The 40,771-nt window shown below is 58.4% G+C and carries 42 protein-coding genes and 3 pseudogenes (1 of these 45 only partly in view); 26 read left to right on the top strand and 19 right to left on the bottom strand.

Annotated elements, in window-relative coordinates:
* The 9 genes and pseudogenes from NUV55_RS06185 to NUV55_RS06150 form a co-directional block, all read right to left on the bottom strand.
* Positions 1 to 1,389, bottom strand: a pseudogene (locus NUV55_RS06185) (hypothetical protein); the annotation flags it as partial.
* Between the two features lie 21 nt (positions 1,390 to 1,410).
* A pseudogene (locus tag NUV55_RS13800) lies at positions 1,411 to 1,890 on the bottom strand (DUF6531 domain-containing protein); the annotation flags it as partial.
* Positions 1,891 to 2,490: 600 nt separating this feature from the next.
* Positions 2,491 to 2,778, bottom strand: a complete 288-nt coding sequence (locus tag NUV55_RS06180; RefSeq protein ID WP_296671297.1) for a type II toxin-antitoxin system RelE/ParE family toxin — start codon at positions 2,776 to 2,778, stop codon at positions 2,491 to 2,493.
* Positions 2,775 to 3,005 (bottom strand): hypothetical protein, encoded by a 231-nt coding sequence (locus NUV55_RS06175; protein WP_296671296.1) that lies wholly within the window; start codon positions 3,003 to 3,005, stop codon positions 2,775 to 2,777. The genes NUV55_RS06180 and NUV55_RS06175 overlap by 4 nt, the downstream gene beginning before the upstream one ends.
* Positions 3,006 to 3,469: 464 nt before the next feature.
* Positions 3,470 to 4,477 (bottom strand): NAD(P)H-dependent glycerol-3-phosphate dehydrogenase, encoded by a 1,008-nt coding sequence (locus tag NUV55_RS06170; RefSeq protein WP_296671295.1) that lies wholly within the window; start codon positions 4,475 to 4,477, stop codon positions 3,470 to 3,472.
* A 122-nt stretch (positions 4,478 to 4,599) separates the two neighbouring features.
* Positions 4,600 to 5,073 (bottom strand): protein-export chaperone SecB, encoded by a 474-nt coding sequence (gene secB, locus NUV55_RS06165; protein ID WP_296671294.1) that lies wholly within the window; start codon positions 5,071 to 5,073, stop codon positions 4,600 to 4,602.
* 21 nt (positions 5,074 to 5,094) lie between these two features.
* Positions 5,095 to 5,373, bottom strand: a complete 279-nt coding sequence (gene grxC, locus NUV55_RS06160) for a glutaredoxin 3 (protein WP_367280364.1) — start codon at positions 5,371 to 5,373, stop codon at positions 5,095 to 5,097.
* 1 nt (position 5,374) lies between these two features.
* Positions 5,375 to 5,788: a rhodanese-like domain-containing protein gene (locus NUV55_RS06155; protein ID WP_296671292.1), complete on the bottom strand. Its 414-nt coding sequence runs from the start codon at positions 5,786 to 5,788 to the stop codon at positions 5,375 to 5,377.
* Between the two features lie 124 nt (positions 5,789 to 5,912).
* Positions 5,913 to 6,248, bottom strand: a complete 336-nt coding sequence (locus NUV55_RS06150; RefSeq protein WP_296671291.1) for a helix-turn-helix transcriptional regulator — start codon at positions 6,246 to 6,248, stop codon at positions 5,913 to 5,915.
* A gap of 147 nt (positions 6,249 to 6,395) precedes the next feature.
* On the opposite strand from NUV55_RS06150, the gene gpmI reads away from it, so the two are divergent.
* The 3 genes from gpmI to NUV55_RS06135 all read left to right on the top strand — a co-directional run bounded on the left by gpmI (position 6,396) and on the right by NUV55_RS06135 (position 10,714).
* On the top strand, positions 6,396 to 7,976 hold the full coding sequence (gpmI, locus tag NUV55_RS06145) for a 2,3-bisphosphoglycerate-independent phosphoglycerate mutase (protein ID WP_367280359.1): 1,581 nt from the start codon (positions 6,396 to 6,398) through the stop codon (positions 7,974 to 7,976).
* 29 nt (positions 7,977 to 8,005) lie between these two features.
* Positions 8,006 to 9,196 (top strand): peptidoglycan DD-metalloendopeptidase family protein, encoded by a 1,191-nt coding sequence (locus NUV55_RS06140; protein WP_296671288.1) that lies wholly within the window; start codon positions 8,006 to 8,008, stop codon positions 9,194 to 9,196.
* Between the two features lie 171 nt (positions 9,197 to 9,367).
* The gene (locus NUV55_RS06135) at positions 9,368 to 10,714 is read left to right on the top strand and encodes a S41 family peptidase (RefSeq protein ID WP_296671287.1); all 1,347 of its coding nucleotides are present in this window, start codon (positions 9,368 to 9,370) and stop codon (positions 10,712 to 10,714) included.
* 191 nt (positions 10,715 to 10,905) lie between these two features.
* Here the strand turns inward: NUV55_RS06135 and NUV55_RS06130 are convergent, their stop codons facing one another.
* The 5 genes from NUV55_RS06130 to NUV55_RS06110 all read right to left on the bottom strand — a co-directional run bounded on the left by NUV55_RS06130 (position 10,906) and on the right by NUV55_RS06110 (position 15,294).
* Entirely contained in the window at positions 10,906 to 11,778 is an 873-nt protein-coding gene (locus tag NUV55_RS06130; protein WP_296671285.1) for a hypothetical protein, read from the bottom strand.
* Between the two features lie 69 nt (positions 11,779 to 11,847).
* Positions 11,848 to 13,506 (bottom strand): ubiquinone biosynthesis regulatory protein kinase UbiB, encoded by a 1,659-nt coding sequence (ubiB, locus tag NUV55_RS06125; protein ID WP_296671283.1) that lies wholly within the window; start codon positions 13,504 to 13,506, stop codon positions 11,848 to 11,850.
* Entirely contained in the window at positions 13,503 to 14,117 is a 615-nt protein-coding gene (locus NUV55_RS06120) for an SCP2 sterol-binding domain-containing protein (RefSeq protein ID WP_296671281.1), read from the bottom strand. The genes ubiB and NUV55_RS06120 overlap by 4 nt, the downstream gene beginning before the upstream one ends.
* A gap of 28 nt (positions 14,118 to 14,145) precedes the next feature.
* Positions 14,146 to 14,907, bottom strand: coding sequence for a bifunctional demethylmenaquinone methyltransferase/2-methoxy-6-polyprenyl-1,4-benzoquinol methylase UbiE (ubiE, locus tag NUV55_RS06115; RefSeq protein WP_296671279.1), 762 nt, complete (start codon positions 14,905 to 14,907; stop codon positions 14,146 to 14,148).
* A gap of 6 nt (positions 14,908 to 14,913) precedes the next feature.
* Positions 14,914 to 15,294: a DUF971 domain-containing protein gene (locus tag NUV55_RS06110; RefSeq protein WP_296671277.1), complete on the bottom strand. Its 381-nt coding sequence runs from the start codon at positions 15,292 to 15,294 to the stop codon at positions 14,914 to 14,916.
* A 141-nt stretch (positions 15,295 to 15,435) separates the two neighbouring features.
* On the opposite strand from NUV55_RS06110, the gene phoB reads away from it, so the two are divergent.
* The 22 genes from phoB to NUV55_RS06000 all read left to right on the top strand — a co-directional run bounded on the left by phoB (position 15,436) and on the right by NUV55_RS06000 (position 34,191).
* Complete coding sequence (gene phoB / locus NUV55_RS06105) at positions 15,436 to 16,125, top strand: phosphate regulon transcriptional regulator PhoB (RefSeq protein WP_296671301.1); 690 nt, start codon at positions 15,436 to 15,438, stop codon at positions 16,123 to 16,125.
* 4 nt (positions 16,126 to 16,129) lie between these two features.
* Entirely contained in the window at positions 16,130 to 17,425 is a 1,296-nt protein-coding gene (gene phoR / locus NUV55_RS06100; RefSeq protein WP_296671276.1) for a phosphate regulon sensor histidine kinase PhoR, read from the top strand.
* 85 nt (positions 17,426 to 17,510) lie between these two features.
* A complete protein-coding gene (locus tag NUV55_RS06095) occupies positions 17,511 to 17,960 on the top strand; it encodes a phosphate-starvation-inducible PsiE family protein (RefSeq protein ID WP_296671274.1) in 450 nt (149 codons plus the stop codon).
* A 145-nt stretch (positions 17,961 to 18,105) separates the two neighbouring features.
* Positions 18,106 to 18,456, top strand: a complete 351-nt coding sequence (locus NUV55_RS06090; RefSeq protein ID WP_296671272.1) for a metalloregulator ArsR/SmtB family transcription factor — start codon at positions 18,106 to 18,108, stop codon at positions 18,454 to 18,456.
* A 36-nt stretch (positions 18,457 to 18,492) separates the two neighbouring features.
* A complete protein-coding gene (locus NUV55_RS06085) occupies positions 18,493 to 19,452 on the top strand; it encodes a permease (RefSeq protein WP_296671271.1) in 960 nt (319 codons plus the stop codon).
* Entirely contained in the window at positions 19,449 to 19,694 is a 246-nt protein-coding gene (locus NUV55_RS06080; protein ID WP_296671269.1) for a thioredoxin family protein, read from the top strand. Before NUV55_RS06085 ends, NUV55_RS06080 begins: the two co-directional genes overlap by 4 nt.
* 11 nt (positions 19,695 to 19,705) lie before the next feature.
* Positions 19,706 to 20,122, top strand: coding sequence for an OsmC family protein (locus tag NUV55_RS06075; protein ID WP_367280363.1), 417 nt, complete (start codon positions 19,706 to 19,708; stop codon positions 20,120 to 20,122).
* The gene (locus tag NUV55_RS06070; RefSeq protein WP_296671266.1) at positions 20,119 to 21,492 is read left to right on the top strand and encodes a hypothetical protein; all 1,374 of its coding nucleotides are present in this window, start codon (positions 20,119 to 20,121) and stop codon (positions 21,490 to 21,492) included. The genes NUV55_RS06075 and NUV55_RS06070 overlap by 4 nt, the downstream gene beginning before the upstream one ends.
* Positions 21,489 to 22,421, top strand: coding sequence for a sulfurtransferase (locus NUV55_RS06065; protein WP_296671264.1), 933 nt, complete (start codon positions 21,489 to 21,491; stop codon positions 22,419 to 22,421). The genes NUV55_RS06070 and NUV55_RS06065 overlap by 4 nt, the downstream gene beginning before the upstream one ends.
* Before the next feature lie 19 nt (positions 22,422 to 22,440).
* Positions 22,441 to 22,878 (top strand): hypothetical protein, encoded by a 438-nt coding sequence (locus NUV55_RS06060; RefSeq protein WP_296671263.1) that lies wholly within the window; start codon positions 22,441 to 22,443, stop codon positions 22,876 to 22,878.
* A 19-nt stretch (positions 22,879 to 22,897) separates the two neighbouring features.
* Positions 22,898 to 23,356 carry an arsenate reductase (thioredoxin) gene (gene arsC / locus NUV55_RS06055; protein WP_296671261.1) on the top strand — a complete coding sequence of 153 codons (459 nt, stop codon included), beginning with the start codon at positions 22,898 to 22,900 and terminating at the stop codon, positions 23,354 to 23,356.
* 44 nt (positions 23,357 to 23,400) lie between these two features.
* Complete coding sequence (arsB, locus tag NUV55_RS06050; protein ID WP_367280362.1) at positions 23,401 to 24,477, top strand: ACR3 family arsenite efflux transporter; 1,077 nt, start codon at positions 23,401 to 23,403, stop codon at positions 24,475 to 24,477.
* 152 nt (positions 24,478 to 24,629) lie between these two features.
* Positions 24,630 to 25,706, top strand: a complete 1,077-nt coding sequence (gene pstS, locus NUV55_RS06045; protein ID WP_296671258.1) for a phosphate ABC transporter substrate-binding protein PstS — start codon at positions 24,630 to 24,632, stop codon at positions 25,704 to 25,706.
* Between the two features lie 73 nt (positions 25,707 to 25,779).
* Positions 25,780 to 26,751 (top strand): phosphate ABC transporter permease subunit PstC, encoded by a 972-nt coding sequence (gene pstC, locus NUV55_RS06040; protein WP_296671257.1) that lies wholly within the window; start codon positions 25,780 to 25,782, stop codon positions 26,749 to 26,751.
* A gap of 9 nt (positions 26,752 to 26,760) precedes the next feature.
* Positions 26,761 to 27,606 carry a phosphate ABC transporter permease PstA gene (gene pstA / locus NUV55_RS06035; RefSeq protein ID WP_296671256.1) on the top strand — a complete coding sequence of 282 codons (846 nt, stop codon included), beginning with the start codon at positions 26,761 to 26,763 and terminating at the stop codon, positions 27,604 to 27,606.
* Complete coding sequence (gene pstB / locus NUV55_RS06030) at positions 27,606 to 28,373, top strand: phosphate ABC transporter ATP-binding protein PstB (RefSeq protein ID WP_296671255.1); 768 nt, start codon at positions 27,606 to 27,608, stop codon at positions 28,371 to 28,373. The genes pstA and pstB overlap by 1 nt, the downstream gene beginning before the upstream one ends.
* A 160-nt stretch (positions 28,374 to 28,533) precedes the next feature.
* Positions 28,534 to 29,253 (top strand): phosphate signaling complex protein PhoU, encoded by a 720-nt coding sequence (gene phoU / locus NUV55_RS06025; RefSeq protein WP_296671254.1) that lies wholly within the window; start codon positions 28,534 to 28,536, stop codon positions 29,251 to 29,253.
* Between the two features lie 166 nt (positions 29,254 to 29,419).
* Positions 29,420 to 29,800, top strand: a complete 381-nt coding sequence (gene trxA / locus NUV55_RS06020; protein ID WP_296671252.1) for a thioredoxin — start codon at positions 29,420 to 29,422, stop codon at positions 29,798 to 29,800.
* Between the two features lie 217 nt (positions 29,801 to 30,017).
* Entirely contained in the window at positions 30,018 to 31,838 is a 1,821-nt protein-coding gene (gene typA, locus NUV55_RS06015) for a translational GTPase TypA (RefSeq protein WP_296671250.1), read from the top strand.
* Positions 31,839 to 32,012: 174 nt separating this feature from the next.
* Positions 32,013 to 32,525, top strand: a complete 513-nt coding sequence (locus tag NUV55_RS06010; RefSeq protein ID WP_296671248.1) for a hypothetical protein — start codon at positions 32,013 to 32,015, stop codon at positions 32,523 to 32,525.
* 116 nt (positions 32,526 to 32,641) lie between these two features.
* Positions 32,642 to 33,460: a class I SAM-dependent methyltransferase gene (locus tag NUV55_RS06005; protein WP_296671246.1), complete on the top strand. Its 819-nt coding sequence runs from the start codon at positions 32,642 to 32,644 to the stop codon at positions 33,458 to 33,460.
* A complete protein-coding gene (locus tag NUV55_RS06000) occupies positions 33,457 to 34,191 on the top strand; it encodes a 16S rRNA (uracil(1498)-N(3))-methyltransferase (RefSeq protein WP_296671244.1) in 735 nt (244 codons plus the stop codon). The genes NUV55_RS06005 and NUV55_RS06000 overlap by 4 nt, the downstream gene beginning before the upstream one ends.
* Here the strand turns inward: NUV55_RS06000 and NUV55_RS05995 are convergent.
* From NUV55_RS05995 to NUV55_RS05975, 5 genes and pseudogenes are all read right to left on the bottom strand, one after another.
* Positions 34,188 to 36,590 (bottom strand): EAL domain-containing protein, encoded by a 2,403-nt coding sequence (locus NUV55_RS05995; RefSeq protein WP_296671243.1) that lies wholly within the window; start codon positions 36,588 to 36,590, stop codon positions 34,188 to 34,190. The genes NUV55_RS06000 and NUV55_RS05995 overlap by 4 nt on opposite strands.
* Positions 36,591 to 36,979: 389 nt before the next feature.
* The gene (locus NUV55_RS05990; RefSeq protein ID WP_296671241.1) at positions 36,980 to 37,294 is read right to left on the bottom strand and encodes a PilZ domain-containing protein; all 315 of its coding nucleotides are present in this window, start codon (positions 37,292 to 37,294) and stop codon (positions 36,980 to 36,982) included.
* 215 nt (positions 37,295 to 37,509) lie between these two features.
* A complete protein-coding gene (locus NUV55_RS05985) occupies positions 37,510 to 38,346 on the bottom strand; it encodes a 23S rRNA (adenine(2030)-N(6))-methyltransferase RlmJ (RefSeq protein WP_296671239.1) in 837 nt (278 codons plus the stop codon).
* Positions 38,347 to 38,414: 68 nt separating this feature from the next.
* Positions 38,415 to 39,428, bottom strand: a complete 1,014-nt coding sequence (hemB, locus tag NUV55_RS05980; RefSeq protein WP_296671237.1) for a porphobilinogen synthase — start codon at positions 39,426 to 39,428, stop codon at positions 38,415 to 38,417.
* Between the two features lie 445 nt (positions 39,429 to 39,873).
* Positions 39,874 to 40,515: pseudogene (locus NUV55_RS05975) on the bottom strand (adenylate kinase); the annotation flags it as partial.
* 221 nt (positions 40,516 to 40,736) lie between these two features.
* Between NUV55_RS05975 and NUV55_RS05970 the strand changes: the two are divergent.
* Positions 40,737 to 40,771: the 5' portion of a hypothetical protein gene (locus NUV55_RS05970; RefSeq protein ID WP_296671234.1), read on the top strand. 385 nt of this gene lie beyond the right edge of the window; the window shows 35 of its 420 coding nt (coding positions 1–35); the start codon lies at positions 40,737 to 40,739; the stop codon falls past the right edge of the window.

The following is a 40,771-nucleotide window of genomic DNA, read 5'->3' as shown; positions in this document are numbered from 1 at the left end:
GTAACGCAGGTCCTGGGCGGCATCGTATTGGTAGCTGAGCACCACGCCGTCGGGATCAACGACCTGGCTGACATCGCCCCAGGGGGTGTAGCTGTATTGGGTGGTGGCCGCGTTTCCTGACGTTGGAGTCTGTGTCACCGTCGTCACCCGGCCGCGGGCGTCATAACTGTACGTAGTGCGCAAGCCATTAGGGCCGGTCATCTGCAATAACCGGCCGTTGGTGTCGTAAAGATCGTAAGTCGTGATGTGGCCGAGGGCGTTGGTGACCTTCTTTAACTGCCCACAGGCCCCGCCGGTGGTGCATTCGTAGTATTCCAGCGTGGTGATGTCGGAGACGTCGGTGCGGGGGCCGTTGATGGAGATGACCTGGCCATAACTGTTGTAGCCCAGGCTCACCAACCGGGAGACGGAAGCGCCTGCGGGGGTGAAGCCGCTTTGGGTGATCGCCGTGGGGAGGTTGGGGTGCAAGGAATCGGTGTATTGGATCGTGGTGGACTTGTTCTGTCCCGCATAAACGCTGGGGGAGGTAATGAGCGTGGGTAAGTCCAGCGTGGGCGAGAGATATTGGTAGGTCGTGGTGCGAGTTACACCCGCTACCGGCGCGGGATTGGTGCAGTTACCCGTCAACCCCTCCGTCATGCCGGTGCGCTGGTTAGTGGCGTTGTAGGCGTAGGTGGTGACGCGGTTCTCCTCGTCCTTGAGGCAGGTGAGGTTGTTGTTGGCATCGAAAACTTGCTGGACGGATTTGCTGTCGCTCTGGTTAACCTTCAAAGTAAGGTTCTTCACGCCCAAATTGGCATTAAAGGTCATGACTTCCTGCATGTTCACCGGGTCGATGACGGTGGTTTGGGTGTCGGAGGTGTAATTTAACAGGAACTTCTCTTGCGCCGTGCCGTTGGTGGTGGTCGCGTGTTGGGTGGAGAGGACTTTGCCGGTGGTGTCATAGGCATAAATGCTGTAGCGCGTTATTACGCCTACGGCATCGACGAAGGAAATGCCGGTTAAGTGATCGGGGAAAGATGTGTTTTCGTAGTGGTAAATCTTAGCGGTGGCGTCGGGGTAGTCGACGCGCACCAGATTATTGTCGGTGTCGTAGGCGTAACTGATTACCTTGCCAGCGGGATCGGTGGTGGTGGAAACATGATTACTCGCGTCGTAGCCGAAAGTAATGGCATGGCCGAAGGGGCCGGTGACGGTGCTTAGTCTTCCGTTGATATCGTAGTTATAGTTTGTTATCTTGCCCGCCGGGTCGTTGTCGGAGATAATTTTGCCAGTAAGGTCGTAACGTTCAACGGTTTTGTCGCGCTGGCTGAGGGTGTATCCGCTCGGGTCCTGCATCAGAGAGGTGCGGGTATCAGCATCACCCTTCCACGCGCCCGACGTATCCATAAAGAACGGTTCACTTCGCCCGTTTGCTTGGCGTGCATGAATGGAGTACGGAGTTGTGATGAAGGCAGAAGGATAATAAATTTCCAGACGACGATGGGCAGAGGATATCCAACCTTTGCCAATCCCTGTATCTGTACCCAACATACTATTGTATGCGCGCATGTGGCTGGGCACTCCTTCCTGATCTTTTGTGTCTTCTTCGATCTGGTACTTATTGCCGTTAGCTGGATTGCAGGGATTGCCTACAGAACAATCGTTGGAACCAAGATTTTTATCTCCCCGAAGACCACAAGTCCCGTCGCTTTCCAAGGTCGTACCGGATGGGCATGGCTCATTCGCGGAGTAACACGCATATAATCTTGGGGTGTCGTCAAACCAACCACTAGTCAAGCGTCCTTGTAATCTCAGCGCTCGACCACCGTACCCGTAATTCGGGCAACTGTTATACGCGCCCGCTTGCAGCCATGGTTGGCAAGTGGCTGAGCAAGAATTAACGCACATCGTACTTTGATACCACGCTAATGCGGCTGCCCGATTCGCTTCACATTGCCTAGCAGCATCATCTGCATTTAGCGCCCACGCCGACGAACCTCCGAATCCGAACAGAAAGAAAAAAAGAATAACCAACCTTACAACACGCGGGCGAACTATCATCGATCCCCCTTATTCTAAGTTGTACATTTGGTAGGAACTTTAGTATAGCCTGTTAGGGTCAGGTCTTGAATTGTTACTTCCTTGTGTAGCGGGACGGAACCGTTGCCAGAATGAAGGAATCATCGTAACTCTCTCCTCGTGGTGACGCGCCGTTTCTTTTGTGGCGCTGTTTTTGTAATTTTTAGTTTTTAATTGAAACGGTGCGCAACGCTTCGCTTTTGCACACCCTACGATACTTGGTTATTTTTCACGCACCCATTTCGCCGTGATATCTGATATCTGTCAAGTCATCTTTGGGATAAAGCTTTATCAGCGAATGCTGAAATAGCAGCAGAACAAGGGCTTGGGTGATGATGTGGAGTTACATTAGAGATTCATTGTTTGTGCGGGAAGCACAGATAACAGCGGATTATGCCGCGCGCCGGGAAAACCGTAAGCCACGGCGGGTTACAACGACTCGGGCAGTTGCTGCGCGCCGTGGAAGACGGCGATGATGTCGATGTAATCGGGTTTGAGACGATAAATCAGTCGATACGGGTGGACGATGATCTCGCGCAGGTTTTCGTCATCGTATTTGGGCACGATGCGCCCCGAGCGCGGATGCCGAATCAGCTGTTCAGAGCGGCGCGTGAGTTTATCGACCACGCCGTTGGCGTAGAACGGCGCATCGCGTTTAAGGTAGTAGTAGATACTATCGAGGTGGGCTTGCGCCTCGGGGGTCCAGATGACCCTCATTCAGGCAGGCCGTACTTGGCACGTACCGTTTTCACATCATCGCCGCGGCCGGCGTCGCTGTCGGCCAGCCCGCGCTCGATCGCCTGGCGTTCGTAGAGCTCGCGCATCATGTCGTCGTAGGTGGCGTCATCGGGAAGCTGGTCAATCAGTTGATGGGCAACTTGTTTACGGTTGGCGTTGGGCATGGGAGGCGTCTCGCTGTGTGAACCTGCCTTTAAGCATATCACGGGTCTTTCGCCTCTTCTTCTTCCGATTCAGTCACCTTCGGTATAAAGCTTTATTCACAAGTTGTGAAATATCGACGGAACAAAGGTTTGGGTGGGTGATTTAACAGGATGTCGAAATACTCCAACCACCTTCCCCATGACTCATGGCGGAGGGCAATTTGATGCGCAACGCTCCGCTTATGCATACCCGGAACCGATGGGCTTCACTCATCCTACCGCGCTGAAGCTTGCCCTCGAATGATCTAATCGGGGGCGGCAATGACGGCAATGTGGATGGCAGAGCCACCCGCGATTCGCTTTTAAATGCCGGTGAAGCCAGTATTGTTCGGTGGGTTACGGCAAAAATCGCCTAACCCACCCTACATTAAATAAGGCAATCGGATCAACCGCGTCCCCGACAGCCGATCATGCCAGGCAAGTTTGTCGCGATTGTAAAACGCCCGGGCAATAATTATGAGGCAACCTCATTCCTGCCTCGGTTCGCGCTTGAGAAGTGCTTCCACGGCATTCTGGGGCGACAGATTCTCATACAGAACGCGATACACCTGCGTGGTGATGGGCATTTCGACATTCAATCGCTTCGCGAGCTGATATAGTTCGCGCGCGGTGGCCACGCCCTCGGCTTCCTGGCCAAGCTCGGAAAGGATGTCCGGCAGTTTTTTCCCCTGCCCCAGCGCCAAACCGACGCGGCGGTTGCGCGAGGCATTGTCGGTGCAGGTCAGTATCAGATCGCCGGCGCCGGCAAGCCCCATGAAGGTTTCCTTTTGTCCGCCCATGGCGATACCGAGGCGCGTGAGCTCCGCCAACCCGCGGGTGATAAGCGCCGCGCGGGCATTCGAACCGAACCCGAGGCCGTCGCTGATGCCCGCGGCAATGGCCATGACATTTTTGATAGCGCCCCCCCACTGCACGCCAGCAACATCGCGACTGGTATAGACGCGCACCCGGTCGTTGCGCAACCACGAAGCCACTGCTTCCGATGTGGCCTCGCTTTCCGAAGCGACCGTCAGCGCTGACGGCAGGTTAAGCGCTACCTCGCGCGCAAACGTGGGCCCCGATACCACGGCGAGTGAATGCCGGTTACCGAGTGCTTCCACCGCGACCTGGCTCAACAATTTTCCGCTTCCGGGTTCCAGCCCCTTGGTGGCCCACGCCAGGATGGCTTGCTCGGGCAGGAGTGGTTGCAGTGCTTTGAGCGTGGCACGAAAAGCGTGACTGGGGACGGCAATCAGGAAACGCGAGGTGTCTTTCGCGGCATCGGTAAGCAATTCAACGGGATGAAGCTTCTCGGGAAAGGGAATTCCCGGGAGGTAGGCACGATTTTCACGCTCCTGCTCCAGCCGCGCCTGGCCTGCTGGGTCATTGCCCCAGAGCAATGCCGCATGGCCATTGCGCGTGAGCAGCAGCGCCAGCGCCGTGCCCCAGGATCCAGCTCCCAATACAGCGATGGCATTCTTCTTGGCTGAGGACATCCTTATTCCTGGTTTCCGGTCTGACTATCAAACCCACGCGTTGAACGGATTTGTTGTGGCATCCGTCCAGCCCTGACATACGTCCGACTTTTCGAAGCAACGGGAAATCTGGGGCAACTTCCTCAATTAATACTTGGTTGACTTGCCGGTGCTGAAGCTGACTGCTTCTGCTCGTACAATGCCTCGAAATTAATCGGGCTGATCAGCAGCTGCGGGAATCCACCCTTCTCGACAAAGTCATTAATCGCCTCGCGAGCAAACGGGAATATTACATTGGCGCAGGTGATTTCAAGCGCGCGCTGTAATGTATCCCTGTCAACACCGCCGATACGAAAAATACCTGCCTGTTTTACTTCCACCAGGAAAATATTCTTGTTCTCGCGCTTGGCAGTGGCCGTCGCCGTGATCACTACTTCGTACAGGCCCTGCTCAGAACTGAGTACATTGTGGTCCAGTCCCAGTTGCACGCCAATTTCCGCTCCCGCACCTTGTGCCTGACTGAAAGCCATTGGCACACCCGGCGCTTCGTAAGAAACATCCTTGATGTATATCTTCTCTATATTGAAAACGATTTTCTGTTCCTGATTCTGTTCCACCGTCTCTACCTCTCGCTTGTGTTATTCGTCTCTGATATTGCGCTCACATGAATTGAGCATCGCGTCCAGTTGACCTGTGCGCTCCAGCACCGCGAGCTCTGCATACCCGCCCACGTACGTTTCACCAATGAATATCTGCGGCACACTGGTCCGACCCGCGCGGCGGGTCATCTCATCTCGGCGCGCCGAATTTTCGTCCACCATCACTTTCTCGGCCTGAATTCCCTTTTTTTCCAGCAATCGCTCCGCCATTCGGCAATAGGGGCAGAGGCGGCTGCCATATATCAGCACCTTCGCCAGATCACTTCTCCACTGGCAAATTATCCCGCTCCCACGCCTGGAGTCCGCCAGAAAGGTTGTACACCGTGGGAAAGCCGTGTTTGCGCAGGAGAACCGCCCCCTTCATGGAGCGATTGCCGCTGCGGCAACTCACAATGACCGGTTTGTTTTTGTATTTATCAAGATCGCGCAGTCGGTCTTTCATCGATGACAACGGAAAATTGATCGCGTTCGGGACATGACCGGCGCTGAACTCCTTGGGCTCGCACACATCCACCACCACACCGTTCTCGCGATTCAACAATTGCACCGTCTGTGCGGCGTTGGCGTTTTTGATGCCGTACATTTTCTGGCTGATGGGGCCAGCTGCCAGCAGGAAACAAATCACGCCAAGCGCAACGAACAGATACCAATTATTGATAACGAACTGTGTCATAGAGTTATTGAAATATTTTCGTGTTGTTGGTATCAGAATGACAATGTTCAGACCGGCATTGCCATTCCGGATTTCACCGATTGTCGTTGAGTAAAGAAGTGGGTAGCTGTTTCCAACAAGTGGGTCAGCGACGTACCGAGCTGCAGAAGGCCTCGCGCAGCGAACCGATCAATTGCAGGATTTTCGGATCGCCAATCCGATAATAAACCTTGTTGGCGTCTTTGCGCGCGGCCAGTATGCCCTTGTCGCGCAGGATGGAAAGATGCTGGGAAATGTTGCTTTGCGAGGTACCAACCTGCTCGACAATATCCTGCACGCTGACTTCGGTATGCCCCCCCAGAATGCAGAGGATTTTCAGACGCAATGGGTGCGCCATGGCTTTCAAGGACCGGGAGGCAAGATGAATATCATCTTCGTTGGTAATCAACACATCTTCTACTTTTTCTGCGGCAGCGCTCATGTCATCAGGTCTTATGGATCGCTTGTCGCCCACACCTCCTTGCCGGAGCCGTGGAATCAGCGGATAGGCTGATACGCGAGTGAAAACATTATACAATATTAATAATTTTGAAAAGACTGAAATACCGATATATTTGAGTCATTGAGTATGCCATTCATACCTAAGCCCTTGGTTCTCATCATTTTGGATGGTTGGGGTTATCGTCAGGATACCCAATACAATGCCATTGCCGCCGCACGCAAACCGACGTGGGACATGCTCTGGAAGCAGTACCCGCACACCCTGATTCACGCCTCGGAAGCAGCCGTCGGCCTGCCTTCCAGCCAGATGGGAAATTCGGAGGTCGGTCATCTCAATCTTGGCGCCGGCCGGGTGGTCTACCAGGAATACACCCGCATCAATCGCGCGATCAGCACCGGCACCTTCTTTACCAACAAAACACTCACTGACGCCATTGATCTGGCGCTCAAGACCGGAAGCGCGGTACACATCATGGGCCTGCTTTCAACCGGCGGCGTGCACAGCCATGAGGACCATATTCACGCTGTGGCGGAACTGGCGGTGCGCCGCGGCGCCACCCGGCTATATTTACACGCCTTCCTCGACGGGCGCGATACGCCGCCACAAAGCGCCACTGCCTCGATCAAGACGATGCAGGAAAAATTTACCGCCCTGAAACATGGACGCTTCGCCTCGATCATCGGCCGCCACCTCGCCATGGACCGCGATCATCGTTGGCCGCGTATCCAGGCCGCCTACGACCTCATGACGCAGGGCAAGGCGGATTTCACCGCGCCTACCGCCTCGGAAGCGCTGGATATGGCCTACGCCCGGGGCGAAACAGATGAGTTTGTAAAGGCCACCGTCATCGTGCCGCCCGGCGAAAAACCGGCGTGCATCGCCGATGGCGACGTCGTCATCTTCATGAATTTCCGGTCTGACCGTGCGCGCCAGATCACGCGCCCCTTCATCGAAAAGAATTTCGATGCCTTCCGGCGCGAAGCGATTCCCAAGCTGGGCGCCTTTGTGAGCCTCACCGAATACAACTCCGAATTTCACGTCCCGGTCGCATTTCCGCCGGAACGCTTGCGCAACGTGATGGGCTCCTATCTGGCCAGCTTGGGCCGGCATCAACTACGCATCGCAGAAACCGAAAAATACGCGCACGTGACCTTCTTCTTCAATGGCGGCGTCGAAACTCCCTTTGAATTCGAAGACCGGTTGTTGATCCCTTCGCCAACGGACGTGCCCACCTACAACCTCAAACCCGAAATGAGTGCGCCGCGGCTCACGGAAGAAGTAGTCAAAGCCATCCGCGCAGGACATTACGACGTGATCATTTGCAACATCGCCAATCCAGACATGGTCGGCCATACCGGCGATTTTGACGCCACCGTGAAAGCCATCGAGGCCGTGGATCAATGTCTGGCGAACATTTACAAAGCGGTCAAAGAAACCAGTGGTGAAATGCTCATTACCGCTGACCACGGAAACGCCGAGCAGATGTTCGACTTTGAAACTGGCCAGCCACACACGGCGCACACCACCAACCCGGTACCCTTCCTATATATAGGCAGGCCAGCGACACTGGCGCCGAGCGGCGCGCTCGAAGACATTGCGCCGACCATGCTCTATCTCCTGGGCCTCCCCTTGCCGACCGAAATGACCGGCCGGCCACTGGTTGCCCTGCTCAGCCAGCAAGAAACAACCGCCGAGGGTCGCGCCTGAAGGGCACGCCGCTCTGTCTTCCCGCCTTCATGCCGGCACTGAAGAGGAACCGTTGCAAATCCGGATTCACGCTCGCAGGTGTCTCACTATTCCTGTGCATATTTCTCATCGCTTTTCTCAATCCAGTCCATGGCGCTGACACTCGCGGCGGGGATGAAGCACGGCTGAAGAAGCTGCGTGACCGCATCGAGACGCTTCAGGAAAAACTCAATGATACCCGTGGCCGGCGCGACGACGTGCGCGAAGAAGTTCGCGGGCTCGAACGTCGTATTGGCAGTCTGCTGCACAACCTGAGGGGAACCGACGCGCGACTGCGCATCAATGAAAAAAAGCTGGCAGACCTTAATACCCGCGCCGCCCGGGAGCAGGGCAAGCTTGGCGCGCAACGTCAACAGCTGGCGCGCCAGATTTACACGGCTTACCTCATGGGTCGCCAGGAATACCCCAAAATGCTGCTGAACCAGGAAAATCCGGCACGGGTCTCGCGTGTTGTTACCTATTATCAATATCTGAACCAGGCACGAACCGAACGTATCGGCCATATCCAGACAAGTCTTTCCCGTCTCGAGACACTTGAACGGGAAATACGGGAACACCGCCGCGACCTGGAAAGCATGCGCACAGACCAGCGCGAACAGAAGACCGCACTCGAAACCTCACGGGCACGCCGCAGCATGCTGCTCGCGAGCCTCAACCGCGAGGTGGGCGACCAGTCGAAACAAATCGACCGGCTACACGCGGACGAAAAGCGTCTCGAGCAATTGATCGAAGAATTGAAAACGGTTGTGCCCGATTCCCCCCTGCCGCCTGGCGCCAACAGGCACTTTGCCAAACTGCGGGGACGCCTGCCCTTGCCCACCCATGGCCGGATACTCGCACGCTACGGTGGAAGCAAAAACGTGGGCAGTCTTAAATGGCGCGGACTCCTGATCGGCGGCAAGGAGGGTCAGAGCGTTATTTCCGTATTTCGTGGACGTGTCGTGTTTGCTGACTGGTTACGGGGTTTTGGGCTACTCTTGATTCTGGATCACGGAGATGGCTATATGACGCTATACGGCCACAATCAAAGCCTGCACAAGGGAGTCGGTGAATGGGTCGAGGCCGGCAATACCGTCGCCAGCCTGGGCAATACCGGTGACATGGAACAACCGGGACTTTACTTTGAGATTCGACAGAACGGAGAACCGCGCGATCCTCTAATCTGGTGCAAAGCACGTTAACAACCAAATCTTACTGAGCATGCGCGAAGCGCATCCGGCTCGCCTCCCTCGCCCGCGATAGCGGGGGAGGGAATGAGGGTGAGGGTTTACCTCAAAACGATTGAAGCAGGATTACTTTATTCGCCGCCCGCCGCATGACGGGTGGCTCATCAAACGGAGCATCAACTAAATATGAAATTAGCAACACGTTATATTCTGGTCCTGTTCCTCGGGATGTTCGTCGGCGCCGCCCTCATCCTGGACATGGGTGTCCTGGCCGAGCGCGAACCGGCCAAAGAGGTGTTGGCCCCGCTGCCACTGGACGAGCTGCGCACCTTCACCGAGGTGTTCAGCCGCATCAAGGCCGACTATGTTGAACCGGTCGAGGACAAGAAGCTCCTCGAAGATGCCGTCCAGGGGATGCTCGCGGGATTGGATCCGCATTCCGCCTACCTCGATGCAGAGAGCTTCCGCGACATGCGCGTGGAAACCGAAGGCCAGTTCGGCGGCCTGGGCATTGAAGTCACGATGGAAAACGGTTTCGTCAAGGTCGTCTCGCCGATCGAGGACACGCCCGCGGCGCGCGCCGGCGTCAAACCAGGCGATCTCGTTATCCGCCTCGATGACAAGGCCGTGAAAGGCATGACACTGACCGAGGCCGTGCGCGTCATGCGCGGCAAGCCCGGCACCGACATTACGCTCACCGTTGTGCGCGAAGGTGCCATCAAACCTCTCAAGATCACTCTCACGCGCGCCATCATCAAGATCCAGAGCGTAAAGAGCCGCCTGCTCGAATCCGGTTTCGGCTACATGCGCATCACCCAGTTCCAGGCCGGTACCGAGAAGGGGCTGGCCGAGGCCATTAAGAAACTTGGGGCCGACAATAAGGGGCCTCTCCACGGCATGGTGCTCGACCTGCGTAACAACCCGGGTGGTGTGCTCAACGCCGCGGTCGGTGTGAGCGACGCCTTCCTCGACAAAGGCCTGATCGTCTACACCGAAGGTCGCGTGACTGACTCCAAGATGAAACTGTCCGCCACCCCGGGCGACCTGCTGAATGGCGCGCCGATCGTAATATTGATTAACGGTGGCTCAGCCTCGGCCTCGGAAATCGTCGCCGGCGCGCTGCAGGACCACAAACGCGCCGTCATCATGGGCACAAAAAGTTTCGGCAAGGGTTCGGTGCAGACCATCATTCCGGTCAGCAACGGCGGGGCACTCAAAATCACCACCGCACGATATTTCACCCCAAGCGGCAGATCAATTCAGGCCTCGGGCATCGTGCCGGATATCGTTACGGAAGAGGCCAAGCTTACCAAGAGCGAAGCCGGCGACCGACTGAGAGAAGCGGATCTGGCGCGGCACCTGGAAAACGGCGATGAAATGGCCAAGCAGAAAGAAGAGCCGAAAAAGGAAGACAAGAAAGACGACAAGAAGAAAGATGAAACCGGCAAGGCCCCGGCCGTAGAGGACTATCAGCTGCAGGAAGCGCTAAATCTGCTCAAAGGCATCAGCTTCTTCAAGGCACAGAAAAACTGAGAGGCCTCATGGCGACCGTCCTGGTTCCTCTGGCAAAAGCATGGAAGAACTGGTGGCGGTCACCGTTGCAGGTCTGGATATCGCTACGGTGAGGGGTAGCCGCGAAACTTGTCCTGCAAGCGGCGTCCACGCTCGATACGGCGCCTGAGCGTGCGTACGACCAACCGGATTACAGCGGGGGAAATAAGTACTTACTTAAAACCAAAACGCGTGCCGAAAAAAATTCGGCTGCGTTCCAGACTGTAGGGATCCAGACTACTGGGTGGTGCCTCACCCAAACCGTAGCTCGCCTCGGCCTGCAGGCTGAGGTCGCGCTGAACCTGCCACTTCCAACCTGCCGACAATAACGAGCGATCGCCACTGCGGAGAGAGAGCAACAGAGAGTCTTCCGTGGTTTCATACAAACTGCGCTGCATCTTGAATGACACGTAGGGCGTGTGTGACTGGAACAAGGTCAGGCTGCCGCCGACGGTAAAACCATAATATTTTCGACCCAGATTCCGGTAAATCTCCTCGCGCGCCATTTCATCGCCCAGAAAGACACTGCCCGTGATGCTCGGCTTGACGGAACTCGGCAACACGCTGGTCCAGGAAAACGCCGCACGCGTATCAAGCGTGTCCAGCGGTTGGGGATAGATGGCCGTGCCTTCACCGTATTCGGCTGACACCGCGAAACTGTTCTTGGCATTCAGGCGATGTTGCCAGCTCACACCAAATGCGTTGACGCGCCCGAGAGATGAATTACCGACGGATGAATTACCGACGGATGAAAAACTGCTGGTTCCGGAACGTTGTGATTCGACTTCGCCGTAGAGACGGACTGTGTTGGCATCCGCCGGGTATCCTTCCTCCGCGACGTTCTGTCTCGAATTGAAAAGATTAACGCCAAATGAGGTGTAGTCCGAAGGAGTCAACAGGCGCGCTTCAGGCACGCCCAGAGCGCCAACGCCCGCAAAGGGGGTTTCGTTAAACCAGGAAAGCTTGCCCGCCGGCGCGGACAGGGCCGGCCCCGCGACCAGCAGGGCTACGCTTGCGAGGACAGCTTTTTTGTTGACCGGCGTCATCGGACCATCATTTCATTACAATCAAGTGAAATTCTAGCATAAGCGCGCCAATAGCCGACATACCGCCGATCAAGGATTTCGGCCCGGCCAGCCGCGCAGCAGCATAAAACCCCCCGCCGCCGCAAAAACCCAGCCTGTCACCCGCTGCCAATCCCACGGATCAGAGGCGGAGATATCAATTCCCAGAAAAACAGCACCTGCAATCAGCAACCCACTGCCAGCAATAGCAAAATACAATCGGCGTTGACTGCGCCGCAACTGACGAAGCTGCTGCTCAAGCTCCTGCACCTGCGATTTCTGAGCGGTTTCTGATTGGCTGGCCCGTCGCAGACTTTCATGCACCAGCGATGGGAATTCGGGAAACATCGCCCACCACTTTGGAAATTCCTTACGCAGGCTTTTCAGGAAGGCGCGCGGGCCCATATGCTCGCTCATCCAACGCTCAAGATAGGGCTTGGCGGTCTCCCACAGATCGAGATCGGGATAAAGGCGCCGGCCTAGACCTTCGATGTTGAAAAGTGTCTTTTGCAACAGCACCAACTGCGGCTGGATTTCCATGTTGAAACGGCGCGCCGTCTGGAACAGGTGCAACAAAAACCGGCCAAAGGAAATTTCCTTGATGGGCCGGGCAAACACCGGTTCGCACACGGTGCGGATCGCTGCCTCGAATTCCACCAGCCTCGTGCCAGGCGGCACCCAGCCGGCGCGCAGGTGGGCATCGGCCACGGCATGGTAGTCGCGGTTGAAGAACGCCAGGAAATTTTCCGCCAGATAACGTTTATCCTTCTCGCCGAGCGTGCCCATGATGCCGAAATCTACCGCCCGGTACTGACCTTCCGGCGAAACAAAGATATTGCCCGGGTGCATATCGGCGTGGAAAAAACCGTCGCGGAACGCCTGGGTGAAAAAGATCTCCACGCCGTTGTGCGCGAGCTTGCGCATGTCTATACCGGCCGCTTTCAGGCCTTCGATGTTGCTAACGGGGATACCGTGGATGCGCTCAAGCACCATCACCGTACGTCGCGTGAGGTCCCAATAAACCTTGGGAACATGAAGCAGGTTCGAACCCTCGAAATTGGCGCGCAGGCGGCTGGCGTTGGCCGATTCCACCCGCAAATCGAGTTCGTCATGGATGGTCTTGCTGAATTCATCCACCACCTCGACCGGGCGCAACCGGTGCGTGTCTGCGGCATATCGCAGGGCCAGCCGCGCCAGCAAATAAAGCAATTCCAGATCGCGCTCGATAACCGATTCGATGCCGGGGCGCAGCACCTTGACCGCCACTTCAGCGCCGTCATGCAGCCGCGCGATATGCACCTGCGCCACCGAGGCCGAGGCGATCGGTTCACGGCTGAATTCGCTGAACCAGGTTTCGAGCTTTCCCCCGAGGGCCTGCTCGACCAAGCGCACCGATTCATCACCCGGGAACGGCGGTACGCGGTCCTGAAGTCTGGCGAGCTCATCCGCAATATCCTCCGGCAACAGATCCGGGCGAGTAGACAGCATCTGACCAAACTTGACGAAGACCGGCCCAAGGTCCTCAAGCGCCTCGCGCAGACGCACGCCGCGCGGAATATTGCGCCGTGCAAACAACCGCCACGGCGCCAGTCGTAACGCGAGACGATACGGGCGGAACAGATGGATGGCGGTGACGAACTCGTCGAGATCGTGCCGCACGAAAACCTGGGTAATGCGCAGCAAACGACCCAACTGGCGCAAACGCTTCATTTGGCTGTCTCTCGCAAACGCGCCAGGCGTTGTTCCAGATTATCCAGATCGCGCTGCAGGGTTTCCACGGAGCGACGGAACGCTCCGGCACGCGAGCGCACGGGCAGCAGGCGACTTTCTTCCTGGAGATATTCGCCGACATCCTGTTTCAGTGTGCCCATCGCCTGCTTCGACCAATCGCCCAAATCCCGCAGGGCATTACCCAGCTGGTGTGCAGGCACATCGCCCAGCACACGCGCCGCCTGCTCTTCCCAGTCAATATCGGCCTGCTCCAGCAACCGTTGGAAGCGCTGCCCAAGATCGATGTCACCACTGACCTGCACTTCACCTTCCGCCACGACATCCGGAATAATCCGGCGCAGTGCAAAACGAAAGATCACGGGGATATCGCCAGTGAGCGTCACATCCGGCTCACGGTCGTGCTGACTGCGCAGCCGCAGTCCGGATTCGTCAGGCAACACAATAATGTCGAAGGGGTGGTCGCCGACAGTCCGCAAACGAATTACCTTGCCCCTGAGCTCGGTAACGCGCGCAAGCGTCGCGGAATCCAGACGCAACAAACGATTGACGGCAGTTTCCAGGAAGGCAATGAATGTCTGGTCAGCGTTCACGAAATTCACCCGGCGAGAAAAACCCGGTTCAGTACTTATAAGCTTTATGCAGGGCGACGATGCCGCCAGTCAAATTGAAATATTGCACGCGTTCGAACCCGGCTCGCTCCATCATGGTCTTCAGTGTTTCCTGATCGGGATGCTTGCGGATCGATTCAGCAAGATAGCGATAACTGCCTTCATCGTGCGCCACCACGCGCCCCAGCCACGGCAGGACATTAAAAGAATAGGCATCGTAAAGGCGGCTTAAACCCGGTGCGACAGGGCGGGAAAATTCCAACACCAGTAATGCCCCGCCCGGCTTCAAAATCCGGAACATGGATGCCAAGGCGCGATCGATGTGCGTCACGTTGCGCAACCCGAAAGCGATGCTCACACGGTCAAAATGATCTTCCGGAAACGGCAGGTTCTCGGCATTCGCCTGCACGAAGGCGACATTGCCCGCGTATCCCTCGTCCGCCAGACGTCCGCGACCAATTTCCAACATGGAATAGTTGATATCGGCGAGCACCACCTGTCCGCGCCAGCCGACCCGCAGAGCGAATTTTGCCGCCAGGTCACCGGTCCCACCGGCGACATCGAGCACACGCATGCCAGCGCGTACGCCGCTCGCCTCCACCGCATACTGCTTCCATAAGCGGTGGACGCCCAGCGACATGAGATCGTTCATCAGGTCGTATTTGTTGGCGACCGAATGGAACACGCCAGCGACAAGACCGTCTTTCTCGGATTCCGGGACTTCGCGGAAGCCAAAATGCGTCTTGCGTTCGTGATGGCTGGGTTGCGGCATGAAAAATTACTCCGCCGTTTTGGCAGGCTTGCGCTGATGGCCAGCCTTGGCAAGACGCTCCAGATACTGCTTCCACAACTTTTCCTGGTTCACCCCCAAATCGTGCAGCCAGTCCCAGGAGTAAATACCGGTGCTGTGGCCATCGTCGAAATACAGGCAGATGGCATAAGTGCCCACCGGCTCAATTTGAGTGATGTTCACATTCTCCTTGCCGACCTGGAGTACTTCCTGCCCCGGTGAATGGCCGCGGACCTCGGCAGAAGGCGAATACACCCTAAGATATTCACAGGGAAACTTGAAATGGCTGTCATCATCGAACGCCACTTCGAGAAGGCGCGATTTCTGGTGCAACTTGATATCGGTCGGTCTGACGGTTTTCTGGCTCATGCTTTTCCTGCCTTGTGTGACACAGCCTGCCCGGATTTTACGGTCGGACCAGGCACCAAGCCGGTAATGGTAACCAAAATGCAATATTTATGGTATGAAATAGCGCTAATTCAAAGGGTCATGCGCCCGGACACTGAAAACATGCGGGCAAAAATCCTCATCGTTGACGACGAATCCGCGATCCGGCAGATGGTATGTCTCGCGCTGGCGCAGGCCAACTTCGTCTGCCTCCAAGCCGCCGATGCCACCGAAGCCCAGATACGCATCATCGCGGACAAACCTGATCTGATCCTGCTCGACTGGATGCTGCCAAAAATCAGCGGTGTAGAATATGCGCACCGTCTGCGGCGCGAGAAACTCACACAGGATATTCCCGTTATCATGCTGACGGCCCGCACGGAAGAGGAAGACAAGGTGAAGGGGCTCGACAGCGGGGCGGATGATTTCATCACCAAACCCTTTTCCACCCGCGAACTGCTCTCCCGGATTCGGGCGCTGTTGCGGCGCACCACGCCTCACGCAGTCGAATTACCCGTAGAAATAAGCGGACTGTCACTGGATCCATCCACGCATCGAGTCAGGGCGCACGGGCACGATCTGGAGCTGGGCCCGACAGAATTCCGCCTGCTGCATTTTTTCATGACCCATCCCGAGAGAGTGCACGCGCGCGAACGCCTGCTCGATGGCGTATGGGGCAACACCGTCTACGTGGAAGAGCGAACGGTGGATGTGCATATACGACGCCTGCGCAAAATCCTTACCGCGACCGGACACGACCGCCTGATCCAGACGGTACGGGGCTCCGGCTACCGACTGTCCACGGAAAACTGACCCCATGCATCCCGGCCTGTGGCGCGAAATCTGGATACTGGTTGGCATCGCCGTTACAAGCCTTTTTGTCGGCGCGTTGACCGGGCGCGCTTTCCTGATTGCCGCCATTGGATTCGGTTTTTACATTGCCTGGACGCTACGCTATTTGCGCAGCTTGCATCGTTGGCTGCAGGATCGCCGCGCGGATGAAATCCCCGATGCCGGAGGGATGTGGGGAGAGGTATTCGACGAGATACGCAAACTCGTCAAACAAACCTCACGTCGGCAGGACCAACTCAGCGGCATGCTGACCCGGTTCCAGAAAGCGGCCTCGGCCATGCCCGATGCCGTGGTAGTGCTGTCACAGCAGGATGATATCGAATGGGCCAATACTTCCGCTGAGAACCTGCTCGGCATCCGCTACCCGCGCGATATCGGCGTACGACTTTTTAACCTGCTGCGCGATCCGGATTTTGCGCAATACCTGCAGCGCGGTGATTATGCCGAACTGTTTGAAATCGTTTCCCCGGAAAACAGCGGGCTTCATGTTTCCATCCAGATCACACCCTTCGGCAGCAGCCAAAAGCTTGTGGTTGGGCGCGATGTCACGCACCTCGCCAATCTCGAGCAGATGCGCCGGCACTTCGTCGCCAACGTGTCGCACGAGTTGCGTACGCCGCTGACCGTGCTCGGCGGCTATGTCGAAACACTGCAACATATGGACAAAATAGACATGGCGGATTTGAGGAAACACCTCGACACCATGCATGAACAATCCGTCCGTATGCAGCGCCTGGTGGACGATCTGCTGACCTTGTCGCGGCTGGAAACTGCCCCACCGCGCACCAAGGATGAATCCGTGGATGTGGCCCAGCTGCTGGAAAACCTCAAGCAACAGGCCCAGCTTCTGAGCGGTGAGCAACATCATGCGATCACGCTCGATGCGGACCGTGCGCTGCGGCTGCTCGGCAGCCGCGAGGAGTTGCTCAGCGCGTTTTCCAATTTGATCAACAACGCCGTGCGCTACACCCCGGCGAAGGGCGCTATCCGATTGGCTTGGCGCACAACCGGTGCTGGCGCCGAGTTTGCCGTGACCGATACCGGCGAGGGCATTGAGCTAATGCATATCCCCCACCTGACGGAACGTTTTTACCGCGTTGACACGGCGCGCTCGCGCGCCTCGGGAGGCACCGGTCTCGGACTTTCAATCGTCAAGCATGTGCTGCTGCGCCACGACGCCAGCCTGGAAATTGAAAGCGATGTCGGCCGCGGTAGCACCTTTCGCTGCGTATTCCCGGCATCACGGACGGTACGCATTTAACTATTTGTTCATCCCCGTGTCATCTGGGCTTCATCCAGGAGGCCGATCATCTCGCTTCTGACATACCACAAAACCGGATCACATCATGTCCATGATTTCTTCGAGGCACTATGCCTGGCGTTTCCTGACAAGCGATTTCTATTCCCGCGCGATCCGTGCCGTAACGGGATTACTGATTGCCGTGTTGTGTCTGTGGATGATCGCGGGGATTCTCAACATGTTGATGGCCTTCATGACTATTCCGGAAAGCAGCTGGACCGATCTCGCGGAACACACGATCATCAATTCCCTTATCATGTTGGCATTGCTTGAGGTCATTCGTACACTTCAGGCTTACCTGACGCTGGGCCGGGTACGTGTCACCTTTATCCTCGATACCGCGTTGGTGGTGCTGATCGGCGAGCTCATGGGCCTGTGGTTCCGTGAATACGCGCCCGAGAAGGTGTTGCTCGGTCTCGGCGTCATCGTGGCGCTCGTTGTACTGCGCATCGTAACGGCGCGTTTCTCACCTGAAACTGCGGGCGACGCGCGTTAGCAGCCGGTTCCAGCCGGCATCGGCCGGCCGCACCGGTGTACTTAGGTAGCCGCGAAACGGTGCTTTTTCTCGTGTTTAACTGGGGAAAGCGTGCGTTTAATATATATGCTTGAACATATATATGTTCAAGCATATATTTATATTTATGTTGACCGCCGAAAACTTCTTCCCTGCCCTCGCCGACCCGACGCGCCTGCGCTGCCTGCTGCTGCTGTCCGCGGAAGGCGAGCTGTGCGTGTGCGAACTTACCCACGCCCTTGATGAATCCCAGCCCAAGATCTCGCGCCATCTCGCCATGCTGCGCGAAGTCGGGATCGTCAGCGACCGGCGCGAGGGGTTGTGGATTCACTATCGTATCAATCCTGATTTGCCGTCCTGGGCACGCGAAATACTCGACACCGCGGTGCGCGCCAACGCCGCCGCCAAACCCTTCGCGCAGGACCGCAAGCGTCTGCGCGGCGCGCCGACACGGCCGCCGGTGCGTTGTTGCGCTTGACGATCAGCAGTCAACACTGATTCGACCGGAGCGATCATGTTCGATGCTCTTGCTAACTGGATCATCTACGACCTCGCCGGTATGCAGGGCACGGCCCTCGGCGCGGCGCTGCATTTCTTCGTCATGGACGTGACCAAGATCCTGGTACTGCTGACGCTGGTGATCTACGTCATGGGCCTGTTGCGCGCCATGCTGGCGCCCGAGCGGGTACGCGAATTCATCCGGGCGCGCTCGAATGTCTCGGCGCGTTTCATGGCGGTCGGTCTCGGGGCGGTGACGCCATTCTGTTCCTGTTCCTCGATTCCGCTGTTCATCGGCTTCGTCGAGGCCGGCATTCCGCTCGGCGTGACGCTGTCGTTCCTGATCGCGAGCCCGATGATCAACGAGGTCGCGATCGTGGTGCTGGCCTCGGTGATCGGCTGGCAGACGACCGCCATCTACGTCGCCACCGGCCTGACGGTGGCCTTCGTCGGCGGCTTCGTAATCGAGCGCTTTCGCCCCGAACGCTGGGTCGAGGAATATGTCTGGAAAATCCACGTGGGCGAGGCGCAACGCGCAGCGCCCGACGTCTCGCTCAAGGGCCGGCATGAATACGCCTTGGCACAGGTGCGCGAGATCGTCGGCCGCATCTGGAAGTACGTGCTGATCGGCGTCGGCGTCGGTGCCCTGATTCACGGTTACGTGCCGCAGGATTTCGTGGCGCGCATCGCCGGTGACGGCGGATTGCTGTCGGTCATCGGCGCGGTGGCAGTCGGGGTACCGCTCTATTCCGACGCGGTCGGCATTATCCCGATCGCTGAAGTGCTGCTGCAAAAGGGCGTACCGCTCGGCACCGTGCTGGCCTTCATGATGGCGGTGACGGCGCTGTCGCTGCCGGAAATGGTGATCCTGCGCAAGGTCGCGAAATGGCCGTTGCTCGGGGTGTTCGCGGGTTATCTGGCCACGGCCTTCGTGGTCGTAGGCCTGCTGTTCAACGCATTGAGAGGTGTCGTATGAAAAACGTGAAAGTGCTTGGTACCGGCTGCGCCAACTGCAAGGCTACCGTGAAGCTCATCGAAGAAGCGGCGCATGCCAAGGGCGTGGTGGTCGCGGTCGAAAAGATCGAGAACATCGCCGATATCATGGCCTACGGCGTCATGGCCACGCCCGGTGTGGTGATCGACGGCAAGGTCGTACACGCCGGCGGCGTGCCGGACCGCCAAAAGGTCGAGGGCTGGCTCGGAGGCGGGCCATCGTGACCGACAAGCCGATGCTCGAATACGGTGTCAACGCTGAACGATTGGACGCACACGGCAGCCTCGCCTCCTGCAAGGAGGCGGAGCTGTTGCTCGATACCGACGTCAATGGGCGCATGGACGCGTTCAACCCGGCCGAGTTGCTGCTGGCCGCGCTCGCCGGATGCATGATCAAGGGCATCGAGCGCGTGGCGCCGATGCTGCACTTCCGGCTGCGCGGCGTCGAAGTCACGTTGCGCGGTCTGCGCCAGGACGCACCGCCTAAAATGGCGAGCATCGAGTACACGCTCACCGTGGACACCGACGAGAGCGACGCGCGCCTCGCGCTACTGCACCAGAACGTAATGAAGTACGGCACCGTGTACAACACGCTCGCCGCCGGCACGACGATCCGCGGCACCATCCGGCGCGCCGCCGGGAGCAGGCCATGAATGACATATCGAAAACAACGTCGGTCATAAAGATAAACAGCGGTACCGCGCCCGATCTGGCCGCGCAACTCAACCGCGACTGCCTGTGCCGCACGCTCGATGCCCCGCGCCTGGCGCAGGCACTGGGGCTGGCTCCGGAAGCGGCGGCGCTGGCGCAACCGCCCTGGAGCGAACGTCCGCACGCGTTCTCGGCCACGCCGGTATTCATGTCGGCCGCGCAGGCACGCGCCATGGCCGCGATCATTCAGGCCGTCGAATCCGTCGTGCGCCTGCCCGGGTACCGGGAACGCGCGTTGGCGCGCGCTCCTGACATCGCGCGCCTCGATCCCGGCCCGCGTGGCGTGTTCCTGGGTTACGATTTCCATCTCGACCCCGGCGGGCCGCGGCTGATCGAGATCAACACCAATGCCGGCGGGGCGCTGCTCGTAGCCGCGCTGGCGCGGGCCCAGCGTGCCTGCTGCATCGAGGCCGAACCGTTCCTGGCTTCGTCCGGGGATACCGGGCAGATCGAGAACAATATCTTCGAAATGTTCCACGCCGAGTGGCGTCGCAGCCGCGGCGAACAAACGCTCACGCGCATCGCCATCGTGGACGACGCACCCGCGGAGCAATACCTGTACCCGGAGTTCCTGCTGTTCCGCGCCCTGTTCGAGCGCCATCATCTCGAGGCCGCGATCGCGGATGCGCGTGAACTGGTCTGGCGCGACGGCGCGCTGTGGCACGGCGAGCAACGCATCGACCTGGTCTATAACCGCCTGACGGATTTCTATCTCGCGGCGCCGGAACATGCCGCCCTGCGCGCGGCCTACGAGGCCGGCGCGGTGGTGCTGACGCCGCACCCGCGCGCGCACGCGCTGTACGCCGACAAACGTAATCTGGTTTCTCTTTCAGACCCGGATTTCCTGCGCGCGCTCGATCTGCCCGCGACGACCATCGACACCCTGACGCGCGGCGTGCCCCGGACCGTGGCCGTGGACGCTGCGCACGCCGAGACGCTGTGGGCCGAGCGCCGGCGCTATTTCTTCAAGCCGGCGGCGGGCTACGGCAGCAAGGCCGCCTACCGCGGCGACAAGCTCACCCGGCGCGTGTGGTCGGAGATCCTCGGCGCCGACTACGTGGCCCAGGAAACCGTGCCGCCAAGCGAACGCGCACTGCATGTCGACGGCGGCACACAGGACCTCAAGCTCGACATACGCGCCTATGTCTACGACGGCGCGATCCAGGCGCTCGCCGCGCGCCTGTACCAGGGCCAGACCACGAACTTCCGCACCCCCGGCGGCGGTTTCGCGCCGGTCGTGGTGGTGCCGGATAATCTGACCAATCTCGCGGCCTGGACACAGGCGGCGACCAACTGCCCGGAGGGCGCATGAAAACAGCATTCCAAACAAATGTATTTCTGATCGTCGCGCTGCTGTGCCTGCTGGCGCCGGTCGGCGTTCGGGCGGCGGATTTCCTGGTAAACGCAGAATGGCTGGAACAGCACATTCAGGATCCGAAACTCGTGGTGCTGGAAGTGCGTTACCACCCGCACCGTTACTACACCGTGGGACACATTCCGGGCGCACTGCAGGTACAGCGCTTCAAGGATCTGGGCGACAACTTCGCGCATCCGACCATGCGCTTCCCCGCGCGCGAGGCGTTCCAGGCGACGCTGCGCGCCTGGGGCGTCAACAACGACTCGACCATCGTGATCTACGACGACTCAATGACCGCTCTCGCCTCACGGCTCTATTATCTGCTCGAGTTGTACGGCTTCGACATGCAGCGCGTGAAAATCCTCAACGGCGGCACCCTCGGCTGGACCGCGTTCAACGAGCTGTCGAAAGAATCCATGCAGCGCCCGCGCGGCCATGTCGCGCTCAAGCCAGCCAACCGCAAAATGGCAGTCGAATGGACCGACGTCTACAGCGACGTGGTGGCGCGGCGCGAACCCGGCATCACGCTGCTCGACGCGCGCCCGCGCGACATGTACACCGGCACGGTGGTGCAGCATGCAGTCCAGGGCGGGCATATCCCCGGGGCGATCAATATCGTGAGCCTCGAGGGCGTGGATGGCCAGACCCAGGTCTGGAAACCGCGCGACGAGCTCGCCGTGCTGTACCGCGATATTCCTCGGGACCGGACCGCGTACGTCTATTGCCACGACGGCTTCCGCTCCACGCTCGCCTGGCTGCAACTGAAACACCTCGGCTACCGCGACGTGCGCGTATACAACGGCGGCTGGGGCGACTGGGGCAACAATCTGACATTGCCGGTGGTGATGGGAGACAAACCCTACGATGGAGACTTCGATCTGTGAAACCAGGAGACGCGGCCACATGAAAATATTCATCAACGCCATGGCGCTTGCCACCCTGTTCATCGGACCCGTCGCTTTGGCCGTGCCGGACACGCGCGCATCGGTGGAGCTGCCGCCACCGATGCGCGCGCACATGCTGTCGAACATGCGCGACCATCTCGCGGCGCTGCACGAGATCCAGGCCGCGCTGGCACGCGACGAGGCCGGACGCGCGGCGCAGATCGCCGAGCGGCGGATCGGCATGAGTTCGCTCGAGTCGCACGGCGCCGGGCACATGGCGCCCTACATGCCGAAGCCGATGCAGGACATCGGCACCGCGATGCACCGCGCCGCCAGCCGTTTCGCGCGCGTGGCCGAAGAAGCGGGCGTGCGCCGCGATTTGCATCCGGCGTTACAGGCGCTGTCGGACGTGACGCAGCAGTGTGTCGCCTGTCATGCCGGTTACCGGTTGAAGTAATGTCAATCATGGGGATTACATGTACAAACGCAAAGTAAAAGTTCTGTTCCTCTGTACCGGCAACTCCTGCCGTTCGCAGATGGCCGAAGGCTGGGCGAACCATCTGGGAAGCGAATGGTTGGAAGCGACATCCGCCGGCATCGAGGCGCATGGCAAGAACCCACGCGCCATCGCGGTCATGCGCGAGGCCGGCGTGGATATCTCGCATCAGGAATCCACGCGCGTGACGCCGGAAATGCTGGCGCAGGCCGACCTCGTTGTCACCGTTTGCGGCCACGCCGACGAGCACTGCCCGGTACTCCCGGCCGGCGTGCAGAAAAAACACTGGCCGCTGGAAGACCCGGCCAAGGCCACCGGCACGGAAGACGAGATCATGGCGAAATTTCGCGCCACACGCGATGAAATTAAAAACCGCGTCGAAGGCATGATCGGCGGACTGAAAATGATGGCGCGCAGCGACAACCAGGAGAAAGCATGAGCGCGCAATGCGAAGCCACCGCAAAACATGCCGCGGGAAACCCCATGGGGCTGTTCGAGCGTTATCTCACGTTGTGGGTATTCCTGTGCATCGGCGTCGGCATTTTGCTGGGCCATCTGTTCCCGTGGCTGTTCCAGGCGGTCGGCCGTCTCGAACTGTCGCGCGTCAACCTGCCGGTGGCGCTGCTCATCTGGCTCATGATCATCCCGATGCTGCTCAAGGTCGATTTCGGCGCGCTGCAGCAGGTTCGCCGTCACTGGAAGGGCGCGGGCGTGACGCTGTTCATCAACTGGGGCGTCAAGCCGTTCTCGATGGCGCTGCTCGCCTGGGTGTTCATCCGCCACGCGTTCGCCGACTGGCTGCCGGCCGATCAGATCGATTCCTATGTCGCGGGGTTGATCCTGCTGGCCGCCGCGCCTTGCACGGCGATGGTGTTCGTCTGGAGCCACTTGAGCCGCGGACATGCCAACTTCACGCTTACACAGGTCGCGCTCAACGACACTATCATGATCATCGCTTTCGCCCCGATTGTGGGCCTGCTGCTGGGCTTGTCTGCCATCACCGTACCCTGGGGCACGCTGTTGTTGTCGGTAGCGTTATACATTGCCATACCGGTAATACTCAGCCAGCTATGGCGCGGTCACTTGCTGCGGCGCGGAGATGACACATTGCAGCGCACCCTGCGCCGACTGCATCCGGTCTCGCTCCTCGCGCTGCTCACCACACTCGTTTTACTCTTTGGTTTTCAGGGCGAACAAATCCTTCGTGCGCCATTGATTATCGCGTTACTGGCGGTACCGATTCTGATCCAGGTGTATTTCAATTCCGGTCTTGCCTACCTGCTCAACCGCAGGTTCAAAGTCGCACACTGCGTCGCCGGCCCTTCGGCCCTGATCGGCGCCAGCAACTTTTTCGAACTTGCCGTGGCCGCCGCCATCGGCCTGTTCGGCTTCGAATCGGGCGCGGCGCTCGCCACCGTCGTCGGCGTTTTGATCGAGGTGCCGGTAATGCTCTCGGTGGTGAAAATCGTCAACCGCAGCAGCGCCTGGTACGAACGCAAACCGGGCATCCCAAGTTATAGCGAATGTTGTCCAGGGGCGGGGGGCCTGTCCCGCGGCTGATTTTCGCCCTCCGGTTACTACAAAATGGCGCCACCACTTGAATATGGCGCTGCAACCGGCTTATACGGTTGTCATACAACTGTCACACAACGGGAGCATCATGCGCCCCGATTAATCGCAAATTCAATTTTTTATTACGGAGACATATAACAATGTTTTTAACATCTCGATCACTGAAACGGGCCGCCCTTGCTGGTGCCGTTGCGTTCGGTCTGACCACTTCCCTTGCGCACGCTGCCAGGACCATCACTGGCGCCGGCGCGACCTTCCCCTACCCCATCTACGCCAAGTGGGCTGAAGCCTACAAGACTAAAACCGGCATCGGCATGAATTACCAGTCCATCGGCTCGGGCGGCGGCATCAAGCAGATCAAGTCCAACACCGTCGATTTCGGCGCCTCCGACAAACCGCTTTCGATCGAGGAACTGAACGAGAGCGGGCTCGTCCAGTTTCCCATGGTCATGGGCGGCGTGGTGCCGGTGGTGAACCTGCCCGGGATCAAGTCCGGCGAATTGAAGCTCACCGGCTCTGTGGTAGCCGACATCTATCTCGGCAAAATCACCGTGTGGAACGACCCTGCCATTGCCAAGCTCAATCCGGGCGTAGACCTGCCCGAGCAGAAAATTATCGCCGTGTCTCGCGCCGACGGCTCGGGAACCACCTTTATCTTCACGCACTACCTGTCCAAGGTCAGCACTGAGTTCAAGGAAAAGATCGGCAACAATACCTCCGTATCCTGGCCCAGCGGCGTGGGCGGCAAGGGCAACGAGGGCGTGGCCTCTTACGTGCAGCGCCTCAAGGGCGCGATCGGCTACGTGGAATACGCCTACGCCCTGCAGAACAAGATGACCGCCACCCAACTGCAGAACCAGGCCGGCAAGTTCGTAAAGCCGGACAGCGAATCGTTTCAGGCCGCGGCGGCGAATGCCGATTGGGCCAAGGCACCGGGGTTCAATCTTATGCTGACCGATCAACCCGGCGAGAAGAGTTGGCCGATTACCGGCGCGACCTTCATCCTGGTTTACAAGAAACAGGAGAATCCCGAGACTGCCCGGGAAGTGCTCAAGTTCTTCGATTGGGCGTATCACCATGGCGACAAACTGGCCGATGCACTCGACTATGTGCCAATGCCGGCAAGCGTGGTGAAGTTGGTACAAGAAGCATGGAAAAATGAGATCAAGGACGGCAGTGCTAAACCTGTCTGGACCGATGCCATGGTCAAGAAGTAATATTCCTCGACCAAAAAAGGTTGCGGGCAGCGGGGTCCTTCGGGTCCCCGCTTTTCATTCATACGAAACCAAAATGAACGGCGACCAGTCACCTATTTCCGACGCCACTATCCGACGGCTGCGTATCATGGACCGGTCGTTCCAGGCCCTGACCACCGGCTCGGCCTGGTTGGTGCTGGTCATCCTGGCCGGCATCATCGTTTCGCTGTTTGTCGGGGGCTGGCAGGCCCTGACCGAGTTCGGACCTGCGTTTCTCATCACCGACGATTGGAACCCGGTAACTGAAAAATTCGGTGCACTGGTACCCATTTACGGCACGCTGGTCAGCTCTTTGATCGCCCTGCTCATCGCCGTGCCGATCAGCTTCGGTATCGCGCTGTTTCTCACCGAAGTCTCGCCGCACTGGCTGCGCCGCCCCATCGGCACGGCCGTGGAACTGCTGGCCGCCATCCCCAGCATCATTTACGGCATGTGGGGACTGTTCGTGTTCGCACCCATATTGTCGGAACACGTGCAACCCTGGTTGCAGGAAACCTTCGGCGACACGCCCTGGATCGGCGCGCTGTTCCAGGGCGCGCCGCTCGGCATCGGCATGCTGCCGGCGGGGTTCATACTCGGGATCATGATCATCCCCTTCATCACCGCGCTGATGCGCGACGTGTTCGCCACCACGCCCAAATTTCTCAAGGAATCGGCCTACGCCATGGGCGCGACCCATTGGGAAGTTGTGTGGAACGTGGTCCTGCCGTACACACGCGTGGGCGCGGTCGGCGGTATTTTTCTCGGGCTGGGGCGTGCGCTCGGCGAGACCATGGCCGTGACTTTCATCATCGGCAATACCCACCGCTTCAGCCCCTCACTGTTTGAGCCGGGCAATTCCATTGCCTCGACGCTGGCAAACGAATTTACCGAGGCCGTGGGTGACATGCACACCTCTTCGCTGATTGCGCTGGGGTTGGTGCTGTTCATGATCACTTTCATCGTGCTGACCTGCGCCAAGCTCCTGTTGATGGGGCTGGATTCGCGCGACAACGTGAAAAACTAGGAACCGGAAATGGACTGGCGCTACCTGCGGCGACGTACCGTCAACATCGTGAACCTCTCCGGCTCGGTGCTCGCGACCGTCTTCGGTCTGTTCTGGTTGTTCTGGATCATCTGGACCACTCTCAGTTACGGCGTCACGGCGATCGACTGGAACCTGTTCCGGCTGGACACCCCCGCGCCCGGCGGCACCGGCGGACTGGCCAATGCCATCGTCGGCAGCCTGATCATGGTGGGGCTGGCCACGGCCATCGGCACGCCGGTAGGCATTCTCGCGGGCACATATCTGGCGGAGTATGGAGGCCGTTCGGTCGTGGCCGGCATCATTCGCTTCCTCAACGATATTCTGCTGTCCGCGCCCTCTATTATTATCGGACTCTTCATTTATGAGTTGGTGGTCATACGCATGGGGCATTTCTCCGCGCTTGCCGGGGCGCTGGCGCTCGCCATTATTATGTTACCGGTCGTCATTCGCACCACGGAAGAAATGCTCAAGCTGGTGCCGAACCCGCTGCGCGAGGCCGCGCTTGCCCTCGGGGCGCCGCGCTGGAAAATGATCACGCTGGTGGCCTACCGCGCCGCGCTGTCCGGCATACTCACCGGGGTACTGCTGGCGATCGCACGCATCGCCGGTGAAACCGCGCCGCTGCTGTTCACGGCACTCAACAATCAGTTCTGGAGCACCGATCTGATGCAACCCATGGCCAACCTGCCGGTGGTGATTTTCCAGTTCGCCATGAGCCCGTACAAGGAATGGCACACCCTGGCGTGGGCCGGGGCATTACTCATCACCCTGAGCGTGCTGGCATTGAGCATCGTGGCCCGCACCCTGTCGCGCAAAGCGCGGATGGAGCACTGATGGCCGCCGACAACTCCGTCAAGATCCAGGTGCGCGACCTGAACTTCTATTACGGGAAGTTCCAGGCGCTGAAAAGCGTCACCCTGGATATCGCCACCAACAAGGTGACGGCGTTCATTGGTCCCTCGGGTTGCGGCAAGTCCACGCTGCTGCGCGCGATCAACCGCATGTACGAGCTGTATCCCGGCCAGCGCGCCACCGGCGAAGTTCAGTTGGACGGTGAAAATATCCTGTCGCCACGCACCGACCTGTTCCGCCTGCGCGCACGCATCGGGATGGTGTTCCAGAAACCGACTCCATTTCCCATGTCCATCTACGAAAATATCGCTTTCGGTGTGCGTCTGTATGAAAAACTGTCGCGCGCTGAAATGGATGATCGGGTGGAATGGGCGCTGCAGCAGGCGGCGCTGTGGGGCGAGGTCAAGGACAAGCTGCGTCAGAGCGGCATGAGCCTCTCGGGCGGCCAGCAGCAGCGGCTGTGCATCGCGCGCGCCATCGCGGTCAAGCCCGAGGTGATGCTGCTCGACGAGCCGGCCTCGGCGCTCGACCCGATCTCGACGCTGAAGATCGAGGAACTGATTTACGAACTGAAAAAGAACTACACTATCACCATCGTCACCCACAACATGCAACAGGCGGCGCGCGTGTCGGATTTCACGGCCTTCATGTATCTGGGCGAATCGGTGGAATTCGGCGACACCAACACCATCTTCACCAACCCTTCCAAGAAACAGACGGAAGATTACATCACCGGGCGTTATGGGTGAGTCGGGGTATTCGTGAATGCACTTAATGTGCATTCACGCCGGCGAACGCCCGGCCTTTCCGCGCGGAACGGGATGCGAAGCGAGGAAAGGCCGGGCTGGGGTCCAACAAAGTCAATGAAGTATCGCCAGGGACGGCATACGGTACTTTAAGGAGAGCAATATGGAACAAATGCACACACATATTTCACGCCAGTTCAACGCCGAACTGGAAGACATCCGCTCACGGGTATTGAAGATGGGCGGTCTCGTCGAACAGCAGATCGAGAACGCGATCGAGGCGCTCGTCAAGGGTGACGTGGCCCAGGGTGAGGCCGTGATCCTGAACGACACTCAGGTCAACAAGATGGAAGTCACCATTGACGAGGAATGCTGTCAGATTATCGCCCGCCGCCAGCCGGCCGCGAGCGACTTGCGGCTGGTCGTGGCGGTCATCAAGACCATCACCGACCTGGAGCGCATCGGCGACGAGGCCGAGAAGATCGCGCGCATGGCAGTACAGCTGGCCGTCGAGGAACGCCCGAAGAACAACTATGCCGAGATCCAGGCGCTGGGCACACATGTACGCCAGATGCTGCACGACACGCTCGATGCCTTCGCCCGCCTCGATATCGAGGCCGCGTTCCGCATCGCCCGGGAAGACATCAAGGTGGATCAGAAATACGAAGGCACCATGAGGCAGATGATTACCTACATGATGGAAGATCCGCGCACCATTTCGCGCGTGCTGAATGTCATCTGGGCGGCGCGGGCCCTCGAGCGCATCGGCGATCACGCCTGCAACATCTGCGAATACATCATCTACCTGGTCAAGGGCAAGGACGTGCGCCACATCAGCCTCGATCAGGTCGAAAGAGAAATTCTCGGGAAAGACAGGCGCTGATACCGGCGGCTCACACTCAAGCCCGGCAACGACCGCACCTTTTCCTGAACCAGCTTGATTTCCACTGACACGCCCCCATCACAAAACCTGAGCGTACCGCGTGATAGCGGTATCATAATTCAACCTCATGTCATGGACATCCTTGAGATGCTCGCTGGAGATTCAAGTGGCTACCGTAGAAGTGACGCAGGAAAATTTTAATCAGGTCGTAAGCGGAAATAACATGGTGATCGTCGATTTCTGGGCGCCGTGGTGCGGACCTTGCCGTTCGTTCGCCCCCGCGTACGAAACCGCCTCGGAAAAATACCCGGATATCGTGTTTGCCAAGGTCAACACCGAGGAGCAGCAGGCGCTAGCGGGTTATTTTCAGATCCGCTCTATCCCCACGCTGATGATATTCCGTGAAAAGATCATTATCTTCGCGCAACCCGGCGCCCTGCCCACCTCCGCCCTCGATCAGGTAATCGACAAGGCCAAGGCCCTCGACATGAACCAGGTGCGCGCCGAAATCGAAAAGGAACAGGCCAAGGCCCCAAAAAGCGGCTGAGGTGCTCTTAATCCAGTTGTAAGTTTTTTCTCCATTTCCTTCCTTCGGCATTCCCAGGGTTTATACTGAAAGATGAAGGGCCACCCATTTACGCCACTGACACCAGCGAGAGAACAGGACGTAAACAGCAATATACACAGCACCCATGGCTCCTTACGCCTCACCCCGTTGCCGTGTATAATGCGCGGCCTTTTTGCCCTTACTCCCGGTTAGTTCCATGATCCAGAAATTGCGCAACATCGCCATCATCGCCCACGTCGACCACGGCAAGACCACGCTCGTCGACAAACTTCTGCAACAGTCCGGCACATTCGCCGCACATCAGCAGATGGGCACACGCGTCATGGACTCGAACGACCTCGAACGTGAACGCGGCATCACCATTCTTGCCAAGAACACCGCGATTCGCTGGAACGATTACCGCATCAATATCGTGGACACCCCGGGCCATGCCGACTTCGGCGGCGAGGTCGAGCGCGTGTTGTCGATGGTGGACTCGGTGCTGCTGCTGGTCGACGCCGTGGACGGGCCGATGCCGCAGACGCGTTTCGTCACGCGCAAGGCCTTCGCGCAGGGCCTGAAGCCCATTGTCGTCATCAACAAAATTGACCGCCCCGGCGCGCGCCCTGAGTGGGTGCTTAACCAGACCTTCGACCTGTTCGACAAGCTCGGTGCTACCGACGAACAACTCGACTTCCCGGTGGTATACGCCTCGGCGTTGAACGGCTACGCCGGCCTCACCTCGGACGTGCGTGAAGGCGACATGACGCCACTGTTTGAAACCATTATCAATCACGTCGCCCCGCCCAAGGTTGACCCCGAAGGCCCTTTCCAGATGCAGATTTCAAGCATCGCCTATTCGAGCTACGTCGGCGCCATTGCCATCGGCCGCATCACTCGCGGCAAGGTGAAAACCAATCAGCAAGTCGTGATAATCGATCACGACGGCAAGAGCCGCAACGGTAAAATTTTACAAGTCCTTGGCTTCATGGGACTGGAGCGCACCGAAGTGCCCGAGGCCGAGGCCGGCGACATCATCGCCATCACCGGCATCGAGGGGCCGCGCATCTCCGACACCCTGTGCGATCCGAATACGGTCGAGGCCATGCCACCGCTGTCGGTGGACGAGCCAACCGTCACCATGACCTTCGAGGTCAACAATTCCCCTTTCGCCGGCCAGGACGGCAAATACGTCACCAGCCGCCAGATTCGCGAGCGGCTCGATCGTGAGCTGATCCATAACGTCGCGTTGCGCGTGGAAGACACCGGCAGTCCCGACAAATTCCGCGTCTCCGGACGCGGCGAGCTGCACCTCGGCATCCTGCTCGAGAATATGCGGCGCGAGGGCTATGAACTCGGCGTGTCGCGCCCGCAGGTCATCACCAAACAAGTGAACGGCGAGACCCATGAGCCGTTTGAGCAGCTGACCGTGGACATTGAAAGCCAGCATCAGGGCGCGGTCATGGAACAACTCGGCCAGCGCAAGGGCGACCTGCTTAACATGGAACCGGACGGCAAGGGCCGCGTGCGCCTCGAGTACATGATTCCCGCGCGCGGGCTGATCGGCTTTCAAACCGATTTCCTCACCGCCACTGCCGGCAGCGGTCTGATCTATCACGTGTTCGATCACTACGGCCCGGAGAAAAAGGGCCTGGTCGGCGGGCGCATTAACGGCGTGCTGATCTCCAACGGTGCTGGCATGAGTGTCGCCTATGCATTGTTCAATTTGCAGGAACGCGGGCGTATGTTCGTCGGCCCGGGTGAGGACATGTACGAAGGCATGATCATCGGCATTCACACGCGCGACAACGATCTGGTGGTGAACGCGATGAAGGGCAAGCAGCTCACCAACATGCGCGCTTCCGGCTCGGATGAAAACGTCATTCTCGTCCCACCGATCGAACTCACCCTCGAACGCGCCATCGAATTTATTGATGACGACGAGCTGGTTGAGATAACCCCTCACCATCTGCGCCTGCGTAAACGCTTCCTCAAGGAAACCGACCGCAAACGCCTCGGGCGAGCCGCCGCTGGCTGATTTCGTTGTTGTTACGCTACCCGTCGTTTCCGACCACTAGATAAATCTTGCACGAAAAGTACGGCATCTCTTTGGGATGCCGTCCGGAATCAGCTATGATTTTTTCCTGTAGCCATCGGATGTAAAGAGGTCTTTATCTGGCGCCAATCCCCGTCGCGGGACAAGGAGGTTGTGATGAGAAGACGGCTTTATTTTCTGTTACCGGACGTCAAAACCGCCAAATCAGTATTCAAGAAATTGCTCTTGGCCCGCATCGAACAAGAACACGTGTTTTTCCTGGCCAAGGAAGGCGTGGCGTTGGGCGATTTGCCCGAAGCCACCATGCTGCAAAAAAGCGATGAAATCCACGGCCTTGCCTTGGGTCTGGTCGTGGGCGGCGCCACCGGAGCACTCGCTGGCGTCGTCGCCATGATGTTTCCACCTTCCGGTCTGGTGATGGGTTTGGGCGTTATCCTGGCCATGAGCCTGATTGGCGCCATCGTCGGTATCTGGGCCTCCGGCATGATTGCGGCAGACGTTCCCAACACCCGTCTCAAAAAGTTTTCAAAAGATATTGAACAGGGAAGAATCCTGCTGATGGTCGACGTCCCCAAGCTTCAAATCGGGGAAATCACCACCATGATCCGGGAGCAGTGCCCGGATGCCGATGCGCGCGGACGCGATCCGACGATTCCCGCGTTCCCCTGAAAGCCTCAGGCGCCTGAACACTCTGCCCTGCGGAGCGGAGCGGGGCAGAGTGTTCCAGGTTCGCGGCTGTACCAGCGAGTGCGTATTGATTCAAGAGTGATTATGCTAACCGCACCATGGCAACTTCCCCGTTTCGTCGCTCAGCGCCTGCCGCGACCAATCCACACCGTGCCACAAGCCGCATCGCCCTCGGCTTCAATGGCAATGAGGCCCTGAAATCCCGCGCCGAGGAACTGGCGCATGAGCTGGAACTACCATTGGTGATGACAGGAGATCCGGGTTCTGATTTACAGCTGGTTCTGACACCCGAACACCTTGAATTACGGGATCCTCATGACCCACGTCTGGGTCCGGTATTCGTGGATTTCACGCCTCTCGACCTGCGCCCCTACAGCGCAAATCTCTCGCGCCGCCAACCGCTGGCGCGCGCCTTCGGAAAAAAAGTGCGCACTATCGCGGATGCCACAGCGGGGTACGGACAGGATGCGCTATTGCTGGCGCTCATGGGTTTTCACGTCACTGCCATTGAGCGCTCGCCCGTGGTCGTGGCGCTGGCCCAGGATGGCCTGAATCGCCTCACTACATTGACGGGGATGGTCTTGTCCGAGCGCTTACGACTCGTGAACGGCGATTCCCGCTCGCTGCTTCCCACGCTGGCACCACGCCCCGACGCAATCTATCTCGACCCGATGTTTCCGCCGAAACGCCGGAAATCCGCCGCCGTGAAAAAGGAAATGCGCCTACTGCGCCAACTGGTCGGCGACGATGCCGACGCGTTGGAATTGCTTGAGATCAGTCGCGGCGTCGCCCATGATCGTGTAGTCGTGAAACGGCCAGACGATGCACCACCGCTCGCGCCGGACCCAAGCATGAGCCTGACGGGCAAACTGGTGCGCTATGACGTGTATCTTGCGCGCCATCGGACCAAGACATGACCGAACCCTTGTTTTATTCCGAGCAGCTCGCCGAGCCCGGCGCGACATTGGTACTGACGGGCGACGAGGCGCATCATGCCGCTGCCTCGCGCCGGCTCCATGATGGCGACACATTATGGCTTTTTGACGGGCATGGCAGCATCGCGCGCGCCACACTGCTGCGTGTCGTGGCACGCGGGCGGACACTGGAATTGCGCATCGAGGAACGGCGTAGTGAACCGGCACCCAAACCGGAAATTCATCTCGCCTGTGCGCTGCCCAAGGGCGACCGCCAGCAGGTACTGCTCGACATGACTACCCAGCTCGGCATGGCGCACTTCACGCCGCTGGCCTGTGAGCGCAGCGTGGTTAAGCGCGGCGCGAACAGCATGGCGCGCTGGAAAAAAATTTGCCTCGAGGCCTGCAAACAAAGCCGGCGGTTACACCTTCCCTCCATCGAAGCAACATCCACGGTACGCGACATCGTTGAGCGCATGAAAGCGGCGGGCAGCAGCGTGTGGCTCGCCCACTCAGCCGCGCAGGCCGTGAGCGTTTCAACCGCGGCCAATCAAGGGGCGAAACACGTAACGATTCTGATTGGCCCGGAAGGCGGGTTCACAGAAGCAGAGATCGAACAGGCTGTCGCGGCCGGAGCAAGAATGCTCACACTGGGGACATCCATACTGCGGATAGAAACCGCGGCCGTGACGATGGTCGCCGCCTTTGCATTAACCGCTGGATCCAGCACCTAGACCGCGGGACGGCCCAGCGCCGAGATGTCCATATCGAACGGCTTTTTCTTCGCGGTTACCACTTTCCCCGCGAGAACATCGGAGGGCAACTCAAGAGGTTGCGGAATATGCAGGCCATAACCCTGGGCGTAGTCCACACCCATTTCGCGCAGCTTTTCGAGGATCTTGTCGTTTTCCACATACTCGGCCGTGGTGCGGATGCCCATGACGTGACCAATGCGGTTGACCGCCTCGACCATGGCATAGTCGACTTCGTCATCGATCATGTCACGCACGAAGGCACCGTCGATCTTGATGATATCGATGGGCAGGCTTTTCAGGTAGCCGAAGGACGACATACCGCTGCCAAAATCATCGAGGGCGAAGCGACAACCGAGGGCGCGCAGCGCGGCAATGAAGTGCGTGGCGCGGTTCCAGTTGGCGATGGCCGCCGTTTCCGTGATTTCGAAACAAATGCGACGGGGCGAAAGGCGCGTGGTACGGAATTGTTCCATCACAAATTTCAGGAAATCCTCGTCGCCCAATGACTGGCTGGAAAGATTAATGGCCAAGTGTTCATCGGAGGCGTGGTCTGCCAGCCAAGCTAAGGCAGTTTTGACAACCCAGCGGTCGACGGTGCTCATCACGCCATAACGCTCAGCAGCCGGGATAAACGCCATCGGCGGCACCAGCTCGCCGTTTTCATCAATCATGCGCACCAGCACTTCCCGGTAGGGATAGTCACCTGCCGTCGTAACGAGCGGCATAATGCGCTGAAAATATAGAACAAACCGGTTTTCATCGAAAGCGCGCATGATGCGGGAGACCCATTCCATTTCGCCCTGGCGATGCGTCGTTTCATGGTCGTCTTCCTGATGCACCCATATACGGTTGCGGCCCTTGTCCTTGGCCATGTAGCAGGCGCCGTCGGCGGCGCTCAATACACTCGAAGCCGTATGGCTGCCGGCGTGGATACCGACCAATCCAATAGAAACACCGACACGGAAGGTTTTGTCTTGCCATACAAAACGGAAATCCTCCAGCGCCTCCAGCACCTTGTGCGCGATCTGCTCCGCCTGCGGGATGTAGCAGCCCTCAAGCAGGATGCCGAACTCGTCGCCACCCAGGCGGGTCAGGGTGTCACTGTCGCGAATGAGGGGTCGCATGAGCCCGGCGATCTGGCGCAATAATTCGTCACCGGCGACATGTCCACAAGTGTCGTTAATCACCTTGAATTGATCGAGATCGAGATACAACAGGACGTGGCGCTTGTCCTGCTCCCTGGCGCTGGAGATCAGGCGCTCCAGCAGCACCTCGAACTCGCGCCGGTTGGCCAGCCCGGTGAGTGGGTCGTGGCTGGCCTGCCAGCTTAATTGCTTTTGCATCTGGCGCTGCTCGGTCACATCGCGGAACACCAGGATCGCCCCGATGTCCTCGCCGTCGCTGTTGCGGACCGGCGCGGCGTTGTCCTCGACGGCCAGCTCCCGACCGGAACGGCTGACCAGCAGAGTGTGCTTGTCCAGCCCGGTGATGGGCGCATCCAAGACGCCCATCATTGCCGGATGCTCGAGCGGCTTACGCGTGGTTTCGTTGATGATGTGGTAAATGTTACGCAGCGGCTGGCCGCGCGCCTCCGCGTTACGCCAGCCCGTCATATGCTCCGCGGCCGGATTCATGTAATTGACGTTACCCTGCTCATCGGCAGCAATAACTGCATCGCCCACCGAATGCAACGTGATCTCCGCGTGTTCCTTTTCCTGCGCCAGGGCCTGTTCCACGAGGCGTGTGCGGTAAATGACATAGGCGGCAATGAGAAAACCCGAAGCAATAATGATCGCAGTGAGGAGGACCATGACCAGATAGGCCGAGTTGTATTCCCGGGTGGCCTGCGCCGTTGCCTTTTCGCTCTCGACACGTTCCAGCTCCACCATCTCGTCCAGCAGGCCCAGCATGGTTCGCTGACGTAACAGATCATGCCGCAGGATTTCCTCCTTGACACCGGTGAGACGCTCACTTGTGATTCTTTCCACCAGCGCCAGATGCAGCGGCTGGTATATGCGCACCTGTTCCAGCACTTTATCCAGCGCCAACTGCTCCCTTTGCTCAAGGCCAATCTCCATCAGTCGGTCGCGAAGCTGTATGAATTCAGCAGCCATGCTGGTAAACCGGCGCAATTCTTCCTCGCGGTCGAAGGGATCATCCATGATGAACATGGCGTAAGTGCTGAGCGCCCGTTCACGGGCAACGTGGCGCATCGAAAAGATGATGTCGGCCTTGGCGTTGTATTTCTCGGTGACGAGCTTGAGGTGATTGTGGATCGCGGTAATGCGCGTCAGGCCCACTCCCGCGAGCGCGACAGTGAGCGCCAAAACCAGAACAAAGCCGGAGGCGATGAGAGACTTTGACTTATATCGAAACATGCAAAATACAGGCACCCGGCCGATGACCGACAGGTTTTTTATTTTCGATTTTCGCCGACAACCTTACGCGTTACTTCCCCGCCCGGCCCTTCTCTTCGAATCCGGTATCCGTAGTAACGCGCAATTAATTGGTTATCCCCGTCCCTTGGGGCTATATGTGTGCAAGGGACGTGCCTTAAACAGGCCCTGGACAAATATCGATGGGAAACAGTGTAGAAACGCGGAGTTAGAGTACGGCGATCAGAAACAAGTTTAGTCCACGACTCTCGAATTCCGGCCGGAAAATGGCGCCAGGCTTACGTAAAACGGCAACTGGTGTGATTTCGCCCCGTCGGATCAAAACCAAACGGGGGGAGCGGATGGGAAATTATCGAGAAAAACGCCGGGGGTTAAGCGTTGTAGACCAAATTGACCAGGCTGAAATAGGCATCCATGCCGACGTCACCGAAAGTCAGGCCGACGCCATTGTCGGTAATGCGGCGGATTTTCGCGGGAATACGATGCTGCTTGGTTTCACCGGCAGAAATCAGTGTCAGTCCCAGCTCCACGGGAGCATTGAAATACGGGAGCCCCTCTGGAGTACCCTGAATAAATGCCCCATTCAAACTGATGTCCCGGATAGTGCAAATCATGACCTGTGCCTGATAATTCAGCACGGCGTCGAGCGTGACCGGCACGCGTTGACTATCCCGCCTTTCGTTCATAGCGTTACTGTCCTCCCCTTGCATAGCCGGTAAGCCTTTGACCACCGGAACCTCCACGCCGGAAACCGGCAGAAACGGTTTTATTATTGAAAACCAGTACTTACTGGTGAATAAAATACCCGGTTCGGCGTGTTCTGTCGATGGATGTTTGTAACAGTTGGTTGCCGTTGCGCTTTTACCGCTGGTCAGGACCGTTACCGGTGACGTCTGAGTCCTTATTCCGGAACCAGCCAAGTTACTGCTGCGCGGGCAGCCGGATGCTGCCGCAGCCGCTCCAACAGGATCGATGACACTGATTGGAGCGTTTCATCCAGCTTCCAGGCAGGGTTGATCACTACCATGCCGCAACCGTTCAGACGGAAACCCGAGTCTTCCGGATATGGACTGAATTCCGCCAGCAGGATTTTGCGTATCCCCGTCGCGACGAGCATACGATGAAAGCGCTCAACGGGAGGGCGGCCCTTGATGGGATACCACAGGGCATACATGCCTGTATCCCAGCGTGCGTGGGCGATGCGCAGCCCATCGATAACCTGTTCAAATTCCTTGTCCGATTCGTAGGGCGGATCGATCAGCACCAGGCCGCGTCGTTCCTTAGGGGGCAAAAGCGCCTTGAGGCCAGCATAACCGTCCTGCCCCTGAACAAGCACCTGCCGGTCGCCGGCAAATTCGTTTTTTAAATGCGTGCACTCCTCCGGCTGAAGTTCAAATAGTACGGCGCGGTCCTGCGGCCTCAGAAAAAACCGTGCGACACGTGGCGATCCCGGGTAATACCGCAAGCTGTCCGCGTCATTCAGCGCGCGCACGGCGGCCAGATAGTCCGCCACTTCAGGGATGGACGAGTTATTCCACAGGCGCTTGATACCGTCCCGGTACTCACCGGTTTTCTGCGCCGCCGCGCTACTGAGGTCATAACGGCTCGCGCCGGCATGGGTGTCCAGATAGCAAAACGGAGTTTCTTTCTTGTGCAGCGACTTGAGCAGCAGCGAGAGCACGACGTGTTTGAAGACGTCGGCGAAATTGCCGGCATGGAAGATATGGCGATAATTCATAAAAGCAGTAGCAAGTTGCAAGTATCAAGTGGCAAGTAAAATACAAAAAACCTTATTCTTGCTACTTGTCACTTGCCACTGTCTTTCAACCATCCCGCGGCGCGTTCGGCGAAATAAGTGAGAATGGCGTCCGCCCCGGCGCGCTTGATGGAAAGCAGCGATTCCAAGACACAGGCACGTTCATCGAGCCAACCATTTTTCGACGCCGCCATGAGCATGGCGTATTCGCCACTGACCTGGTAGACGAAGGTTGGCACACCAAACTCGTCTTTCACCCGGCGCACAACGTCGAGATAGGGCATCCCGGGCTTGATCATCACCATGTCCGCGCCCTCCTCGATGTCGAGCGCCACTTCGCGCAGTGCCTCATCGGAATTGGCCGGATCCATTTGATAATTTTCCTTGTTGCTCTTGCCGAGATTGGCAGCTGAACCCACGGCGTCGCGGAAAGGACCGTAAAAATGGGAGGCATATTTCGCGGAATAAGCGAGGATGCGAGTGTGAATATGACCCGCTTTCTCCAGCGCATCGCGGATGGCGCCGACACGCCCGTCCATCATGTCCGAGGGCGCCACGACATCGGCCCCGGCGGCGGCATGCGACAAAGCCTGCTTCACCAGCACCGCCACGGTTTCGTCGTTCAGCACGTAACCGCTGCTGTTGATCAGCCCGTCCTGGCCGTGTGAGGTATAAGGATCGAGGGCTATATCGGTAATCACGCCCAGCTCCGGGCAATGTTTCTTGAGTGCGCGCACCGTTTGCGGCACCAGGCCCTTGGGATTAAATGCCTCTCTGGCCTTGTTGTCCTTTTTCGATGACGGCACTACCGGGAACAGGGCGACGGCGGGCACACCCAGCTTCAGAAGCTTTTCTGCCTGCTTGAGCAGCAGGTCGGTCGTTACGCGGCTGATGCCAGGCATGCTCGGGACCGGTTCTGCGCGGTTTTTGCCTTCCATGACAAACACCGGTTGGATAAGATCGTCCGCCGTGAGCCGGGTCTCGCGCATCAAGCGGCGCGAAAAATCATCGCGCCGCATGCGCCGCATGCGTATCCGCGGGAATTTTCCGGTGTCGGTTGCCATGATGGTCTGAGGAAGCGGTGATTTTTCCTAATGCTAGCTTAGCCGTCCGCTGGGCGAAATGCCGAGACGACTTTTTCAAAAAACCGGGCCCGTTTCCCGGGCCCTGCTGACGAACCCAACCAGATTACTTGACCTTTTTGGCTTTGGGAACGGATTTGGTCGCTTTCTTGGATTTGGCTTTGGCCTTTTGCGGCGTGGTCTTTTTCGGGGCGGATATTTTCACAACTGGCTTCGCCTTGGATTTGGCAGCGGCCACGGCCTTGGCCTCTTTGGCCGCTTTAGCCACTTTTGCATCTTTAACGGCTTTTGCTTCTTTAGCAATCTTCGCCGCTTTAGCCGCCTTCACCGCTGCCTTGGCCTTGGCCTCTTCCGCCTTGGCCTTGGCGGCCTGGCGCACCGCCGCCGACTCAATCATGTTCATCACATCAGCCAGCGGCCGGATTTGCGACTCGATGATATCAGTCGCACTCTTGAAGATGGCGCTCACCGCGCCCACGCCACGCACGGTGCGGAGTTTCCCCTGTGCCTTGTAGTAGTTGGCGAGCGGTGCGGTCTGCTGCTGGTACACGGCGAGGCGCTTGCTCACCGTCTGTTCGTTGTCATCGGAGCGGTGCGTGAGGCTGCTGCCGCACTTGTCGCACTTGTTCCCGATCTTCGGGGCCGAGAAATGAATGTTGAAGATCGCACCGCAGGAACCGCAGGTGCGCCGGCCGGTCAGACGCTTCATCAATACGTCGGCGTCGACATCCACCAGCAGCGCGAGCTGCAAGGGTTGGCCGAGTCGCGCCAACATGGCATCGAGTGCCTGGGCCTGCGGAATATTGCGCGGAAAACCGTCGAGAATAAAACCATTCTTGGCGTCGGGTTTGGCGAGCCGCGCCTGAATCATGCCGAGCACAATTTCATCGGAAACCAGTTGGCCGGCATCCATCGTCGCCTTGGCCTTTTTTCCCAGGTCGGTCCCGGCAGCGACTTCCGCCCGCAGCAAATCGCCCGTGGACATCTGCGGAATTTTGTACTTCTCGACCAATAACTTAGCTTGCGTTCCCTTGCCGGACCCCGGCGCTCCCAAAAGCACGATTCTCATGGCATTCTCGCTTTTAAGTTCTTGGTGGTTCGTGGTATCTGAGGATTTTTCCCCTGGTTTAACCTCAGGGGCGCGTAAACTACAATTTGCCCACCTCGGCGTCAATGGTCCGACCCCTATAAATGGACCCTATCACCAGATTCAACTTTCCGCGTGTTCCAAGGAGGGAAACTTGGTTAAGCTCGGTATTCCAGGCAGGATACCGCCCTGATTTCCATCCGATGAATCAAAACAAAATACCGGATTTTACCGAGAC

Source organism: Sulfuricaulis sp. (assembly GCF_024653915.1).
Taxonomy (GTDB): Bacteria; Pseudomonadota; Gammaproteobacteria; order Acidiferrobacterales; family Sulfurifustaceae; genus Sulfuricaulis.
The sequence above is the reverse complement of the archived record's forward strand: the minus strand, read 5'-3'. Positions and strand labels throughout refer to the sequence as shown.

Bases quoted from the DNA above. Each gene is read 5' to 3' on its own strand.
- NUV55_RS06180 (WP_296671297.1), bottom strand. From the start codon at position 2,778: ATGAGGGTCATCTGGACCCCCGAGGCGCAAGCCCACCTCGATAGTATC.
- NUV55_RS06170 (WP_296671295.1), bottom strand. From the start codon at position 4,477: ATGTCCTCAGCCAAGAAGAATGCCATCGCTGTATTGGGAGCTGGATCC.
- NUV55_RS06155 (WP_296671292.1), bottom strand. From the start codon at position 5,788: ATGACACAGTTCGTTATCAATAATTGGTATCTGTTCGTTGCGCTTGGC.
- NUV55_RS06150 (WP_296671291.1), bottom strand. From the start codon at position 6,248: ATGAGCGCTGCCGCAGAAAAAGTAGAAGATGTGTTGATTACCAACGAA.
- gpmI (WP_367280359.1), top strand. From the start codon at position 6,396: ATGCCATTCATACCTAAGCCCTTGGTTCTCATCATTTTGGATGGTTGG.
- NUV55_RS06140 (WP_296671288.1), top strand. From the start codon at position 8,006: ATGCCGGCACTGAAGAGGAACCGTTGCAAATCCGGATTCACGCTCGCA.
- NUV55_RS06135 (WP_296671287.1), top strand. From the start codon at position 9,368: ATGAAATTAGCAACACGTTATATTCTGGTCCTGTTCCTCGGGATGTTC.
- NUV55_RS06130 (WP_296671285.1), bottom strand. From the start codon at position 11,778: ATGACGCCGGTCAACAAAAAAGCTGTCCTCGCAAGCGTAGCCCTGCTG.
- ubiB (WP_296671283.1), bottom strand. From the start codon at position 13,506: ATGAAGCGTTTGCGCCAGTTGGGTCGTTTGCTGCGCATTACCCAGGTT.
- ubiE (WP_296671279.1), bottom strand. From the start codon at position 14,907: ATGCCGCAACCCAGCCATCACGAACGCAAGACGCATTTTGGCTTCCGC.
- NUV55_RS06110 (WP_296671277.1), bottom strand. From the start codon at position 15,294: ATGAGCCAGAAAACCGTCAGACCGACCGATATCAAGTTGCACCAGAAA.
- phoB (WP_296671301.1), top strand. From the start codon at position 15,436: ATGCGGGCAAAAATCCTCATCGTTGACGACGAATCCGCGATCCGGCAG.
- phoR (WP_296671276.1), top strand. From the start codon at position 16,130: ATGCATCCCGGCCTGTGGCGCGAAATCTGGATACTGGTTGGCATCGCC.
- NUV55_RS06095 (WP_296671274.1), top strand. From the start codon at position 17,511: ATGTCCATGATTTCTTCGAGGCACTATGCCTGGCGTTTCCTGACAAGC.
- NUV55_RS06090 (WP_296671272.1), top strand. From the start codon at position 18,106: ATGTTGACCGCCGAAAACTTCTTCCCTGCCCTCGCCGACCCGACGCGC.
- NUV55_RS06085 (WP_296671271.1), top strand. From the start codon at position 18,493: ATGTTCGATGCTCTTGCTAACTGGATCATCTACGACCTCGCCGGTATG.
- NUV55_RS06080 (WP_296671269.1), top strand. From the start codon at position 19,449: ATGAAAAACGTGAAAGTGCTTGGTACCGGCTGCGCCAACTGCAAGGCT.
- NUV55_RS06075 (WP_367280363.1), top strand. From the start codon at position 19,706: ATGCTCGAATACGGTGTCAACGCTGAACGATTGGACGCACACGGCAGC.
- NUV55_RS06070 (WP_296671266.1), top strand. From the start codon at position 20,119: ATGAATGACATATCGAAAACAACGTCGGTCATAAAGATAAACAGCGGT.
- NUV55_RS06065 (WP_296671264.1), top strand. From the start codon at position 21,489: ATGAAAACAGCATTCCAAACAAATGTATTTCTGATCGTCGCGCTGCTG.
- NUV55_RS06060 (WP_296671263.1), top strand. From the start codon at position 22,441: ATGAAAATATTCATCAACGCCATGGCGCTTGCCACCCTGTTCATCGGA.
- arsC (WP_296671261.1), top strand. From the start codon at position 22,898: ATGTACAAACGCAAAGTAAAAGTTCTGTTCCTCTGTACCGGCAACTCC.
- arsB (WP_367280362.1), top strand. From the start codon at position 23,401: ATGGGGCTGTTCGAGCGTTATCTCACGTTGTGGGTATTCCTGTGCATC.
- pstS (WP_296671258.1), top strand. From the start codon at position 24,630: ATGTTTTTAACATCTCGATCACTGAAACGGGCCGCCCTTGCTGGTGCC.
- pstC (WP_296671257.1), top strand. From the start codon at position 25,780: ATGAACGGCGACCAGTCACCTATTTCCGACGCCACTATCCGACGGCTG.
- pstA (WP_296671256.1), top strand. From the start codon at position 26,761: ATGGACTGGCGCTACCTGCGGCGACGTACCGTCAACATCGTGAACCTC.
- pstB (WP_296671255.1), top strand. From the start codon at position 27,606: ATGGCCGCCGACAACTCCGTCAAGATCCAGGTGCGCGACCTGAACTTC.
- phoU (WP_296671254.1), top strand. From the start codon at position 28,534: ATGGAACAAATGCACACACATATTTCACGCCAGTTCAACGCCGAACTG.
- typA (WP_296671250.1), top strand. From the start codon at position 30,018: ATGATCCAGAAATTGCGCAACATCGCCATCATCGCCCACGTCGACCAC.
- NUV55_RS06010 (WP_296671248.1), top strand. From the start codon at position 32,013: ATGAGAAGACGGCTTTATTTTCTGTTACCGGACGTCAAAACCGCCAAA.
- NUV55_RS06005 (WP_296671246.1), top strand. From the start codon at position 32,642: ATGGCAACTTCCCCGTTTCGTCGCTCAGCGCCTGCCGCGACCAATCCA.
- NUV55_RS06000 (WP_296671244.1), top strand. From the start codon at position 33,457: ATGACCGAACCCTTGTTTTATTCCGAGCAGCTCGCCGAGCCCGGCGCG.
- NUV55_RS05995 (WP_296671243.1), bottom strand. From the start codon at position 36,590: ATGTTTCGATATAAGTCAAAGTCTCTCATCGCCTCCGGCTTTGTTCTG.
- NUV55_RS05990 (WP_296671241.1), bottom strand. From the start codon at position 37,294: ATGAACGAAAGGCGGGATAGTCAACGCGTGCCGGTCACGCTCGACGCC.
- NUV55_RS05985 (WP_296671239.1), bottom strand. From the start codon at position 38,346: ATGAATTATCGCCATATCTTCCATGCCGGCAATTTCGCCGACGTCTTC.
- hemB (WP_296671237.1), bottom strand. From the start codon at position 39,428: ATGGCAACCGACACCGGAAAATTCCCGCGGATACGCATGCGGCGCATG.